Source organism: Rathayibacter rhapontici (assembly GCF_001995175.1).
Lineage (GTDB): Bacteria > Actinomycetota > Actinomycetes > Actinomycetales > Microbacteriaceae > Rathayibacter.
This window is the reverse complement of the sequence record NZ_MUKN01000030.1, coordinates 1-51,399: the sequence shown is the minus strand read 5'-3', so window position 1 is coordinate 51,399 and position 51,399 is coordinate 1. Positions and strand designations below refer to the sequence as shown.

Below are 51,399 nucleotides of genomic sequence, written 5' to 3'. Positions count from 1 at the left end.
CGGCGTGCTGCTCGCGCGCCGCGTGGTGCTCGGCGGCCGTCCGAGGCTCGTGCGCCTCCACTCGGCGTCGGCCGTCCGTCGTCCTCGACGCCGACGACGCGACGACCCGTCCGGGGTCCTTCGGGATCTGGTCCCCGTCGCGCGACGGGCACGTGCGCGTCGGCGCCGTCCTCGGCACGGACGACTCCGGTCGACTGGTCGAACGCGAGGTCCTCGGCTCCTGGGGCGCCGCCGTCGGGCCGGGTCCCGTCCGGTGGACCGGTCACGTGTTCGCGTCGCCGCAGCAGCTCGAGGCGGAGGTCGGCACCGTCGACGTCGCGGTGCCCGGAGGGACGGCTCCCGCCTGGGTCCTCCCGGGCACGGGTCCCGAGGCCGACGTCTGGGCCGTGCACATCCACGGCATCCGCACGACGCGCATCACGGCGCTGCGCTCCGTCCCCGTCGCCCTGCGGCTCGGCTTCACCTCCCTCGTCCCGTCCTTCCGGGGCGACGGCGACGGTCCGGACACTCCGCGGGGTGCGTCGATGCTCGGACAGGCCGAGTGGGCGGACGTGGAGGCGGCCCTGGATCACGCCGTCGCGCACGGCGCCCGGTCGATCGTCCTCGTCGGCTGGTCGCTCGGCGCTCAGATCGCGCTCCTGCTGCACCGGCACTCGGCGCACCGCGCCCTGATCGCCGGCCTCGTCCTCGTCTGCCCCGCGACCACGTGGCGCGGAGCCATCCGGCACGGCGCGGCTCGGGCAGGTCTGCCGCGCGGGGCGGGGCGGCTCGCGGAGTGGGCCCTGGGCGACCCGGTCCTCAGCAGGATCGTCGGGCTCCCCGCTCCGATCGACCTCGACGCCCTCGACTGGGGCGCCGGTGCGCGGGTCTCGGTGCCGACCCTCGTCGTGCACTCGGTGGGCGATCCCGAGGTGCCCTTCGCGCTGACCGAGCGCTTCGCCGCGGCGAACGCGCGGTTCGTCGAGGTCGCCGCGTTCGCCGACACGGTCCACGGCGGGGAGTACAACCTGGACCCCGAGCGGTTCGACCGCGTGATCGGCGAGTGGGCCGCCCGCACCGTCCCGCCGGCGTGATCCGCACGCCGACGTGATCCCGGTCGGAGTACCTCCGGAAACGCGAGAACCCCCGCTCCTCCGAAGAGGAACAGGGGTTCCGATGCGTCGTTCTTCTCTGTGTCCGAGGGGGGACTTGAACCCCCACGCCCTATACGGGCACTAGCACCTCAAGCTAGCGCGTCTGCCATTTCCGCCACCCGGACGAGTGTTGCGATCGGCCTGCGTTTCCGCGGCCGAAGAAGACATTAGCACGGTTTCGGAGAGGTCCATGACAGCGGCCCGCCGGTAGCGTGGGGGCATGACCAGCGCCTCCCACTCCTCCGTCCCCGACCAGGAGCTCGACGAGACCGCGCTGATCGCGCGGGACCTCATCCGCTTCGACACGAGCAACTACGGCGAGGGCCGCGCGGAGCCCGAGCGGGAGGCGGCCGAGTACGTCGCGTCGTACCTGCGCGACCTCGGCCTCGAGCCGGAGCTCGTCGACTCGGACCCCGGGCGCACGAGCGTCGTCGCCCGGGTCGCGGGGGAGGACCGCGAGCGCGGCGCCCTCGTCGTGCACGGGCACCTCGACGTGGTCCCGGCGATCGCCGAGGACTGGAGCGTGGACCCCTTCGGCGGGGTGATCAAGGACGGCATGCTCTGGGGTCGCGGCGCCGTCGACATGAAGAACATGGACGCGATGATCCTGGCGTCGCTCGGCGACGTCCTCCGCTCCGGCCGCCGCCCGTCGCGCGATCTCGTCGTCGCGTTCTTCGCCGACGAGGAGGCGGGCGGCGTACGCGGCTCCGGGCACCTCGTGAAGACCCGTCCCGAGCTGTTCGACGGAGCGACCGAGGCGATCAGCGAGGTCGGCGGCTACTCCATCGACCTCGACGGCACGCGCGCCTACCTCGTGCAGACCGGCGAGAAGGCGCTGCTCTGGCTGAAGCTCCGCGCGCGCGGCACCGCCGGCCACGGGTCTCAGATCAACCGCGAGAACGCGGTCACGCGCCTGGCCGAGGCGATCGCGCGCATCGGCAGCGAGGAGTGGCCCACCCGCCTCACCGACACCACGCGGGAGCTGCTCGGCGAGGTCGCCCGCATCCTCGGCCGCGACCCCCAGCGCAGCACTCCGGAGGAGCTCGCCATCGCCACGGGCACCGCCTCGCGCTTCATCGCGGCCACGCTGCGCACCACCGCGAACCCCTCGATGCTCTCCGCCGGCTACAAGGCCAACGTCATCCCGGAGTTCGCCGAGGCCGTCGTCGACGTCCGCGTGCTGCCCGGCGAGGAGGACGCGGTGCTCGAGCGGATCCGGGAGCTCGCGGGCGAGCACATCGAGATCGAGGTGCAGCACCGCGACATCGGCCTCGAGGTCCCGTTCGCGGGTCCCCTCGTCGACAGCATGGCGGCCTCGCTCCGGCGCTTCGACCCCGAGGCCGAGGTGCTGCCCTATCTGCTCTCCGGAGGCACCGACAACAAGGCCCTCTCGACGCTCGGCATCACCGGATACGGCTTCGCACCGCTGCAGCTGCCGGGGTCCCTCGACTTCCCGGCGCTGTTCCACGGGGTCGATGAGCGGGTTCCGCTCGACGCACTAGTGTTTGGCAGGAAGGTCCTGACCGATCTGCTCCTGCGATCCTGAGGTCGGCCTTCCGACCGCCACCGACCGCCTGCTGGCCGACGACGCCCCAGCCCTCCTCGAAAGTGACGCATGGGCCTGCTCGAAGCGCTGATCCTGGGACTCGTCCAGGGTCTGACCGAATTCCTCCCCATCTCCTCCAGCGCCCACCTCCGCATCGTCAGCGAGCTGCTGCCGGGCCTGGGCGGCCGCGACACGGGTGCGGCGTTCACCGCGATCACGCAGCTGGGCACCGAGACAGCGGTGATCATCTACTTCTGGCGCGACATCGTGAAGATCGTCGGCAACTGGTGCCGGTCGCTCGTGGGCCGGGTGCCCCGCTCCGATCCGAACGCGCGGATGGGCTGGCTGATCATCATCGGCAGCCTCCCGATCATCGTGCTCGGCCTGATCTTCCAGGACGCGATCGAGACGACGCTCCGCTCGCTCTGGGTCGTCGCCACGACGCTCATCCTCTTCGGCATCCTGCTGGGCATCGCCGACCACGTCGGAGCGAAGAAGCGCCGACTGCGCGATCTGAACGGCCGCGACGGCCTCATCTACGGCGGCGCGCAGGCGCTGGCCCTCATCCCGGGCGTCTCGCGCTCGGGCGGCACCATCACGGCCGGTCTCTTCATGGGCTACGAGCGCGCCGCAGCGGCCCGCTACTCGTTCCTCCTGGCCATCCCCGCCGTGTTCGGCAGCGGGCTCTACCAGCTCTACAAGAGCCTCACCGATCCCGAGGTCCTGCCGAACCAGATCCAGGTCGGCGGAGTCGAGACGCTCGTGGCGACGGTGGTCGCGTTCGTCGTCGGCTTCGTCGTGATCGCGTTCTTCATGGGCTACATCTCGCGCCGCAGCTTCCTCCCGTTCGTGATCTACCGGATCCTGCTCGGCGGTGTCCTGATGGTCGCGCTCAGCACCGGGCTCATCGCCGCCTAGATGCGCGCCTGGACCTCCCCGGACCTCCCCGCGCTGCCGGGAGCCGGCCCCGTGCCCCGGATCCACGACACCTCGACCGGCGGGCTCGTCGAGCTCGCGGCCCCGGACGGGACCGCCCGCCTCTACGTCTGCGGCATCACGCCGTACGACGCGACCCACCTCGGTCACGCGTCGACCTACCTCGCGTTCGACACCGTGCAGCGGCTCTGGCTCGATGCGGGTCTCGAGGTCGACTACGCGCAGAACATCACCGACGTCGACGACCCGCTGCTCGAGCGGGCGACGGCGACCGGCGTCGACTGGCGCGACCTCGCCGAGGAGCAGGTGGAGCTGTTCCGCGGGGACATGGCCGCGCTGCGGATCCTGCCGCCCGCGCACTACATCGGCGTCACCGAGACCGTCGAGCCGATCGCCGACGCCGTCGTCCGTCTCGAGCGCGACGGAGTGGCGTACCGCGTCCCCGCGCCCGACGCGACGACCGTGGGCGCCGAGGACCTCTACTACGACGTCGCCGCGGCGGAGAGCGCGGTCTGGCACCTCGGCAGCGAGAGCCGCCTCGACTCCGCCGCCATGGCCGAGCTGTTCGCCCTGCGGGGCGGCGATCCGGATCGCGCGGGCAAGCGGCACCCGCTCGATCCGCTGCTCTGGCGCGCCGAGCGGCCGGGGGAGCCCGCCTGGGACTCCGCCGTCGGACGCGGCCGCCCCGGCTGGCACATCGAGTGCTCGGTCATCGCGCTCGACCGGCTCGGGCCCGACTTCACGCTGCAGGGCGGCGGGAGCGATCTCGTCTTCCCGCACCACGAGTTCAGCGCCGGTCACGCCGCTTCGCTGTCCGGCCGTCCGCTCGCGCGCGCCTACGCGCACGCCGGCATGGTCGGCTACGAGGGCGAGAAGATGAGCAAGTCGCTCGGCAACCTCGTGCTGGTGTCGCGACTGCGCGCCCAGGGAGCCGATCCGCGGGCGGTCCGACTCGCGCTCCTCGCGCACCACTACCGCACCGACTGGGAGTGGCTGCCGGAGGACCTGCCCGCCGCCGTCGAGCGCCTCGGCCGCTGGGAGGCATCGCTCGCGGCGACCGGGACCGCCTCGGCGCTCGAGGTGCTCGAGCGGCTCCGTGCCGTCCTCCGCGAGGACATGGACACTCCGGGCGCGTCGCGCTCCTGGACGCGGTCGCGGCGACCGGGGTCGACGACCCCGCGCTGCTCCGCGACACCGTCGACGCCCTGCTCGGGATCCGCCTGGGCTGACCCGCGGCAGGAGCCGTCGGCGGCGCGCGGTCGGGCGTCAGCCGGTCACGCCCGCCAGGGCTCCTCGCCCGAGCGGCCGTCGCCGCGGCGCCGGAGGTAGCGCTCGAACTCCTGCGCGATGGCCTCGCCGCTCGCCTCGGGCGAGTCGACCGTGTCGCGCGCCTGCTCGAGCTGGGCGATGTACGCGGCCATCTCCTCGTCGTCGGCCGCGAGAGCGTCGATCCCGCGCTCCCACTCCTCGGCCTCCTCGACCAGATCGCCGCGGGGGATGCCCAGGCCGACGACCTCCTCGAGCTTCTCGAGCAGCGCCAGCATCGCCTTGGGCGAGGGCGCGTTGTGCACGTAGTGGGGGACCGAGGCCCAGATCGAGACGGCCGGGATCCCGACCTTCTGCGCGGCCTCTCCGATCACGCTGAGGATCCCGACGGGGCCCTCGTAGCTCGAGCGCTCGAGCTCGAGCTCGGAGCGGAGCTCGGCGTTCTCGCTCGAGGCGAAGATCGAGATCGGCCGGGTGTGCGGCACATCGGCGAGCATCGCGCCGAGGAAGACGACCGCGGAGATGTCGATGGCGAGCATCGCGTCGACGACCTCCGCGGCGAAGCTCTTCCAGCTCCGCGACGGCTCGGTGCCGATCATCACGTAGAGCGCGCTCTCGGCGTGGACGGAGGTGTCGGCCGGTCCGAAGATCTGGGTCCCGGGCCACGAGAGGGTGCGCCGGCCGTCCTCGCCGATCGAGAGCATCGGACGGGTGTACTGGAAGTCGTAGTACTGCTCGGCGTCGACCGCGAACAGGGGCACGTAGTCGCCGTCGTCCTTGACGAGGCGGACCGCCCCGCTCGCGGCGTCCCCCGCGTCGTTCCAGCCTTCGAAGGCCACGACGAGGACGTTTCCCTTGATCACGTTCATAGGCACGATCTCCGCGTTCGACTCGAGGTCCTGGCCTGCGCGGTCCGCGGGCACCCGTTGCACAAGGATAGGACCCGCCCTGCCCGCGCCCGCGCGGCTCCGGTGCTTTCCGCTGTCCGCGTACGGACGGCTCCCGCGGGCCTGCCGGTACGATGGTCGCTCGTGACTTCCGACTCCTTGGCCGTGCGCCCGACCCTCGACGCCCCGGCCGCGGTCCTCTGGGACATGGACGGCACGCTCGTCGACACCGAGCCGTACTGGATGGCCTCCGAGCACGCCCTCGTCGCGTCGTTCGGAGGCGTCTGGACGCACGAGGACGCGATGAGCCTCGTCGGATCGGGGCTGCCCGCCTCCGCCCGCATCCTGCAGGGCAAGGGCGTCGACCTGAGCGTCGAGCAGATCATCGACCGGATGACCGACGAGGTCGTCGCGCAGCTGGCCGTCGAGATCCCGTGGCGCCCCGGAGCGCTCGAGCTCCTCGCCGAGGTGCGCGACGCGGGCGTGCCCCAGGCTCTGGTGACGATGTCGATCGGGCGGATGGCGCACGCCGTCGTCGACCGCCTGCCCTTCCCGGCGTTCGACGCCGTCGTCAGCGGCGACATGGTGGAGCGGAGCAAGCCCGACCCCGAGGCGTACCTGCTCGCCGCGCGGACCCTCGGCGTGCCGGTCGGCGCCTGCGTGGCGATCGAGGACTCGCACGCGGGCCTCGCCGCCGCCGTCGCCTCCGGCGCCGCCGCGATCGGCGTGCCCCACCAGCTCGAGCTCGACCCCGACGCTCCCTACTCCCTCTGGCCCACCCTCGCGGGCCGCACCCTCGCGGACCTCGCGCTGGTGTCCTCCGAGCACCGCGGCGACCGACCGCTCACGACCGAGACGGAGGCCCTCCGATGACCGGTGAGGCACTGCAGCATTCCGGCCCCTTCCGCGCGGGCGACCGCGTCCAGCTGACCGGGCCCAAGGGGCGGATGAACACCATCACGCTCATCCCCGGCAAGGTCTTCCACACGCACCGCGGAGGGATCGAGCACGACACGGTCATCGGGCTGCCCGACGGCTCCGTGGTCGTCAACACCGTCGGGGTGGAGCACCTGGCCCTGCGACCGCTCCTGGCCGACTTCGTGATGTCGATGCCGCGCGGAGCGGCGATCGTCTACCCCAAGGACGCCGCCCAGATCCTCGCGCTCGCGGACGTGTTCCCCGGCGCCCGCGTCGTCGAGGCGGGCGTGGGCTCCGGAGCCCTCTCGCTGTGGCTCCTGCGCGCGGTCGGCCCGACCGGCCGCCTGGCGTCGTTCGAGCGCCGCGAGGAGTTCGCCGACGTCGCCCGCGCGAACGTCGAGACGTTCCTCGGCTACACGCCCGAGAACTGGAGCGTCACCGTCGGCGACCTCGTCGACGAGCTGCCGGGAGCGGTGCCCGCCGGCGAGGCCGACCGCGTGGTCCTCGACATGCTCGCGCCGTGGGAGTGCCTCGACGTCGCCGCCGAGGCGCTGACGCCCGGCGGAGTGCTGCTCTGCTACGTCGCGACCGTGACGCAGCTCTCGCGGACGGCCGAGGCCATCCGCGCGTCGGGGCTCTTCACCAACCCCTCCTCCAACGAGACGATGGTGCGCGGCTGGCACGTCGAGGGCCTGGCCGTGCGCCCGGACCACCGCATGATCGGGCACACCGGCTTCCTGATCACCGCGCGCCGCCTCGCTCCCGACACCGTGCTCCCCGAGCTCAAGCGCCGCCCGTCCAAGACCGACTTCAGCGACGAGGACGTCGAGGCCTGGACCCCCGGCGCTCTCGGCGAGCGGGCGGTCAGCCCCAAGAGCCTGCGCAAGCGGGTCCGCGAATCCGCCACCAGCGCCGAGCTCTCCCGGGCTCGCGGCTTCGGCGCCGAGGAGCCGTCCGGCGGCTCCGAGGGCGACGAGGGCATCGTCTAAGCTGATTCCGGCCTCCGGGCCGCCGTCCCGATGGTCCCGCACCCGGGCCGCCGCTCCCGCTCCACCCCGTCGAATAGAGGACCCGTGCGCCGCACCACCGCGCTCATCGCCAGCATCGGCATCGTCGCCGCTCTCGCGGGATGCTCCGCGTCCTCGCCGGAGTCCGACTGCGAGGCGCCCTTCTCCTCCGGCGACTCCTCGTCGGCGGTCGAGGCGAGCGGCGACTTCGGCTCGCAGCCGGACGTGACGGTGCCGAGCCCGCTGAAGGTGTCGACCTCGCAGGTCAGCACCCTCATCGAGGGCTCGGGCGACCCGCTCGAGAAGGGGCAGCTGGTCACGATCGACTACACGCTCGTCAACGGCGCCGACGGCAGCGTGCTCGAGGCCTCGCCGTACGACGGCGAGAGCACCGCGCGCTTCGCCGTGGGCGGCTCCGGTCTCGTGGGCCTGAACGACGGACTGCTCTGCACGCAGGTCGGCTCGCGCGTCGCGATCGCGATCGCCCCGGAGGACGGCTTCGGCGAGTCCTCCGCGCAGCTCGGCATCTCGCCCGAGGACACCCTCGTGCTGGTCGCCGACGTCCAGAGCGCCTCGCTCGCGCGCGCCGACGGCGAGCAGCAGCCCGCCCCCAGCGGATTCCCGACCGTCACGCTCGACGAGAACGGGCAGCCGGGGCTGGCGAAGCCCTCGGGAGACGCGCCGACCGAGCTCGAGATCGCCCAGCTGAAGAAGGGCGACGGCGAGGTCGTCGAGGAGGGCGACCAGGTCGTCGTGGCGTACACCGGCTGGCTGTGGAGCACGGGCGAGACCTTCGACTCCAGCTGGGAGAAGGGCGCACCGGTCGTCTTCACCGCGGCCGACGGCTCGACGACCCAGGGCGGAGTGATCCCGGGCTTCGCCGAGGCCCTCATCGACCAGTCCGTCGGCTCGCAGGTCATCGCGATCATCCCGCCCGACCAGGGCTACGGCGACGCCGAGCAGGGAGCCATCCCCGCCGGGTCGACGCTGATCTTCGTCGCCGACATCCTCGGCACGGTCTGAGTCCACGGCGCCGCCCGGGCCGCGCCCTAGACTGGAGGGCGTGCCCGCCGACGCTTCTCCCTCGAGCCGCATCCCGGCCGAGGAGCGTCTGTTCAACCTCGTCCTCGCCCTCGTGGCCGCCGAGAACGGGCTGACGAAGACGGACGTGCTCTCGACCGTCCAGGGCTACCGCCAGCGGTCGGACCGCGGTGACCGCGCCTCGCTCGAGCGGCAGTTCGAGCGCGACAAGGACGATCTGCGCGAGCTCGGCATCCCGATCGAGACCGTGGACGCGCCCGGCGACCCCGGCAACACGCAGACCGTGCGGTACCGCATCGCCAAGCGCAGCTACGACCTCCCCGCCGACATCTCGTTCGACCCGGAGGAGGTCGCCCTGCTGCGCCTCGCCGGTGCGGTGTGGCGCGAGGGCACCCTCTCGGCCGAGTCCCGCCGGGCTCTGATCAAGCTGCGCTCGATCGGAGTGGAGTCGGTCGACCCGGTCATCGGGATCAGTCCGTCGATCCGGGTCCGCGAAGCCTCTTTCGAACCGCTGAGCACCGCGCTCGACCGCGGGCAGGTCGTCCGCTTCCCCTACCTCAAGCCCGGCGCGGCCGAGCCGCGCGTGCGCGTCGTCCGGCCCCGGGCGCTCGTCAACCACCAGGGCCGGTGGCACCTGCACGCCTGGGACGAGGGCGCGGAGGGGACGCGCACCTTCCTCCTCTCCCGCATCGTCGGGCCGGTCGCCTCGACCGGCCGCGCCTCCGCGCCGGAGGAGGGGGACCACGCTGCCGTGGCGCTCGCGCAGCTCGACGACGTGCTGCGCCGCAACACCGCACTGCTGCGGGTGGCCGCCGACTCCGACGCGGCGCTGCGCCTCGGCCGCCGCGCCGAGCCGGCGGGGGAGGGGGAGCACGTGCTCCGCCTCCACTTCACCGACGCGACATCCTGGCGGACGAGCTCGCGGGCTACGGTCCCGAGGTCGTCGTCCTCGAGCCGCTGGAGCTGCGCGACGCGGTCGTCCGGCGCCTGCGCCGCTCGCTGTCGGACCACCGCCGGCAGGCCGATCCCGGAGGGAGCCACGATGGCTAGGCCCCGCACGCTCCAGGCCCGCGACCGCCTCGCTGTCCTGCTCTCGCTCGTCCCGTACCTGCTCGACCGCGGCCGCGTGAGCGTGGGCGAGGTCGCCGAGCACTTCGACATCGCTCCGGAGGAGGTGCGGCGCGCCGTCCGCCTCATCGCGGTGTCGGGCATCCCCGGCGAGACGGCCCAGTACCAGGCGAACGATCTGTTCGACATCAGCTGGGACGACTTCGAGGAGAACGACCACGTCGTCCTCACCCAGCAGGTCGCGATCGACGACTCGCCCCGCTTCTCGGCCCGGGAGGCGGCGGCGCTCATCGCCGGCATGCAGTACCTGGCCGCACTGCCCGAGAACCAGGGCAACGACCGCATCGCGGCGCTGATGGGCAAGCTGTCGCGCGGAGCCTCCTCCGCGCCGAGCGCCGTGGCCGTCGCGCGGGGCACCGGGGCCGATGCCGGCCTCGAGGTGATCCGGACCGCCCTCGCCGCGGGGACCCAGCTCGCCTTCGACTACCGCAACGCGCGCGGCGAGACGGAGTCGCGACTGGTCGACCCCTTCCTCCTCGAGTCCGTGGACCGGGACTGGTACCTGCGGGGCTGGTGCCACCTCCGCGAGGGTGTCCGCACCTTCCGCGTCGACCGGATGCGCGGGCTCACCGACACCGGGTCGCCGATCGTGCGCCGCCGCAACGAGGTCACGCTGCCGGACCGCCTCTTCGAGGCGTCCGACTCCGACCTGCTCGTCGATCTCCGCGTCGCGCCGAGCTCGGTCGCGCTGCTCGGGGACTACGCCGTGGACGCCGAGTTCCCGCCGGTTCCCGCCGATCAGGCGGAGCAGGGGGTGCTGGTCCGCATCCGCGTCGCGCACCTGGAGGGTCTCACCCGCCTGGTCGCCTCCCTGCCCGGGCTCGTGACCGTCGTCGCCCCGCCCGCCGCTCGCGACGCCGTCGCCGAATGGACTCTCGCCGCTCTGCGGGCCAACGGGGAGGAGGGGTCGTGACCTGGTGGTCGTGGATCCTGATCTGGGCGGCGCTCGCGATCGCCGCGCTGGCGGTGCTCGCGCTGTTCCTGCTGTCGTACTGGCGGAAGGGCCGCGCCCTCCTGGGGCAGCTCGAGGAGCTGACCGAGAAGCTCGACGGGATCCAGCCCGACGGCGGCGCTCCGGTCGTCGCCCGGCCCCCGTCCTCGCTCTTCGCCGATCGCGACGCGGTGCGACGGGCCCACGAGTCGCGTCGCGACTCCCGCCGTGACAGGACTGAGGATCGCCGGTCGGCGAGAGTCGAACGGGGTAAGCTCCTGGTACACCGCAACCGACAAGCAAAGTGAGTCTGCAATGTTCGCTGGCCTCCAGGGGTGGCACCTCCTCATCATCCTCGCTGTGATCCTCCTGCTCTTCGGTGCGCCCAAGCTTCCCCAGCTCGCGCGCAGCGTCGGCCAGTCGATGCGCATCTTCAAGAGCGAGGTCAAGACCATGAAGGAGGAGGACGGCTCCGAGCGCCGGGACTCCACCGAGGGTCCCGCATCGACCACCGGCACCACCACCGGATCGACCACCGGCACCGGCACGACCACGCCGCCCGAGTCACCGCTCAAGTAATGACGTCCGTGGCAGCGAAGAAGCCACGGACGAAGCGATCGGGGAAGGATCCCGAGGGGCGCATGTCCCTCGGGGCGCACCTGATCGAGCTTCGCAACAGGCTCTTCAAGTCGGCGATCGCGATCGTGCTCGGCTGCATCGCCGGGTGGTTCGTCTCGGAGTGGGTCTTCGAGTCCCTCAAGGCGCCCATCCTCCAGGTGGCGTCGACCCAGGGCAAGGAGGCGATCCTCAACTTCCCGACGATCGCCGGTGCCTTCGATCTGCGGCTCCAGATCGCCATGACCGTCGGCATCGTGATCGCGAGCCCGGTCTGGCTCTACCAGATCTGGGCGTTCCTGGTGCCCGGTCTCACCAAGAAGGAGATGCGGTACGGGCTCGGGTTCATCCTGACGGCCATCCCGCTCTTCTTCGCCGGATGCGCGGCGGGCTGGTTCGTCTTCCCCCACATCGTCGAGCTGCTCACCGGCTTCACCGGGGACGATGCGGCGAGCTTCATCGACGCGAAGTACTACTACGACTTCGTGCTCAAGCTCGTCCTGATGGTCGGTATCGCGTTCGTGCTGCCGGTGTTCCTGGTCCTGCTGAACTTCCTCGGCATCCTGCCGGGGATGCTGATCCTGAAGTCGTGGCGCATCGCGATCATGGTGATCGTCGTCTTCACCGCGCTCGCGACCCCGGCCGCCGACCCCATCTCGATGTTCCTCCTCGCGATCCCGATCATCGTCCTGTTCTTCCTGGCGTGCGGCATCGCGATCGTCCACGACCGCCGTGTCGCGAAGCGCCAGCCGGTCTTCGACGGCACCGCCTCCGACCTGCCCGCGTGAGCGACCAGTCCCCGTCGGAGCGGTTCGCCGCCTTCCGCACCCGCCAGGGCCACGCGAGGGTCGAGTCGTTCCGCTCGACCCTCGCGTTCGACCTCGATCCGTTCCAGTACGAGGCGTGCAGCGCTCTCGACGACGGTCGGAGCGTCCTGGTCGCGGCGCCCACGGGCGCGGGCAAGACGGCCGTCGCCGAGTTCGCCATCCACCTCGCGATGCAGGACCCGACCGCCAAGGTCTTCTACACGACGCCGATGAAGGCGCTCAGTAACCAGAAGTTCCAGGAGTTCGTCGAGGACTACGGCGCGTCCGAGGTCGGCCTCCTCACCGGCGACTCGAACGTGAACGCCCGGGCCCGCATCGTCGTCATGACGACCGAGGTGCTGCGGAACATGCTCTACGCCGACTCCGATCTGCTGCGCGATCTCGCGTACGTGGTGATGGACGAGGTGCACTACCTGGCCGACCGCTTCCGCGGGGCGGTGTGGGAAGAAGTCATCATCCACCTGCCGCAGCGCGTCCGACTCGTCTCGCTCAGCGCGACGGTGTCCAACGCCGAGGAGTTCGGCGACTGGCTCCAGACCGTCCGCGGCGAGACCGAGGTCATCGTCTCGGAGGAGCGGCCGGTGCCGCTGGACCAGCACGTGCTCGTCGGGGGGAAGCTCCTCGACCTGTTCGACTCCTCGGGTCGCGCCGCGACGAACCGGGTCAACCCCGAGCTCGCGCGTCTCGCCCAGGGCGGGACGCGCGTGGAGCGCGGCGCGAGGGGCGGTCAGCGCGGACGCGGTCGCGGGCGGTTCCAGGACACCCGGCCGGCGGACGAGCTCGTCCAGCGGTCCGAAGTGGTCGAGATCCTCGAGGGCAAGAACCTCCTGCCCGCCATCTTCTTCGTCTTCAGCCGGGCCGGTTGCGACCAGGCGGTGCGCCAGGTGCTGCGCTCGGGGGTCCGGCTGACCGAGCGGCACGAGCGCGACGAGATCCGCGCCATCGTGGAGGAGCGCTGCCGCACCATCCGGGACGAGGACCTCGCCGTCCTCGGCTACTGGGAGTGGCTCGACGGACTGCAGCGCGGGGTCGCCGCCCACCACGCCGGCATGCTCCCCGCCTTCAAGGAGGTCGTCGAGGAGCTCTTCCTCCGCAAGCTCGTGCGCGTCGTCTTCGCGACCGAGACCCTCGCGCTCGGCATCAACATGCCCGCTCGCACGGTCGTGCTCGAGAAGCTCGAGAAGTTCAATGGCGAGGCGCGGGTCCCCATCACTCCGGGGGAGTACACCCAGCTCACCGGTCGCGCCGGCCGACGCGGCATCGACGTCGAGGGCCACTCCGTCATCCAGTGGCGCGGCGGGATGAACCCGCAGGCCGTGGCGTCGCTGGCCTCGCGCCGCACGTACCCCCTGAACTCCAGCTTCCGCCCGAGCTACAACATGGCCTGCAACCTCATCGAGCAGTTCGGCCGGACGCGCACGCGCGAGATCCTCGAGTCCTCGTTCGCCCAGTTCCAGGCCGACCGCTCCGTCGTCGACCTCGCGCGACGGGTGCGCCAGCAGGAGGAGTCGCTCGACGGCTACGTCACGGCGATGCAGTGCCACCTGGGCGACTTCGAGCAGTACGCGGCCATCCGCCGCGAGATCAGCGAGCTCGAGCGCCGCGGAGCCGTCCGGGGGGAGTCCGCCTCGCACGCCGAGCGCGAGAAGAGGCAGGGGCAGCTGACCTCGCTCCGCCGCCGGATGAAGGCGCACCCCTGCCACGCCTGCACCGATCGCGAGCAGCACGCGCGCTGGGCGGAGCGGTGGTGGAAGCTCCGCAAGGAGACCGACGAGATCGAGCGCCAGATCCGCTCGCGCACCGGAGCGGTGGCCAAGGTCTTCGACCGCATCACCGAGGTCCTCCTCGAGCTGGGCTACTTCCGGCGCGACGACGCGGGGGAGCTCTCGCTCACGCCCAACGGACGGACGCTGCGCCGCATCTACGGGGAGCGCGATCTGCTCGTCGCGGAGTGCCTCCGCAAGCAGGCGTGGACCGAGCTCGATCCGGCCGGACTCGCGGCGATGGCGTGCTGCCTCGTCTTCGAGCCGCGGCGCGAGGAGGGGACCCTGAACGAGAAGTTCCTCCCGCGCGGCGGATTCCCCGAGGCTCTCGAGAAGACGCAGCTGCTCTGGGCGCGACTCGACGACGTCGAGCGCGACCACCGCCTGCCCGGCAGCAACCCGATCTCGACGAGCCTCGCGCTCGCGATGAACATGTGGGCTCGCGGGATGCCCCTGGACGCCGTCCTGCGCGAGGCCGACATGGCCGCGGGCGACTTCGTCCGGTGGGCGAAGCAGACCATCGACCTCCTCGACCAGCTCTCGGTGGTCGCGGACGGCAAGGTCGGCCGCGCCGCCCGCACCGCACTCGACCTCGTGCGCCGGGGCATCGTCGCCTACTCCGCGGTCGCATGACCGGAGCGATCCCCGCGCCCTCGGGGCGCACGGCACCGCTGTGGCTGGCGCTGATCCTCGCCGGGCTCGGCGGAGCGGTCCTGGACCGCGGGTTCCCGGACACCGACGTCTGGCCGCTCGCGATCGTCGGTGCCGCGTCGATCCTGGTCGCGCTCGCCGGCCGCGGCTTCTGGAGCGGCGCACTGGTCGGCCTCGTCGGCGGCGGCATGTTCTGGGGCGTCCACATCGAGTGGCTGACGCTCTACCTCGGTCCCGTGCCCTGGCTCGCGCTGGCGGGTCTCCAGGCCGTCTTCTTCGCCCTCGCCGCCGGCCTGATGGCGGTCGTGTCGACCCGCGGCCACGTCGTCTGGACGGGACCGCTCGGCCGCATGGTCGGCGTCCCCGCCCTGCTCGCCGCACTGTGGGCGGGCCGCGAGACGATCACGATCGTCTGGCCGTACGGGGGCTTCGCCTGGGGGAGGCTCGCGCTCTCGCAGTCGACGGGGCCGCTGGCGGACCTGGCCGCCTGGATCGGCTTCACCGGTCTGAGCTTCGTCGTGGCGTTCCTTGCGGCAGTCCTGGCGCAGGCCGTCCGCGAGGTCTCGGTCCCCGGCACCGCTCGAGTCGCGACCGTCGCCGGCTTCGCGATCGTCGCCCTCGTGTTCCCGGCCTGGCCGGCGCCGACCGACGGGACGACCCGGATCGCCGCGATCCAGGGCGACTCCGACGCCGGGCTGTTCTCGGAGAGCTACCGCGGGCAGATCCTCGAGGACCACACCTCCGCGACCCTGGCCGTGCTCGACGAGGACGTCGACATGGTGGTCTGGCCCGAGAACGGCGTCGACATCGATCCGACGCGCAATGCGCAATCGGCGGCGGTCCTCGACTACCTGAGCCGCACCATGGACGCCCCGTTCATCGTCGGTACGATCACGAACCCCGAGGAGGACGTGTTCTACAACAGCTCGCTGCTGTGGAGAGCAGGGGAGGGCGCGACCCAGGTCTACGACAAGGTGCACCCGGTGCCGTTCGCCGAGTACATGCCGGACCGTGCGTTCTGGCGCATGTTCGCTCCGGATCTCGTCGACCTCGTGAGCCGGGACTACTCGATCGGCACCAGGCCGAACGTGTTCGACATCGACGGAGTGCTGGCGGGCATCGCGATCTGCTTCGACATCTCGGACGACGCGCTGACGAACGCGATGATCGACGGCGACGCCGAGATCATCCTCGCTCAGACGAACAACGCCGACTTCGGTCGCACGGACGAGAGCGTGCAGCAGCTCGCGATCGCGCGGCTGCGGGCGATCGAGACCGGCCGGAGCGTGGTGAACATCTCGACGGTCGGCACGAGCGCGATCATCGCTCCCGACGGCTCGACGCTCGACTCCCTGACATGGTTCGAGCCGGGTGCCATGGTGGACGAGGTACCCCTCGCCTCCACCACGACCCCGGCTCTGGTGTGGTCCCGGAACCTCGGCTGGTACTTCCTCGCCGCAGGTCTCGCGGGCCTGGTCTCGTTCGTCCTGCGGACGCGCGCTCCCCGGCCCCGGAACGCAGACCGGCGCTAAGCGCCGATCTTGTGCTCGCCGCGACGGGCGCGCAGATAGGCGAGCCGCTCCTCGAGCAGCTCCTCCAGCTCCGCACGGGTGCGGCGCTCGAGCAGCATGTCCCAGTGGGTGCGGGGCGCCTTCTGCTCACCGCGGTCGACGACGACGGGCTTCGAGTCCACCAGGAGGGTGGCCTCGTGACCGCACGCGCGGCACTCCCAGGTCTCCGGCGCCTCGGCGTCGGCCGAGAACACCATGTCCGTGTCGTGGCCGCAGTTCGTGCAGTGGTAGGTGTGCGTCGAACGCGGTGAGAAGACGACACCCTCCTCGCTCTGCAGGCTCTGAGAACCTAGTCTCATTCCTCGCAAGCTTCGATCTGCCATTGTGTGGTCTCCTCTCGCTGTGCTCCGACAAGTGTCGACCGCGTACCTGGAGGTGGTCTTGCGGTCACCTCCTTTGCCAGAGAACCTTCAGGTGAGAGGCGGTTTCGGTGCAGCGTCGTCGACCGCACGGCGGGCGAGATCCGTCCGGTCGGTCACGAGTCCGTCGACGCCCAGGGCGAGCAGCTCGGTCATCCGCTGGGCGTCGTTGACGGTCCACAGGTGGATCTCGGCTCCGGTCACGCGCAGGCGCGCGAGGATCGGGGGAGTGGCGACCGGCAGGCCGAGCGCCGACTCCGGGACCTGGAGGGCGTCCATGCCGTTCAGCGCGAGGCGCACGAGGGCGGGGAGCCGGAGGTGCGCTCCGATCAGCGCCGTGAGGAAGCGCTGCGCCGACGCCGACGTCGCGACTCCGGGGAGCAGCCGGACGGTCGAGGCCCGGCGCGACTCGGACAAGGAGGTGATCAGGACCCGATCGCGGGCATCCTGCCGGTCGACGGCGAGTGCCGTCGGGTGCACCGCCGCGCGGGCCTTCACGTCGATGTTCAGGAGCGCGTCGGGCAGCAGCCGCAGGGCGTCCTCGAGGCGGAGCAGCGACTCTCCTCCGGGGAGGACGAGACGCGCGAGGTCCTCCCAGCGCTCGGCCTCGATCCGGTGGGACCGCCCCGCCGCGTCGAGCACGACCTCGTCGTGCACGAGGACCGCGACTGCGTCGAGCGAGGCACGGACGTCGGTCTCGAGGAGATCGGCGCCCGCCTCGAGTGCCCGCTGGAACGCGCCGAGGGTGTTGCCGATCCGATCGGGTCCGAAGCCGCGGTGGGCGATGACGCGCGGCCGCCGTCCCCGGAGGAAAGGCGGCCGCCTGTCGATCACGGGTCGCGGACCCTAGAAGCCCGGCGCCGGGGGAGTGACCGCGCCGTCCTGCGGGCGCTCGGGGTCCTGGCCCTTCGGGCCGAACGCGGCGCCGATGCCCTTCAGCGCCTCGGTCAGCTCGCTCGGCACGATCCAGAGCTTGTTCGCGCTGCCGTCGGCTAGCTTGGGGAGCGTCTGCAGGTACTGGTACGCGAGGAGCTCCTTGTCGGGCCGGCCCTGGTGGATCGCCTCGAACACGGTGGTGATGGCCTTCGCCTCGCCCTCGGCCCGCAGGATCGCCGCCCTCGCGTCTCCCTCCGCAGCGAGGATCGCCGCCTGGCGGTGCCCCTCCGCGTTCAGGATCTGCGACTGCTTGGTGCCCTCGGCGGTGAGGATGACCGCGCGGCGATCGCGCTCGGCGCGCATCTGCTTCTCCATCGAGTCCTGGATGGAGGCGGGCGGGTCGATCGCCTTCAGCTCGACGCGGCCGACGCGGATGCCCCACTTGGTGGTGGCCTCGTCGAGGACGATGCGCAGCTGCCCGTTGATGTTGTCGCGGGAGGTGAGCGCCTCCTCGAGGTTCAGACCGCCGACGACGTTGCGGAGCGTGGTCGTCGTGAGCTGCTCGACGGCGCCGAGGTAGTTCGCGATCTCGTAGGTGGCCGCGCGGGCGTCGGTCACCTGGAAGTAGACGACCGTGTCGATCGAGACGACCAGGTTGTCCTCGGTGATCACCGGCTGCGGCGGGAACGAGACGACCTGCTCGCGCAGGTCGACCGAGGGGCGCACCCGGTCGATGAACGGGATGACGAGATTGAGGCCCGGCAGCAGCGTGCGGTGGTACTTGCCGAGCCGCTCGACGACGCCGGCGGTGGCCTGCGGGACGATCCTGATGGATTTGAACAGGACGACGAGGGCGAAGACGACGATCACCGCGACGACGACGGTCGTCACGAGTGCGGAGGTGGTCACGAGGAGCTCCTTTCGGCGGGGACGACGACAGCGGTCGCGCCGTCGATGGCGGTGACGACGACGCGTTCGCCGAGACCGAGAGGTCGGGATTCGACGAGTGGGGACAGGCGGGCCGTCCAGGTCTCGCCGTTGGCCAGCTTGACCTGGCCGGGGCCGTCGCCGGCGATCACGACGCTGCCCGCGAGTCCGAGCAGCGCGTCGCGCCGATCGGAGCCGGATCGCCGCCGCGACGGAGCAGCCGCAGGAGGGGTGGACGGACGGTGAGCAGCAGCAGGACCGCGAGGACGGCGGCGACCGGGACCTGCACCCAGAAGGGCGCCCCGACGAGGCCGGCCAGGAGGCCGCCGACGCTCCCGACGGCGAGCATCAGGAACGTGAACTCGAGGGTGATCATCTCGACGATCACGAAGATCAGGATCAGCGCGAGCCAGAGGATCCACGCGTACTGGAGGACGGCGTCCATGCCGGTTGCTCCTTCCCCTCGACGAGCTCCTACAGGGTATCCGGGGCTCCCGGAAGCGCGCTGAGAGGGCGGACGGCCGAGTCGCGGGGCGCGGGGCGGACGGGTTCGGTAGGATCGCCTGTCGGGGCTCCGGCCCGTCATCGTGCCCGTCCCGGTCTTCGCATCGGCGTCCTGGAGGATCTCCTCGTGTCCAACCCCCTCGCTCCCGGCTCGCTCGACGGCAAGCGCGTCCTCGTCACCGGCTCGTCCCGCGGCATCGGCGCCGACACGATCCGCTACTTCGCCGAGGCGGGCGCCAGCGTGGTCGTCAACTACCGCTCCAAGGCGCCGCGGGCGAACAAGCTCGTCGACCAGATCGTCGCCGCGGGCGGCTCGGCCTTCGCGGTCGGAGCGGACCTCACCGACGCGCAGTCGCGCACCGACCTCTTCGCCCGCATCCAGGACGAGCTCGGGGGACTGGACGTGCTGGTCCTGAACGCGTCCGGCGGCATGGAGAGCAACATGGGCGAGGACTACGCGATGGTCCTCAATCGCGACTCGCAGGTCGCGACCCTCGACGCGGCGCTCCCGCTCCTGGGCGAGGGCTCGCGCATCGTCTTCGTGACGAGCCACCAGGCGCACTTCATCCGCTCGACGCCGACGATGCCCGAGTACGAGCCCGTCGCGCTGTCCAAGCGCGCCGGTGAGGACGCCCTGCGCGACCGCATCCCCGAGCTCGCCGAGCGCGGCATCGAGTTCGTCGTGGTCTCGGGCGACATGATCGAGGGCACCATCACGGCGACGCTGCTCGAGCGCTCGAACCCCGGAGCGATCAGCTCGCGCCGCGAGTCGGCCGGCAAGCTCTACAACGTCGGCGAGTTCGCGGCCGAGGTCGCCCTGGCCGCCGTCGAGCCGATCCCGGCCGAGAACACCCGACTGGTGGGCGACATCACGGACTTCGTCGGCGTGTAGTCGCCGCCGTGCGTGCGGCGGTTCGGAGATGGTCCGTCGCCGCTCGGTCGGTGTCGCGGAACATCTGCGGGACGAATCAGGATCGTGACGGAAGCGGCTTCTGTTGCTGCTTCCGCGATATCCGATAATGCACATTATGTCAGTTCGTGTGAGCGGCAACCTCTCCCGTTCCGACTCCGCTGGGCTCTGCGGTCGCTCCAGTAGGTGACGACTCCGTCGCGAGGGACTCCTGCAGACCTGGTCGAGTGCGCGCCGCACACCCCTTCCGGGAGGTGCGGTCCGCGGATCGCCGCCCGCTCGCGATCCTCCGGATGCTTGCGCCGCCGTTAATCTCCGTCGTAAAGTAACTTGATGATAAAGATAGTGGACGGGATGCCTCGTCCCTCCGCTCCCGGTCCGCCGCACCGCATTCCGCCGCACGTCGACGCCACCAGGAGCAGCTGACCCATGACCACCACCACCGCGACGACCCGAGATCCCTCGGAAGCACCCGGGGTGGAGGCGACCCTCCGCTCGCTCGACGGACCCGTCTTCGGCTTCGCGGTGCAGCCGCACCTCTCCGAGCTCGCCGCCGCCACCCGGAGCGATCGGGCGCGCGTCGACGGCGTCTCGCTCTCGTACACCTACTACCGGCATCCGCTGAACCGGGCCCATCCCTCGAACTTCGTCGACCTCACTCCGCAGCAGGTCGCGGCCATCGAGAGGGCGGAGTCGTCCCGTCTCCCGTCCTGGATGGTCGAGCAGATCCGGCAGATCCGCTACCCGACGCTCTGGGACGCCGTCCGCACCGCGAAGGCGGGCCCGGGTGATCGCAAGGACGCTCTCGAGACGCGGCTCGCCGCCCACGCGAACGACGTCCTCCGCGCCCGCGATCCCCGCCACGTCCCGGTCCGCTCCCCCCGGGCGACCCCGACCGGCCGCCTGCACCACTCCGATCTCCTCGAGACGACCTGCGTGATGGTCGACCGGGAGCCCCACCGCGGCCGGCGCCTCGAGGCGGCCCCGTTCCTCACGGCCTTCGGTGCCCGGATCGGGAAGCGCTACCTGACCGTCGTCTACGACACTCGGACGGCGCCGAAGCTGTCGTTGGAGTTCACGGTCCGCCGCCCGGATCCGGAGAACGGACCGCTCTGATCCGTCGTCCCGCTGCGCACTCCCCCGACGGCCGATGCCCGACTCCGAGCCCCTCGATCCGCGAAGCGGCGCGCGACGTGTCGCTCACAGTCGGCACACATGTCGCTGAGTATCGTTCGGGGAAACGGAGGTCATCATGAACAGCTCTTCCTCGACCGGCGCGTTCGGCGCCGGCAACCCGATCGACAGCATCTGGCAGGCGATGGAGCAGGCGCGCGCCGGCTTCGAGAAGCGCGTCGGCACCCGTGTCGGCCGCGGCGACGTCCGGGCGGCCGTCCTGGCCCTCCTCGCCGAGCAGCCGATGCACGGCTACCAGATCATCCACGAGATCGAGGAGCGCAGCGGCGGCAGCTGGAAGCCGAGCCCCGGCTCCGTCTACCCCACCCTCCAGCTCCTCGCCGACGAGGGCCTGATCTCGGCCGACGAGTCGAACGGCCGCAAGACCTACTCCCTCACGGAGGCCGGTCACGCCCAGGTCGCCGCCTCCGGTGCCTCCTCGCCCTTCGCCGAGACCGGCGGGGTCGAGGCCGGAGCGCTGCCCAAGGCCGGCATCGCGCTGGCGCAGGCCGCCGCGCAGGTGCAGCGCTCGGGCACGCCCGCTCAGATCCGCCAGGCCGTGACCGAACTCGAGGACGTGCGCCGCCGCCTGTACGCGATCCTCGCGCAGGACTGACCCGGGTGCCGTCGGTCAGCCCGGGTCCTGGCGACCCGGGCCGCCGAGCGAGCAGTGAGCGGCGGCGCTACCGCCGTATCCTGCGCTTCGCCGCCTGGCATCTCGCGGTGACCTGGTGGTTCGATCTGGTCCTGCCCCGGCTGGGGCTGAACGTGATCGCCCTCCGCACGCGGCCCCACCGGATGCGCCGGTTCGCCCGCAGCTTCCACGTGCTCGCAGTCGAGCTGGGCGGCCTGATGATCAAGGTCGGCCAGTTCATGTCGTCGCGCCTGGACGTCCTGCCGCCCGAGATCACACGCGAGCTCGAGGGTCTGCAGGACGAGGTCCCGCCCGTCCCGTTCCCCCGCATCCGCGCCCTCGCCGAGGCCGAGCTCGGCATGCCGCTCGAGCGCGCCTACGCCGGAGTCGACGAGTCGCCCGTGGCGGCGGCGTCGCTCGGTCAGGCCCATCGAGCACTGCTGTCGCCGCTCGACTCCGGCGACACCGGGCACAGCACCGCGATCGTGAAGGTGCAGCGACCCGGGATCGACGCGATCGTCGACGTCGACCTCGCCGCGCTCCGCCGGGTCGGGCGCTGGCTCACCCACGTCCGGCTCGTCTCGGACCGCGTCGACGCGCCCGCGCTCGTCGAGGAGTTCGCGGCAACCAGCCTCGAGGAGATCGACTACCTCCGCGAAGCCGCCAACTCCGTCCGCTTCGCCGCCGACTTCGCCGGCGATCCGCGGGTCGGGGTGCCGGACGTCGTCTGGGAGCGGTCGACCCGCAAGGTCCTCACCCTCCAGGACGTCACGGCGATCAAGATCACCGACGCCGACGGACTGCGCGCGGCCGGCATCGATCCGCGCGACGTCGCGCCGGTGTTCGCCGCGGTGATGTTCGACCAGCTGTTCACGACCGGCTGGTTCCACGCGGATCCGCACCCGGGGAACGTCTTCGTCACTCCCACCCCGGGCGCAGAGCTGCCCTGGCGGCTCACCTTCATCGACTTCGGGATGATGGGCGAGGTCCCACCGGCGACCAGGGCGGGGCTGCGCACGATGCTGATCGCGGCCGCCTCGCGCGACGGCAAGGGCCTCGTCGACGCGGCGCGCGACCTCGGGGTGCTGCTGCCCTCCGCCGACTCCCGCGAGCTCGAGAACGCAATGACCCAGCTCTTCGCCCGCTTCGGCGGGATGGGCTTCGCCGAGCTGCGCGAGGTCGACCCGCGCGAGTTCCGCCAGTTCGCCGAGCAGTTCGGCGACGTCGTCCGCTCGCTGCCCTTCCAGCTGCCCGAGAACTTCCTGCTGATCATCCGGGCGATGTCGCTCACCTCCGGCGTCTGCAGCGCGCTCGATCCGTCCTTCAACCTGTGGGACTCGGTCGAGCCGTACGCGCAGCGGCTGATCCGCGAGGAGCGCGGCAACGTGGCGCAGGACCTGGGCCGGCAGGCGGTCGAGAACCTGGGTCTGCTCTGGCGGCTCCCCCGACGCCTGGAGTCGCTCGCCTCGACCCTCGAGGACGGCACTCTCGCGGTGACGGTGCCCAGCATCGAGCGCCGGCTGAACCGCGTCGACGCGACCGTGCGGCGGGTGGTGTCGGCCGTCCTCTTCGCCGGGCTGCTGATCGCGGGAGCCGTGGTGCGCTCGGACGACGGCGGGCTCGGATCGGCGCTCATGCTCGTGTCGGTCGTGCCGCTGCTGCACGCGCTCCTGTCGGGGCGCCGCAGCGGCTGAACCGGTTCTCCGGGCGTCGGCTCGACGGTGGCCTACCGTGGACCCATGGCCAGGACGATCTCCACGAACACCGCCGTCGACCGCGACGGGATGCTCGCCTTCGTGCGGCCCCGGCACCGGATGATCGTCGCGACCACCCGGGCCGACGGTCGGCCGCAGATGTCGCCGGTGTCGGGAGGAGTCGACGAGGAGGGCCGGATCGTCGTCTCCACCTACCCGGGCCGCGCCAAGACCCGGAACGTCGAACGCCGCTCCGCCGTGTCGGTGCTGGTGCTGTCCGATGAGTGGGACGGGGCCTGGATCCAGGTCGACGGCGACGGCGAGGTCCTCCACATGCCGGAAGCCGCCGACGGACTGGTCGACTACTACCGCTGCATCGCGGGCGAGCACCCGGACTGGGACGAGTACCGAGCGGCGATGGCGCTGCAGGACAAGTCCCTGCTGCGCGTCACTCCGACGCGCTGGAGCCCCGTCTCGACGGGCGGGTTCCCGGCGGACGTGGCGCAGCGGCTCGACGCGCGCTGACGCCTCGGGACCTGCGCGCCGCGGGGTCAGCTCGAGGGGACCGCGCAGGTCTCCTCCGCGGCCGTCTGACCCGGAGCGGCGACCGCGGCGGGCTCCTGGGAGGGAACGGCCTCCGGTGCCCCGGCCGAGGGTTCGACGATCGGCGGCGCGGACGCGGCGGGCTCCCCCGGCGCGGGGGCCAGCACGACGGGCTCGTCCGCCAGGACCCGGGCCATCAGCTCGCGCCGAGAACCGGATCCGGGACGACCTTCCCCGGGTAGTCCGGGTCGTCGAGCGCGGGGTACTGCACGAACACCATCCGCTCGAGGTCGATGTCCTTCAGGGCGAGCGCGAGGGAGATCATCGTGCTGGGGTTCGTCATCGTCGTCGAGAGGTGCAGATTCGAGGACGCCGCCTGGGCGAGCCCGTAGAGCACGGGCGGGTTCGACAGCGTGTCGGCCGAGCGGACGGTGCGCATCAGGGAGGCGAGGTACTGCTGCTGCGAGGAGATGCGCCCCAGGTCGCTGCCGTCGCCGATCCCGTGGCGGGTGCGCAGGAACGCGAGCGCCGTCTCGCCGGAGACCGTCGAGACACCGGCGGGCAGGTCGAGTCCGGAGTCGGTGTCCAGGATCGGACCGGTCAGGCAGATCGGCACTCCCCCGACGGCGTTGCTCATCTCGATGACGCCGTTGAACGAGACCCAGCCCGCGTAGGGGACGGAGAGCCCGGTGAACTCCTGCAGGGTGTCGTTGACGCAGGCCAGCCCCCCGGCCGCGAACGAGCGGTTGAGCGAGGCGCCGGTCTCGGCCGGGGAGACGGCTCCCGTGGCGGGGTCGGTGCACTCGGGACGGTCGAGGATCAGGTCGCGCGGGAAGCTGATCACCGTCGCGCTGCTGTGGTCCTCCGACACGTGCAGGAGGATGTTGACGTCGTTCAGCGTGGTGTCGCGCACGCCGAACTGCTCCCCCTGCGCGGCGTCGTTGTCGGTGCCGACGACCAGGACGCTGAAGCCGCCCTCGATGGCGCCGAGCTGCAGGCCTCCCCCGCCGGCGTCGACGCCGAGATCGACGGCGTTGCCGCTGACGTTGCGGCTGATGCTCGCGGCGGCGATGGCCACCAGTGAGGTCGCGCTGACTCCGAGGACCGCCAGTCCCGCTGCCACCGCGATCACCGCGGTCCGTCGCCCGGATCGACGCCGGAGCCGTGCGTGACGGATGCTGCGCTCTGCTGCCATTCCGACAGTCTCCCCGACGCGGGCGCGCCAGGAGCCCATCGGCGTGTCCTCCTCCGCGCCCCGGCCGGAGGAGGACCGCGGTGTCAGCGTCGAGCGGCCTCGACCAGACCGGTGACGACGCCCTCGTCGAGCGGGCTGCCGGGGAAGGCGGCGAGGCGCCCCAGGGGCATCGAGCCGAGCATCTTCGTCATCGCGGGGTCCTCCAGCATCGCGGCGAACCCTCCGTCGCCCGAGCCGAGCGCCTCGCGGAGGAGCGTGCCGGCTCGCGGGTCGTCGAGCCACTCCGCGAGCGTCGACTCCTCGTCCAGGGGCAGATCGAGTGCGTCACCGCTCACGGTCGCGCTCGTGGCGACACGCAGATCCCGGCTCGACGCCCCGACCTCGACGGAGTAGTCGCCGCCCTCGACGGTCCAGGCGCCCGCCTGCGGGTGGAAGTAGGCGAGGTCGTCGCGAGGGATGTCCAGGACGACGGTCGCGGACTCCCCCGCCGGGATCCCGACCACGGTGAACGCGGTCAGCGCGCGGATCGCGCGGGGCACGGCGGATCCGGGCAGCCCGGTGTACACCTGGACGACCTCGCGTCCGTCGCGGGTGCCCGTGTTCTCGACGTCGAGGCGGACGCGGAGGCCGCCGTCGCGCGGCTCCACCTCGAGCGCGCTGTACGCGAACTCGGTGTACGAGAGGCCGTGGCCGAAGGGGAACGACACCTCGGTGCCGCGGGCGTCGTAGCCGCGGTAGCCGACGAAGACGTCCTCGCCGTAGCGGACGTGCCCGAAGGCCCCCGGGAATCCGAGGTGCGCAGGGCTGTCCTCCAGGCGCACCGGGATCGTCTCGGTGAGACGGCCGGACGGGTTCACCGCGCCGACGAGGACGTCGGCGATCGCGCCGCCGCCGGCCTGGCCGAGCAGCCAGCCCTCCACGATCGCGGGGACGCGGTCCTGGAAGCCGGAGGTGCGGACGACTCCGCCGTTGGAGAGGACGACGACGACGTCGGGGTTGGCGGCGACGACCGCGTCGAGCAGCGCGAGCTGCGCGGCGGGCAGCTCGAGGTGCTCGCGGTCGAAGCCCTCGGACTCCTCCTCCGCCGGAAGACCGAGGAACAGGACCGCGACGTCGGCCGTGGCGGCGGCGGCCACGGCCTCCTCGCGCAGCGCCCGCTCGTCGCCGGAGCCGTCGAGGGTGAAGCCCGGAGCGAACGCGACGTCCTCCCCCAGTGCCGACCGCAGCTCGTCGAGGGCGCTGTCGAGGCGCGTGGGGTTGATCAGCGAGCTGCCCGCGCCCTGGTAGCGCGGCGTGCGGGCGAACTCGCCCAGGACGGCGACGACCGCCTCGGGGCGCAGCGGCAGGAGGCTCCGCTCGTTCTGCAGGAGCACGATGCTGCGCGCCGCCGCCTCGCGGGCGAGGGCGTGGTGGGCGTCGGCGTCGTAGGTCGCCTCGGGGTCGGCTCCCTCGGCGATCCGGTCGAGCATCTCGAGGGCGCGGCGCGCGGAGGTGGTGACGCGGGCCTCGTCCAGGGCGCCGGAGCGGACCGCGGCGACGAGCTGCGCGTCGGTGCGGCCGCCGCTCGAGGGCATCTCGAGGTCCAGGCCCGCCGCGACGCCGACGACGCGGTCGTTCACCGCTCCCCAGTCGGACACGACGAGGCCGTCGTAGCCCCACTCGTCGCGGAGGACCGTCGTGAGCAGCCACGGGTTCTCGGAGGCGTAGACGCCGTTGACCCGGTTGTAGGAGCACATGACGGTCCAGGGCTGCTGCTCGGTCACGACGCGCTGGAACGCGCGCAGGTAGATCTCGCGCAGCGGGCGCTCGTCGACGTCGGCGCTGACGCGCAGCCGGTCCGTCTCCTGGTTGTTCGCGGCGAAGTGCTTCAGCGACGCCCCGACTCCGCGGCTCTGCAGCCCGCCGACCAGCGCGGAGCCCATCACTCCGCTGACGAGGGGGTCCTCGGAGAAGTACTCGAAGTTGCGGCCGCACAGCGGCGAGCGCTTGATGTTGATGCCGGGGCCGAGGAGGACGCCGACTCCCTCGGCCCTCGCCTCCTCCCCCAGCGCCTCGCCGACCCGGCGGACGAGCTCGGCGTCCCAGCTGGAGCCGAGGGCGACGGCGGGCGGGAAGCAGGTCGCGGGCACGCTGTCGGCGAGGCCGAGGTGGTCGCCGCCGGTCTGCTGCAGGCGCACGCCGTGCGGTCCGTCGGTCAGCACGACGGAGGGGATCCCGAGGCGGTCGACCGCCTTCGTGCTCCAGAAGCTCTCTCCGCTGGTGAGCGAGGCCTTCTCCTCGAGAGTCAGGTCGTCGAGGTGGTCGGCGTGGGTCATGATTCTGCTCCGATCCGTCGGGGCGTCCCTGCCGCGACGTGAAAACCATACATCGGTCGGAATTTCTCCGCCCGATCTCTTGCGGGGTCGGTCCGCCGCGGGCATACTCGCTTTCCAAACGACGTTCGGTTTTCGGCAGAGGCCGTGGAGACCCGTCGACTCAACGGTGAGAGGACTCAGAGATGACAACAGCGAGTGGATCCGCGGCGGGGATGCCGTCCGGGATGACGACGGCGACCGCGACGGTCAGGCGCGACCAGGGCTTCCCGGAGCCGACCGAGCCCGCCAAGGGCAGCTACATCTTCTGGCTGCTCGCGGCGCAGCTGGTGTTCTTCATCGCCCTGCTCGGGCCTGCGATCGTCGGCATCGGCATCAAGATCCAGTCGTTCGTCGACGCCGGCGTCATCGACGCGAACGGGGCGACGGGAGCCGCCGCGGTGCTGGGCGGGTTCGGCGCTCTGTTCGCCACGATCGCGAACGTCGTCTTCGGCCGGCTCTCGGACCGCACGACGAGCCGCTTCGGCCGCCGACGCGTCTGGATCGTCGCCGGCACGGTCATCATGACCGTCGCCTTCGTGATCATGGCGCTGGCGCCCAGCCTCCTCCTCGCCACGGTCGGCTGGTCGCTCGCCCAGCTCGGCGCGAACATGACCCTCGCGCCCTTCATCGCGACCATCGCCGACCAGGTCCCGAAGTTCCAGCGCGGCAAGATCACCGCTGCCCTCGGCATCGCGCAGAACGTCGGCGTCCTCGGCGGCACCTACGTCGCGCAGGCGTTCCAGGACCAGCTGCTCATCCTCTTCGTCGGCCCCTCGGTCCTCGCGATCGTCGTCATGGTCGTCTTCGCGGTCGTCCTGCCCGACCGCCGCCTGCCCGCCGCGCCGCCCCGCGCGACCCTCCGCGACTGGGCCGAGACCTTCTGGGTCAGCCCGCGCAAGAACCCCGACTACGCGCTCGCCTGGTGGTCGCGCTTCCTCATCACCTTCGCGAGCTTCGGCTTCACGACCTTCCGCTTCTTCTACCTGCTCAACCACATCGGGGTCGATGCCGAGGACATCCCCGGGGTCATCACGACGAGCGTGCTCATCTACACCGCCACCCTGGTCGGCGCGAGCTACTTCGCCGGCTGGCTGTCGGACCGGATCGGGCGGCGCAAGGTCTTCGTGTGGAGCTCCACCGCGCTGTTCGCGGTCGGGACCTTCGCGCTGATCTTCGTGCAGGACGTCCCCACGTTCTACATCCTCGAGGCGCTGCTCGGCATCGCCTACGGCATCTACGTCGGCGTCGACCTCGCCCTCGTCGTGGACGTGCTGCCGGACCCCGAGAACTCGGGCAAGGACCTCGGCGTGTTCAACATCGCCAACGCCCTCCCCCAGACGATCGCGCCGCTCATCGGCGGCATCCTCGTCTACGTGAGCGACCCGTCCGGCAACAACTACGCGCTGTGGTTCTCGGTCTGCGCGGTCGCGGCGATCGTAGGAGCGCTGGTCATCTTCCCGATCAAGAAGGTCAGGTAGAGCGGGGCCGCCCCCGCCCCCTGCGACGGCCCGCCGGTCCCCGATCGGCGGGCCTTCGCGCGCTCCGGGCGAGTCGCGACTCCTGCGGTCGCGCGATCTGATCGGATCGGGACATGCCGCGACCGCTGATCCTCCTGACCGGGGTCGGTCTCGTGCTCCTGGCGACCCTCGTCCTCGCGCCGCTCTCGACCGTCTCCACCTGCTACGACGCCGTGGAGCCGTCGGCGTCGCGGTGCGAGACGGCGCAGCAGTCGCTGCTCGGGGCCCCGGCGAACCTCTGGGTCTGGCTCGTCGTCGTCGCGGTGATCGTCGTCCGGATCGTCCTGCGCCTCCGCCGTCCCCGCGCACCGGACGCGACACGGTGATCGTCCACGTCGCCACTCCGGCCGCTCTGATCTCGCGAGGGAGCCGTCCGTGGAGGCTCTGAGCGCGGTCGTCCTGCTCGTGGTCGCCGTCGGCGCGGTGTGCCAGGTGCTGTCGGGAGTCGGATTCGCGCTCGTCACCTCTCCCCTGCTCGTGCTCGCGCTCGGCCACGACCGCGGCGTCCGCACCGTGCTGGCCCTGTCGATCGCCCTCAACGCGGTCGTCCTCCTCCGGTCGTTCCGGCACGTGCGTCCGGCGGAGGCGCTGCGCCTCCTCGTGCCGGCGGCGCTGCTGGTCGTGCCGGCGGCGCTCCTGCTGGACGCCGTCCGGCCCGCGGCCCTCGCCGTCGTCGCAGGAGCTGTGATCCTGCTCGCGACGGCGCTCGTGGCGGGCGGCCGTGCACTCCCGTTCCTCGACGGTGCGCGGGGCGCTGTCCTCGCCGGAGCGCTCAGCGGGGTGTTCACCGTGCTCGCGGGCGCCGGCGGTCCGCCCGTCGCCCTCTTCGCCGCGCAGCGCCGCTGGTCGCCCGTGGTGGCGAGCGCCACGCTCCAGGCGTTCGCGCTCCCGCTCAATCTGCTGACGCTGCTGGTGCTCGGTCCGTCGCCCGACGACCTGTCGGGACTGGGCTGGGCTCTGGCCGGACTCGTCATCGGGACGGCGGCAGCGATGCTCGTCGCACCACGGGTGTCCGCCGGAGCGGTCCGGCGCGTCACCCTCGCCGTCGCTGCTCTGGGCGGCGCGGCCCTGGTGGTCGGGGGGATCGCAGGCGCGGCGTGACCCGACGTCGGTGCGGGAGCGCCGGAGCGGGGAGACGACTCCCCCGCTCTTGACACGGCTCCGACCGAGGCTTACTTTATCGATACATGAACCGCCCTGTATCGATACAGGAACGAGAGCACGAAGGAGTGCGATGCGCGACGCCGATACGAGGACCCCCTCGCCCTCGCCTCTGGAGCGGTTCCTCGCCGACCCGTCGCTCGTGGTCTCCGGAGGCAGATGGCACCTGTTCCCGACGACCGACGGCATCCAGGACTGGGGCGCCCGTGCCTTCCGGTGCTACTCCTCCCCCGACCTGGTCGACTGGACGGACGACGGCGAGATCCTGCGCCTGGGACGCGACGTGGCCTGGGCCGACTCCTTCGCCTGGGCGCCCGCGGCTCTCGAGTGGAACGGCGCCCACTACCTCTACTTCACAGCGGGCAACAGCATCGGAGTGGCCCGCGCCACCGACGCCGCGGGCCCCTACACCGATCTCGGCGCCGCCCTCGTGCCCGCCGGCCGCTTCCCCGGCACCGCCATCGACCCCTCGGTGTTCGTCGACGACGACGGGGCGGTCTACCTCCTCTGGGGCAACTCCGTCGCCCATCTGGTGCGCCTGAACGACGACCTCGTGTCGTTCGACGAGGGCGCGGTGCACTCCTGGGTGCCCACCGGATTCCGGGAGGCCGCGCACCTGCACCGGCGCGGCGACTCCTACTTCCTCACCTGGTCCGAGAACGACACCAGGGAGGAGGACTACCGGGTGCGCTGGGCGGTCGGCCCCGGTCCGTCCGGCCCCTGGACCGACGGCGGCGTCCTGCTCGAGAAGAACACGGCCGAGGGGATCCTCGCGACCGGCCACCACTCGATCTGCCGCGTCCCCGGCACCGACGACTGGGTCATCGCCTACCACCGCTTCGCGGTCCCCGGCGGAGACGGCGTCCACCGCGAGATCGTCTTCGACCGGCTCCACCACGACGGCGACCGGCTCGTGCCCGTCGTCCCCCGGCACGCCCACCTCCGGCTCCCCCTCTCCTGATCCCACCCACCCACCACAGAACCGAGGAATGCAATGTCGCATCGCCCCCACGCCGTCGCCCTCCGCACGGCCGCCCTCGCCGTCGCCGCGGCGAGCGCCTTCTCCCTGACCGCCTGCGGCTCCGCGGGAGGCGATTCCGGGAAGACCGAGCTCAGCTTCTTCTCCTGGGACAACGAGGCGACGATGACCCCGGTCATCGAGGCCTTCGAGGCCGCCAACCCCGACATCTCGGTCGAGTTCTCGAACGCTCCCCCGGTCGCCGAGTACGTCTCGACCCTGCAGACCCGCCTCGCGGGGAACAACGCGGCGGACGTGTTCCTGATCGCGGCCGAGAACAAGACGAACCTCATCGACGGCGGCTTCGTGAAGGACCTGACCGACGAGCAGTTCATGGCCGAGATGTCGCCGTACAACACCGAGACGTACAGCAGCGACGGCAAGGCGTACGGCATGTCGACCTCCTCCTGGGCCGGCGGGATCCTCTACAACCGCGCCCTGCTGGATGCGGCGGGCGTCACGGAGGTGCCGACCGACTGGGACGGGTTCCTCGACGCGCTCGAGAGCGTGAAGGACACCGGCGTCGTGCCCTACTACGACTCCGCCACCCAGATCCCCATGGGCCTGTCGGCGATGGTCGGCTCGGCCGACGCCGAGCAGGGCGGCGAGGTCGACGAGGCGATCTTCGACGGGAGCGCCGAGTTCGGCGACCTGTGGGACGAGCCGCTCACGGCCTGGAGCGAGCTGCTCAGCAGCGGCCTGATGAGCCAGGACGTCGTCAGCCTGACCGGCGACCAGATCGTCGACGAGTTCGCGAACGGACGCGTCGCGATGATCGCGGCCGGACCGTGGAACCTGCCCGCCGTCCGCGAGAAGGCCCCGGATCTCGACGTCGAGTTCGCCCCCTTCCCCACGCTCGACGGTGCCGGCTTCTGGGCCGGAGCGGCGTCCCCCGGCTTCGCGATCAACGCGAAGACCGATCACGAGGCCGAGGCGGAGGCGTTCCTGAGCTTCCTCGGCAGCGAGGAGGGGGTCCGTATCTACCAGGAGGGCACGTCGGCGCTCACCACCACCGCGAACTACACGCCGGTCGTCGACCCGGCGCTCGAGGCGAACCTCGCCGGACTGCAGGAGGGGCGCTTCTACCTCCCCTCGATCGCCTGGCCGCGCGAGCAGGACGCTCTGAGCACCGAGGCGGTCGCGCAGATCCAGCTGCTCGTGCAGGGGCAGGCCTCCCCCGAGGACGTCTCGGCGGCGCTCCAGGCGCGACTCGAGTCGCAGGGCTGAGGGCTCGGCCCGGCTCCGGCCGGGCCGGCCCTCCGGGAACGGAGAACCATGTCAGCCCTCACCGCACCGCGCCGCGCGGCCGCTCTCGTCCGACGCAGCCGCATCGATCCGCTCCGACGGCGCGAGACCGTCAGCACGAGCCTGTTCCTCGTGCCGATCGTGCTCGTCTTCGTCCTGCTGTTCGCCGTGCCGCTCGCCCAGTCGTTCTACTTCAGCCTGACCGACTTCGACGGGTACTCCGTCGACTCCGAGTTCGTCGGGCTCGCGAACTACGCCAGCATCGTCCGCGACCCGGCGATGCTGGCCGGACTCCTCTTCACGCTGTCCTACAGCCTCGGGACCACCGTCCTCGTCACCGCGCTGGCGATCCCGCTGGCCCTGGTCCTCAACCGCCCCTTCGCCGGTCGCGGAGCGGTCCGGGCCGTCCTCTTCTTCCCGGCCATCCCCAGCATCGCGATCCTCGGCCTCGTCTGGGGTCTGATCCTCTCGCCGCTGGGCTCCGGGGCGATCAACCGGGTGCTCGAGACCGTCGCCGGGCTCGGCCCGGTGCCGTGGCTCTCGAACGGCACCCTCGCCCAGCTCTCGGTCATCGTCGTGGGGGTCTGGTCGAGCACCGGCTGGCACGCCATCCTCTACCTCGCCTACCTGCAGTCGATCCCGGAGGACTACTACGAGGTCGCCCGCATCGACGGGGCGTCGGCACCGCGCCGCTTCTTCTCGATCACCCTCCCCCTGCTCGCCCCCGCGGTGACGGTCAGCACGCTGCTCCTGATGACGGGCGGGCTCAAGGTCTACGACCTGCCCTTCACCCTGACCAAGGGCGGGCCGGGCTTCTCGACCTACACGATCACGCAGTCGATCATCCAGAACGGAGTCGGCCAGGCGCAGTTCGGCAAGGCCTCGGCCCTCGCCGTCGTGTTCCTGCTCGTCGTCGGCTCGATCGTCGCCGTGCAGCTGCTCATCTCCCGCCGATTCGAGGAGAGGACCTCATGACCTCCACCGCGGTCTCCCTGCCCCCGGCACCGCCGGTCGCCGATCCCCCCACCCCTCGCCGCGCCGGCGCCGGACGCGCGCCCAGCGCCGTCGCGGAGTCGCGGGCGCCCTGACCAGCATCGGCATGATCGCGCTGGCCGCGCTCGTCGGCGCTCCCTTCTACTACATCGTCGTCAGCACGCTGAAGACGCAGCAGGAGGTGTCGAACGCTCCGTTCGCCCTGCCGACCCGCCTCGACTTCGGCAACTACGCCGACGTGTTCGCCTCCGTCCCGATCGTCGGGGCCTTCGCGAACACGTTCTACGTCACGGTCGTGTCGGTGGCGCTCATGCTCCTCGTGGGCTCGATGGCGGCCTACGCGATGCTGCTGCGCACCACGCTCCTCACCCGGATCGTGTCGGTCGTGCTGATCATCGCGTTCCTCGTCCCCGGCCAGGCGACGCTGATCCCGCTCTACCGCCTGCTGGCGAGCGCCGGTCTGGTCGACAGCCTCGAGGGGCTGATCCTGCTCTACGCGGCGGGATCGATCTTCTGCTACTTCCTGATCCAGGGGTACATGAAGTCGCTGCCGCTCGAGATCTTCGAGGCCGCGCGGATCGACGGGGCGGGGCCGTGGCAGATCTACTGGCGCATCGTGCTGCCCCTGATCCGGCCGATCCTGATCACCGTGGGCGTCTTCCAGACGATGTGGGTGTGGAACGACTTCATCACCCCGAACGTCTTCATCAGCTCGTCCGAGAAGCAGACGCTCGTGCTGCAGGTGTACAAGGCGGTCGGGCAGTTCGGAGTGAACTGGCCCGCGTTCCTCACGCTGAGCGTCGTCGTGCTGCTCCCGATGGTGGTCTTCTTCGTCCTGATGCAGAAGCACATCGTGGGCGGCCTGGTGTCCGGAAGCGTGAAGGGGTGACCGGGTACCTCCTCGCCTACTTCCTCCCCGGTCCTGGCGGCGAGGCCGTGCGGTTCGCGGTGAGCGAGGACGCGACTCCGCTCGTCTTCCACGCGCTGCCGGGCGGGCCGCTGCGCTCGGACGTGGGCGAGGGCGGAGCCAGGGACCCGTTCCTCGTGCGCGACACCGCCTCGGGACGGATCGTGCTCCTCGCCACGGACCTGCGGACGGAGGAGGACGGCGACTGGCACCGCGCGGCGCGGCACGGCAGCCGGTCGATCCTGGTGTGGGAGTCGGCCGATCTCGTCGACTGGGGCGGTCCGCAGCTGCGACTCGTCGCTCCGGAGGACGCGGGCAACGCGTGGGCGCCGAAGGCGTACCGGAACGAGGAGCGCGGCTGCTGGCAGGTCTTCTTCTCGAGTGCGCTCTTCGCGCCGGGACAGGACCGCGGCACCGCCGTCCACCAGAGGATCCTCGTCGTCGAGACGGAGGACTTCGTGTGCTTCTCCTCCGCGAGGATCGCCCTGGACACCGGTCGCGACGTCATCGACGCGACGTTCCTCCCCGACGGCGACGAGTGGCTCCGATTCACGGTCGAGACACCGCCGGGAGCCGACTCGACCTCGATCACGCTCGCTCGGGGAGCGTCCCTGGACGGCCGCTTCGAGACGGTGCGGACGGGCATCGGCATCCCCGAGCTCGTGCGCGGGGAAGGTCCCGCGGTGATCCGCTCCCCCGACGGAGTCACGACCTGGCTGCTGATCGACGAGTTCGGCCTGCGCGGGTACCGCCTCTTCTCCTCCGCCCGACCCGGGACCGGAGGGTTCGAACCGGTCCGTGGCGCGCGTCTACCCGACGACGCGCGTCACGGGTCGCTCCTCGCCCTCACCGACGACGAAGCGGCACGGCTCCGCTCCCGTGCCGGGATCGGGCCCGCACCCGTGGGAAGCTCGAGGGGAGGAGGTGCGTCATGGTGACCATCCACGACGTGGCGAAAGAGGCCGGGGTCTCGGCGATGACCGTGTCGCACGTGCTGAACGACCACCCCCACGTCCGCGAGACCACGCGCGAGAAGGTGCTCGACGTGATCTCGCGGCTCGACTACCGGGTGAACGTCGCCGCGCGGAATCTGCGGACGGGGCGCACCGGCACCATCGGACTCGCGGTGCCAGAGATCGACCGGCCGTACTACGGCCGGCTCGCCGCCGAGATCATCGCCGCCGCCGAGAAGCACGATCTGCGCGTCGTGATCGAGCAGACCGGCGCCCAGCGCGAGAACGAGCTCGGGGCGCTCGCGTCCTCCCGCAAGCGGCTGTACGACGGCATCATCCTGAGCACCGTCGGGCTCGGCGCGGCCGACACCGAGCTGCTCCGCGTCGACCACCCGCTCGTGATCCTCGGCGAGCGCATCTTCGAGGGCCCGGTCGACCACGTGGCCATGGCGAACGTGGACGGCGCCCGGATGGCCGTCGCCCACCTGATCGAGAAGGGCTGCCGGCGGATCGTGATGGTGGACGACCCGGCGCCCGACGAGGTCGACGTCTCGAGTCTGCGTCTCGAGGGCTACCGGCGAGCGCACGAGGAGGCCGGACTCGCGATCGATCCGGCGCTGCACATCGAGGTCGGCGAGTTCACGATGGCCGGCGGCTCCCGGGGCATCCGCGACTTCCTCGATCGCGGCGTCCCCTTCGACGGGGTGTTCTGCATCACCGACACGGTCGGGATCGGGGTGCTCCGGGGTCTCGCCGACCGGGGGATCCCTGTGCCGGGCCGGGTGAGGGTCGCCGCCTTCGACGCGATCCTCGAGGGCGAGTACACGGTGCCGAGGCTGACCACGATAGACCCCGACCACGCCTTCATGGCCCGCACAGCGGTCGAGCGGCTCGTCTACCGCATCGCGGGCGGGACCACGGCGGCCGAGGAGTACATGGCCGCGCCGCGTCTGATCGTGCGGGAGAGCTCGGCCTGAGCCCTCGCGGCCCCGGCACCGCGCTCCCCCGCTAGGGTGGGCGGACCGCAGCGCGAAGGGGGGCCTCGATGGCGCGGAGCAGGACCAGGGACGGACGACGGATCTCCGCGCTCGCGGTCGTGCTCGCGGCGGTGCCGCTGCTCGCGGGATGCGCGGGACCGATCGCGTTCTCGGACTTCGATGGCGAGCGCACCGACGCCGACGTGCTGCCGGATCTCGGGGTCGTCACCGACGGGATCGATCCGGAGTCGGCGCGCTACGCGGGCTCGGTCGAGGGCCTCGAGGTGTACCTCGGCTCCTCGATGGAACGCGGCGATCAGTGCGTGATCGTCGACGCCGGCGCTCAGTCGAGCAGCGCCTGCACGACGGGCGGAGGGACCGTGTCGTCGGGTCCGGGCGCCTGGACGGTGCAGCTCCATCCCGACGGCGGCGGACCGGAGGACTCCTCCTTCGAGGACTGGACGCCGCTCGGCGAGAACGTGTCGGTGCGCGCCGACTGAGCCCGTCCGGGGCGGGCCGGGGTGGAATCAGGGTTCTCCCCGATCCGCTCGGCCGCGCGCCCCGACAGGATCGGAGCGTGCCCACCGCCTCGAGATCCTCCCTGCTCCCCGCCCTCGCCCTCGTGGTCGGCGGCGGGCTGCTGCTGGGCGCAGCGACGAGTCTCCTGCAGACCGTCCTCCCGCCCGCGCTGAACTCGTTCGCCAACTCCTCCGGCGGCTGGTCGATGCTGGTGTTCGCCCTCGTGCGGCTCGCGCTGGTGCGTCCCGTGGCCGGCGCGGTCCTCGGCCTGCTCTCGTTCTTCGCGATGCTCGAGGGGTACGACCTGGTCACCGGGTGGCGCGGCTTCGGCTGGTCGCCGCCGTTCTCCGATCCGTTCTGGCTGCTCGCCGTCCCCGCCGGCCCGATCCTCGGAGCCGCCGCGGCGCTCACCCTCCACGGCACGACCGCCTGGCGGGTGCTCGCCGTCGCTCCGCTCTCGGGGGTGCTGATCGGCGAGGGCGTCTGGGCGCTGAGCGCCGTCGCCGACACCACGAGCCCGGTGTACTGGTGGCTCGAGATCGTGCTCGGAGTCGCGTTCCTGGGGCTCGCGATCCTGCGTCGCAAGCCGGGCCTTCCCGTGGTGCTCGCGTCACTCGCGATCACGGCGGCCGCGGCGGTCTGCTTCGACGTGGTCTACTCGCTGTTCTGACCTCGGGAATGCGCGGCCCTGCTCCGTTGCTGCACGAGGGGGGCTGAGGAGGATCACGTGGAGCTCGTGCACTGGCTGTTCGATGCGCAGATCGTCCTGGGCGACCAGAGGGTGCTCTGGCGCGAGGTGATCGGCAACGCCTTCGGGCTCGCGAGCGCACTGGGCGGCATGCGGCGCAGGGTCTGGGCCTGGCCCGTCGGACTCGTCGGCAACGCTCTGCTGTTCACGGTCTTCATGGGCGCGCTCTTCGGCACTCCGAACCCCGTCAACCTGCTCGGGCAGGCCGGGCGGCAGGTCATGTTCATGATCGTGAGCGTCTACGGGTGGTACCGGTGGACGCACCGCCCCGAGTCCTCGTCGACCGTGATCGAGCCGCGCTGGGCGTCCTGGCGCACTCGCGCCCTGCTGGTCCTCGGGATGGTCGGCGGCACCGCAGTGCTCACTCCCCTGTTCCGCGCCCTCGGCTCGTACGAGCCGGTGTGGAGCGACGCGTGGATCTTCACCGGATCGCTGCTCGCGACGTACGGCATGGCGAAGGGGTGGGTCGAGTTCTGGCTGATCTGGGTCGCCGTCGACGTCGTCGGCGTGCCCCTGCTCTTCTCGGCCGGGTACTACGCCTCCGGTCTGATGTACGTCGTCTACGGAGCGTTCACGCTGGTCGGGTTCTTCGTCTGGATGCGGCACGGCCGCAAGCCCTCCAGCGCTGCGGTCACGGTCGGCTGATCGCCGGGGAGCGGCCCGTAGGCTGGGACGATGACGTCCCGGGTGCGCCTCCCCCTGGCCTCGTCGCATCCCGGGCCCACGGTCACGGTCACGGTCCTCGCCACGGTGCTCGCGGCCGCGGCGGGCAGACCCCTCCTGGTCGTGGTGCTCGTCGCGCTGGCCGTCGTGGCGGGGCAGCTCTCGATCGGGCTCGCGAACGACTGGATCGACGTCGACCGCGACCGCGCGGTGGGGCGCACCGACAAGCCGGTGGCCGTCGGAGCGATCAGCGTCCGCGCCGTGCGGACCGCCGCGATCGCCACCGCCGCCGTCTCGGTCGTGCTCTCGCTCCTCCTCGGTCCGGTCCCGGCCGTCGCCCACCTCGTGCTCGTCGCGGCCGGCTGGGCGTACGACGCCGGGCTCAAGCGCACCGCCGTCTCGGTGCTCCCCTTCGTCGTCGCGTTCGGCCTCCTGCCCGTCGTCGCCGTCTCGGCCGGCGGCGGCCCTCTCCCGGCCGCCTGGGCCGTGGCGACAGGAGCCGTCTTCGGCGTCGCGATCCACTGCACCAACGTGCTGCCGGACCTGGTCGACGACGAGGCCACCGGCGTCCGCGGATTCCCGCACCGGCTGGGCCTCCGGCTCTCGGGCATCGTCGCCTTCGGCTCGCTCGTCGTCGCCGCTCTCCTGGTGCTCCTCGGTCAGATCACCGGTGCGGAGGCGGTGCGCGGCCCGGGAGTCGCGCTGGCCGTCGCCGGGACCCTCGTGGTCGTCGCGCTCGCCGCCGCCGGGATCCGCCTCGTGCTGACCGGGCCGCCGACCCGACTGCTCTTCCGCCTGGTGATCGCGGCGTCGCTCGTGCTCGTCGTCGAGCTGGGGCTCTCAGGAGCCCGCCTGGTGGCCTGACCCGGATCAGGACCAGCGCATCGCGTACACGCGGGCCAGCAGGTCGGACGTCGGCAGCGCGAGGAGCGTGCGCAGGAGGGCCGTGCGCCCGCGGTGGGCGACGGCACCCAGCGGCCGGCCCATCGCCATGTTCAGCTCGGCCTGACGGGCGGCCCGACGCGCTGCGCGCATCCGTCGACGCGCGAAGCCGACCCACGGCCCGGCCGTTCCCGAGCGGACGGCGTGCGCCAGGAGCGGAGCGAGCTCCGCCGCGTCGAGCCAGCCCAGGTTCATCCCCTGACCGCCGATCGGGCTGATCCCGTGCGCCGCGTCGCCGACGAGCACCACGCGCCCGATCCCGACGAGGCCCGCCTCGCGCCGGCGGACCCGGAAGCCGCTGAGCATCGTGCAGGTGCCGGCGTCGACCGGCGCTCCCGTGCGCGCATGGACGACCGCGGCGAGCGCCGCCGCCGCCACCGTGTCCGGAGCCGCATCGGGTCGCCACGCGGGCGCGCCGAGCGAGGCGTCCGGGCCGCTGAGAGCGACGTACCGCCGTCGGCCGCCGGGCAGGGGGAAGGACTCCACCACGCCCTCCGGGCCGACGTCGACGAGAGCGGAGGAGGACAGGGAGGCCTGCTCGGGGTCGGCGAAGTCGCCCATCACGTAGCGGTCGGAGTAGTCGCGGCCGGAGAGGCCGATGCCGAGCAGCTCCCGCACAGCGCTCCGGGCGCCGTCCGCCCCGACGACGAAGGAGGCGTGCAGCTCGATCGTCTCGCCGTGCCGACCGGTGCCCGTCACCTCGACGTGCGCCGCACGGCGGTCCAGGCCGCTCACCTCGACTCCCGTCCGGAGGGCCGTGGGGTCGAGGGCGTCCAGCCGGCCGCGGAGGATCGTCTCGGTCCGGTGCTGGTCGAGGGTCGCGACGTACGGATGCGTCCGCGACGCGCGAGCGAACGACAGGACGCCCAGATCGCGTCCCCGGCTGCGTGCGACGCCGTGCGTCACCAGGGCCGCCTCCGCGAGGACGGGCTCGGCCGCTCCGATCACCGCGAACGCGTCGAGGGACGGCGGATGGATGCCGATCGCGCGGGATCCCGCCGGCACCGAGTCCCGCTTCTCCCACACCTGCACGCCGACGCCCGCCTGCGCGAGCAGTGCGCCGAGGAACACCCCGACGGGCCCGCCGCCGACCACGAGCACGTCCGTCCGCTCCACCGTCACGCTCCGAGCCTACGGAGCGGCGCCCCCGCGCGCGGGCACTCGTGCAGTGCCCGCGCGCTGGCTAGGGTGTCGCCATGACCGACCGCGTGCTCGCTCCGGAACCCCCCGCCGACGGCTCGAAGCCGAAGGGCCCCGCCTCGTACTTCCCCAGCATCGAGAAGACCTACGGTCGCCCGGTGCAGCAGTGGCTCGATCTCGTCGACGAGCGCCTCGACTCGGAGCCGCACATGCAGGTCGTGGCGTGGCTGAAGTCGGAGCACGGCCTCGGCCACGGGCATGCGAACGCGCTCGTCGCCTACGTGAAGGCCGCCCGGGCCTGATCCCGGGCCCGGCGGCGACCGGGCCTGCGGGGGTGATCAGCCCTTCGCGGCCGCTCGAGCCGCCTTGGCGGCCTCGCGCTTCGCGATCTTCGCCGCCGCCCGCTCGGCGACCTTCCGCCGATTAAGCGCCACGGCCTCGCGGATCAGCTCGGCGAGCGCCTCCGCGTCGACCGTGTCGCCCTCGGCGAACTCGACCGAGCGGCGCTGGTTCCCGCCCAGCTCGCCGTTGAAGATCCCGTGCGGATCGGGCAGCGAGGCGCCGTAGAGGAAGCCGAGCTTGACCTTGGCCGTGAAGACGTCGCCGACGCAGAGGATCCCGTCGAGCTCCCACACGGGCGACCCCATCCACTTCCACTCCTCGACGATGCCGGGCTCGGCGGCGAGGACGACTCGGCGGAGTTCGGCGAGGACCTCCCCGCGCCAGTCGGGCGTGCGGGCGATCAGCGCGTCGATCTCGTCGCTCGGGGTCATGGGGGTCTCCTCGTCTGCGGAACGCGCCGATGCTACTCCGCCCGCGACCCTGGTGCCGCGGACCCAGCAGGGCCACGCTGAGGACGACGGAGGAGGACGACCGTGACCACGGAGCGAGAGGCCACCTGCGTGGTGATCGGCGGCGGCCCCGCGGGGCTGGTGCTGGGCCTGCTGCTCGCGCGCGCCGGAGTCGAGGTGGTCGTCCTCGAGAAGCACGCCGACTTCCTGCGCGACTTCCGCGGCGACACCGTGCATCCGGCGACCCTCGACCTTCTGTCGGACCTCGGCCTCTTCGAGGCGTTCGACGCGCTCCCCCAGTCGCGGCTGCGCCACGTCGCGCTGCCCGGCGGATCCGACGTGCGGATGGCCGACTTCGGTCGGCTCCCGCTCCGGCACCCGTACCTCGCGATGGTCCCGCAGTGGGATCTGCTCGATCTGCTGGCAGGGGCCGCGTCGTCCGAGCCGTCGTTCACGCTCCTCCGCCGGCACGAGGTCACCGGCGTGCTCCGCGAGGCCGGACGGGTCGTCGGAGTGGAGTACAGGTCTCCGGAGGGTCCCGGCCGTCTCCTCGCCGACCTGACGGTCGCGTGCGACGGCCGCTGGTCCCTCGTGCGGCGCGCCGTCGGCCTGCCCGTGCGCGAGCACCCCGTCCCGTTCGACGTCCAGTGGTATCGGGTGGCCTCCTCGCGTCGGCTGCCCGAGTCGCTCCTGCCGCGCATCGCCGACGGGAGGGTCGCCATCGGCATCCCCCGCACGGGCTACGTCCAGATCGCCTCGCTGCGGAGGAAGGGCACGGACGCCGAGGTCCGCGCGCGGGGCGTCCCGGCGTTCCGGGCGGAGGCGGCGGCGCTGTTCCCGGAGCTCGCGGACGCGGTCGGGAGCATCGGGTCGATGGACGACGTGAAGCACCTCGACGTCCGACTGGACCGCTTGCGCCGCTGGCACGCGGACGGCGTGCTCTGCCTGGGCGACGCCGCGCACGCGATGTCGCCGGTCGGCGGCGTGGGCGTGAACCTCGCCGTGCAGGACGCGGTCGCGGCGGCGCGGGTGCTCGCCGGCCCCCTGCGCCGCGGGGAGCTGCGCGGCCCCCGGGCTCGGCGTCTGCTCGCCCGCGTCCAGCGCCGACGGACGTTCCCCACCGTCGCGCTGCAGCTCCTGCAGCGCGTGCTGCACGCCCGACTGATCGCGCCGGCCCTCTCGGGCACCGTCGCGGTGCCGGCGCTCCTCGTCGGGCTCCTGCGGTGCGTCCCCGCCCTCGCGGTGGTCCCGGCCTGGATCGTGGGCGTCGGGCCCCGCCCGGAGCGGGCTCCGACCTGGGCCCGGCGTCCCTGACGGCGTCAGGCCAGGAGCCGGCGCACCGCCTCCGCGACCAGGGCGTCGTCCGCCGGTTCGTCGTCGAGCGCGCGGTGGATCGTCAGACCCTCCATCAGCGCGTCGAGCATCCGGGCGGTCGCGGGGTCGAAGTGCTGCTCGAGCGCCGCGCGGGTCCGCGCCATCCAGCGGTGGGTCAGGGCGCGGAACTCGGGCTGCCGGGAGGCGAGCGTGTACAGCTCGTGGGTCAGCACGAGCTCGCGCTGGCTGCCGAAGACGTCGTGCACGACCAGGTCGACCAGTGCCTGCCGCGCCTCGTCCCGCGTCGTCGCCCCGTCCATCCGGCGCTGCGCCTGCGCCGCCACCGAGTCGGAGAACCGCGCGAACGCCGCGTGCAGCAGCTCGTCCATCCCGGCGAAGTGGTAGGTCATCGAGCCCAGCGGCACGTCGGCGGCGGCGGCCACGCGCCGGTGGGACGTGCCGGAGACGCCGACCTCCGCGATCACGTCGAGGCAGGCGTCGATGATCCGGTCGCGGCGGTGCGGATCGGTGCGCCGCACGGCGCGCACCCGGGTGCCCTCGCTCACCGGTCGACCTCCGCCGCCCGGGGGCGGCGGACGCGGACGAGCCGCCCGTGCGTCCGGGGGTCTCCCACGAGGATGTCCATGTGCACGATCGTACACATGGCGTGTACGTTCGTACGCATGCCTGCTCCCGACTCCGCTCCTCCGACCAGGGAGGCCCGCCGCGCCCGCGGTGCCGTCGCCGCCCTGTTCCTCACCAACGGCGCGCTGTTCGCCAATCTCGTGCCGCGCTTCCCCGAGATCAAGTCCGACCTCCTGCTCGACAACGCGGCGTACGGAGTCGCGATCGCCGCCTTCCCGACCGGCGCGGTCCTCGCCGGCCTCGCCTCCGCCTCCGTGATCCGGCGCTTCGGGAGCGGCCGCGCGGCCGTGGCCGGCACCGTCCTCACCGCGATCGGCACGATGGTCGCGGGCTTCTCGCCGACCCTGCTCGCCTTCGCCGCGGCACTCCTCCTGGCGGGCGCGACCGACGCGATCACCGACGTCGCGCAGAACACGCACGGACTGCGGGTCCAGCGGCGCTACGGCCGCTCCATCATCAACTCCTTCCACGCGGTGTGGTCGATCGGCGCGGTCCTCGGCGGCTCGATGGCGGCCGGCGCCCTCGCGCTCGGCGTGCCCCGCTCCCTCCACCTCGTGCTCTCGGGCACCCTGTTCGCGATCGTGGCGCTGGTCGCGCTGCGGTTCTGCCTCCCCGGCCGTGACGACGAGGCCCGTCCCGATCCGGTGGCCGGTGATCGCGCGCCACGGGCCCGCGTCGGCGCGCGGGTCGCCCTCGTCCTCGCCGCCCTGGTCGGCGTGGCGATCGCGGGCACGCTCGTCGAGGACGCGGGCTCGACGTGGGCGGCCCTCTACCTGTCCGCCGATCTCGGAGCGACCGCCGCCGTCGCCGCCTACGGCTTCGTGGCCCTCGTCGGCGCCCAGTTCGTCGGCCGGATCCTCGGCGACCGCCTCGTCGACCGCTTCGGTCAGCGCGCAGTGGTCCGCACCGGAGGGGTGATCGCCGGGGTGGGGATGGGTCTCGCCCTCCTGCTCCCCTCGGTCCCCGGCACGATCCTCGGCTTCGCCGCAGCCGGCTTCGGCCTCGCGACGACCGTTCCCGCGGCGATGCACGAGGCCGACGAGATCCCGGGGCTGCGCGCCGGCACCGGAGTGACGCTCGTCTCGTGGCTGATGCGGCTCGGGTTCCTCCTGTCGCCGCCGCTCGTCGGACTCGTGGCAGACAGCGCCGGTCTGCGGGTCGGCCTGGCCGTCGTCCCGCTCGCGGCGATCCTGGCGGTCGTCCTCTCCCCCGTGCTGAGCACGCGCCGGTCCGCCTCCCGCGGGGAGGCCGCACAGTGACCCGGGAGCTCGGCGCGGTCCTCTGGGACATGGACGGCACCCTCGTCGACTCCGAGCCCGCGTGGATCGCCGCCCAGTACGCCCTCGTCGAGCGCTCGGGCGGAGTCTGGAGCGAGGCCGACGCGCTCGCCCTCGTCGGCTCGACCCTGGAGCAGACGGCCGTCGCCCTCCGCGCGGCGGGGGTCGCACTCGACGACGGCGCGATCGAGGACGCGCTCGAGGGCGACGTCGAGGCCGCCCTCGGCGCGGGGATCGCCTGGCGGCCCGGAGCACGCGAGCTCCTCCGCTCCGTCGCGGCAGCGGGGATCCCGCAGGCGATCGTGACCACCTCGTCGCGCCGGCTGGCCTCGATCGTCGCCGCGGCGCTCGCCGGCGACGTGACGTTCGCCGTCGTGGTCACGGGAGACGACGTCACCCGCGGGAAGCCGGACCCCGAGCCCTACCTGCTCGCCGCCCGCCTCCTGGGAGTGGCGATCGAGGACTGCGCGGCCGTCGAGGACTCCCCCACGGGTCTCGGCGCCGCCGTCGCCTCGGGTGCCGCGGCCGTCGGGGTCCCGCACCAGGTGGCGCTCGCCGAGGGCGCCGACCGCGTGCTCTGGCCGACCCTCGCGGGCCGGACGGTGGAGGACCTGCGCGCACTCCTGCGCTGACCCGCGCCGACGCGGCGGGAGCGCGGGGCTACTGCCGGTACGACGACAGGAAGTTGCCGAGCCGCTCGATCGCCTCCGAGATCACCCGCTCCTCGGGGAGGGTGACGATGCGGAGGTGGTCGGGGGTCGGCCAGTTGAACCCCGTCCCCGGCACCAGCAGGATGTGCTCCGCGATCAGCAGATCGTAGACGAGCCTCCCGTCGTCGCGGATGTCGTGCACCTCGGGGTCCAGCCGCGGGAACGCGTAGAGCGCTCCGCGGGGCAGCTCGCACGAGACGCCGGGGATCCGCTCGAGGCCGGACCACGCCGCGTCGCGCTGGCGGTGCAGCCGCCCCTCCGGAGCCACGAGCGCCTCGATCGACTGCACGCCCGAGAGCGCGGCCTGGATCGCGTACTGACCGGGCACGTTCGGGCACAGCCGCGTCGACGCGAGCAGCGTGATGCCCTCGAGGAACCCCTCCGCGTGCGCCCGCGGGCCCGTGATCGCCAGCCAGCCGGAGCGGTAGCCCGCCACCCGGTAGGTCTTCGACAGCCCGTTGAAGGTCAGGCAGAGCAGGTCCGGCGCCAGCGAGGCGAGCGGGATGTGCACCGCGTCGTCGTAGAGGATCCGGTCGTAGATCTCGTCGGCGAGCAGCAGCAGCGAGTGCTCGCGGGCGACGGCGACGATCCCCTCGAGGACCGCCCGGCTGTAGACCGCGCCCGTCGGGTTGTTGGGGTTGATCACCACGATCGCCTTGGTCTGCGGGGTGATCTTCGAGCGGATGTCCTCGAGGTCCGGCTGCCAGGCGTCCTCCTCCGCGCAGCGGTAGTGCACGGCCGTCCCGCCGGCCAGGCTCGTCATCGCCGTCCAGAGCGGGTAGTCGGGTGCCGGGATCAGCACCTCGTCGCCGTCGTCGAGCAGGGCCTGCAAGGTCATCGTGATGAGCTCCGACACCCCGTTGCCCAGGAACACCCACTCGGGGTCGACCGGTGGGAAGCCCGGGATCTCCTCGTAGCGGTAGGTGACGGCCTGGCGTGCCGAGAGGATCCCGCGGCTGTCGCTGTAGCCGTGGGCGTTCGGGACCGCGGCGATCATGTCGCGCACGATCTGGTGCGGCGCCTCGAAGTCGAAGCCGGCGGGGTTCCCGGTGTTGAGCTTGAGGATGCGGTGCCCCTCGCTCTCGAGCCGCGAGGCCTCGACGAGGGCCTTCCCGCGGATCTCGTAGAGGACGTTCCGGAGTTTCGCGGACTGCTCGAGGGGGCGCGGAGTGCTCATCCGGCCAGGGTAGCCACCCGGCGGGCGCCCGGCGCCCTCCCGCGCGGCGTCGAGGTGCGCGTGTCACCCTGGTCGGATGAGCTCCGCCGCCGATCCCCGGACCTACGACCTCGACGAGCTGCGCCGTCGGATCCTCGCCGACGACGGGGACGAGGTCGGCGCCGTCGACGACAGCATCCCCGAGCTCGCCGCCGCCGACCCGCACCTGCTCGCCCTCGCCCTCGCCCTGCCGGACGGCTCCGTCCGCGCCAGCGAGGAGGCGGCCGTCCTCGTCAGCATCCAGTCGGCCGTGAAGCCGTTCCTGTTCGCCCTGGCTCTGCTCGACACGGCCGGAGACGCTCTCGAGCGGGTCGGCATCGAGCCGACCGGCGAGGCGTTCGATGCGGTCAAGCTCGAGAGCGGCACGGGCCGTCCGCCGAACCCGATGGTGAACGCGGGCGCGCTGCTCACCGCCTCCCTCGTCGACGGGGACGGCGCCGACGAGCGGAGCGAGCGCATCCTCCGCGGCCTGTCGGCCTTCGCCGGGCGCCCCCTCGAGGTCGACGACTCCGTCGCCCGCAACGAGCACCTGCTCGGCGACCGCAATCACGCCCTCGCGCACCTCATGCGCGCCGAGGGCACGCTGCACGTCGGAGCCGACGACGCGGTCGCGGCCTACGCGCGGGCCTGCGCCGTGCTCGTCGACACCCGCTCGCTCGCCGTCATGGGCGCGACTCTCGCTCTCGGCGGAGTGAACCCCGTCACCGGGGAGCGCGTCGTCCCTCCCGCCGTCGCGCGGGACGTGCTCTCGGTGATGGCGACCTGCGGGGTGTACGACGGCTCCGGACGCTGGATGCGCGCGGTCGGGATCCCCGCGAAGTCGAGCGTGTCGGGCGCTCTGGTCCTCTCGGTGCCCGGTCGGCTGGGCGCGGCGGTCGTGAGCCCGCCGCTGGACCGCGACGGCACCAGCGTCCGTGGCCGCCGGGTCAGCGATCGGCTGAGCGCCGACCTCGATCTCCACGTCTTCGGCCGCGGCACCTGAGTGCCGGGCCGCTTCCCGAGGGCGGGCACGGCGCTCTAGGGTGGCCCGCATGACCGCGCCGCTGCCCTACCTCGCGTTCCCCGGCACAGCCCGGTCCGCCCTCGGCTTCTATCACCACGTCTTCGGCGGCGAGCTCGCCCTGCACACCTTCGCGCAGTTCGGCCGCACCGACGGCCCCGGCGAGGCGATCGCCCACGGCGTGCTCACCGGTCCGGTGGCGCTCGCCGCGTCCGACGCGGCGACCGGCGAGGAGTCGCTCCACCTCGAGGGAGTCCTCTTCGCGCTCCTCGGGGCCGCGGAACCGGAGGTGCTCCAGCGCTGGTTCGAGGGTCTCGCCGAGGGCGGCGCCGTCGTCGACCCGCTCGGGGCGAAGCCGTGGGGAGCGACCGACGGTCAGGTCCGAGACCGGTACGGCATCACCTGGCTCCTCGGCTGGGAGGGCTGACGGTCCACCCCGGGCTCCGGTTCCGTCGCGCCCGCTACCGTAAGACGATGCAGTGCCGGGGAGTACACCGATGACCGCCGTCCGCTACGTCGCGATCGGCGACTCCTTCACCGAGGGCGTCGGCGATGAGCTGCCGGACGGCACCGCGCGCGGCTGGGCCGACCTGGCCGCGCAGGGCTGGGCCGAGGCGACGGGCGAGCGGATCGGCTACGCCAACCTCGCGATCCGGGGCCGGCTCATCGCGCCCATCGTCCAGGAGCAGCTCGAGCCCGCTCTCGCCCTGAAGCCGACCCACCTGTCCTTCAACGGAGGCGGCAATGACATGCTCCGCCCCCGCGCCGACATCGACCGGATCGCCGACTCCTACGCGCACGTGCTCCGCCGGTGCGACGAGGAGGGGGTGGTGCTGATCGCCCTCGCCGGCGCCGATCCCTCGGCCCGGCTGCCTCTCGGGCGCATGATCAAGCGGCGGGGCGATGCGCTCACCTCCGCGGTCCTGCGCCGGATCGAGGGCCGCGACGACATCGTCGTCGCCGACAACTGGAACGACTCCGCCTTCCAGCGACCGGAGATGTGGTCGGAGGACCGGCTGCACATGGGCGCGCGCGGGCACCACCGCGTGGCGTCGAAGGTCCTCTCGGCCCTGGGGCTGACCCCGCCCGCCGTCTGGCGGGACATCCCGGCCGAGCAGGCCGGTCGCCAGGGATCCGCGCAGTACTACCGCGAGCACGTGGCCCCGTGGGTGCGCAGGCGCCTGACCGGCACCTCCTCCGGCGACGGGCGCACGGCGAAATTCCCCGACTTCGTGCCGATCGAGCCGCTGGGCTGAGCCCCGCGCGGCCGGCGGCGCCGGTCGGAGTCGAGCGCCGCCGTCAGCGCCAGCCGTAGCGCGCCGAGACGGCCTTCGCGATCGGATCGAACCGCGAGCGCTCGAGCACCGCGCCCTCGCGGCGCATGCCGGCGGGGTGGATGCGGAACACCCGCTCCGGGTCGACCCAGCTCGGCCGCCCCTCGGCGTCCCAGGCGCCCGTGCCGACCGGCAGGTAGCCGTCGTGCTGCTTCGAGCTCAGGCGCACCGCCAGGACGGTGCCCGCCTTCTCGACCGCGAGGACGAGCACCGGGCGGTCCTTGCCGCGTCCGTCGTCCTCCTCGTAGGGGACCCAGGTCCAGACGATCTCGCCGGGGTCCGGGTCGCCGTCGGCGGTCGGTGCGTAGCCGGCGTGCACTCCGTGCACGCGTGCCGGGTCGATCTCGACGGTCCGGCCCACTCCGCTGGCCCCCGGCGTCGTGGCCGTCGGCGTCAGGAAAGGACGCTGAGCGGGCGGCTGCGCATCGGGCCGCGGCGCGATGGTGCGGCCGAGGAGTCGGAGGAGCAGGGACACGACCGAGCGCGAGGAGGGCACCCGGGAACTAGCCCGGATCCCCCGCGCGGCGGGGGAACGACGACGGGGTGCCGCTCTCGGAAGAGCGGCACCCCGTGCGGTGCGGTGCGGGTGAGGTGGGGTCAGTCCGCGAGGACGTAGCCCGCCTCACCGTGGATCGCGGTGTCGATGCCGGCGACCTCGTCCTCGTTCTTGACGCGGAACCCGATGGTCTTCTGGATCACGAAGCCGATCAGGAGGGTCATCAGGAAGGAGTAGGCTAGGACGGTGAAGGCCGCGAGGGCCTGCGCGCCGAGCTGAGCGGCTCCGCCGCCGAGGAACAGGCCGACGTCGGTGCCGAAGAAGCCGATGTAGAGCGTTCCGATGAGACCGCCGACCAGGTGGACGCCGACCACGTCGAGCGAGTCGTCGTAGCCGAGGCGGTACTTGAGGTCGATCGCCAGGGCGCAGACGGCTCCGGTGATGACGCCCAGGACGATCGCCCAGAACGGCGACAGGCTGGCGCAGGCGGGGGTGATCGCGACGAGGCCCGCGACGGCACCGGAGGCGGCGCCGATCGAGGTGGGCTTGCCGTCCTTGATCTTCTCGACGACGAGCCAGCCGAGGATCGCGGCGGCCGGAGCGGCGATGGTGTTCAGGAACGCGATGGCGGCGATGCCGTCGGCGGCCAGCTCGGAGCCGGCGTTGAAGCCGAACCAGCCGAACCAGAGCAGACCGGCGCCGAGCAGCACGAACGGCGGGTTGTGCGGCTGGTGCGCGCCCTTGGTGAAGTTGACGCGCTTGCCCAGGACCAGGGCGAGGGCGAGGGCCGCCGCACCGGCGTTGATGTGCACCGCGGTGCCGCCCGCGAAGTCGATCGCGCCGACGTTGTAGGCGATCCAGCCGCCGTCCACGACGCCCTCGTCGCCGACGGTGAAGTTGAAGACCCAGGAGGCGACGGGGAAGTAGACGACCGTGGCCCAGACGCCGGCGAAGACCATCCATGCGCCGAACTTGGCGCGGTCGGCGATCGCACCCGAGATGAGCGCGACGGTGATGATCGCGAACGTGGCCTGGAACGCCGCGAAGGCGATCGTCGGGTAGGCCCCGGTCTGCTCGGCGAGCGCGTCGTTGTAGACGCCCTGCAGGCCCATCTGCGCGACGTCGATGCCGAGGAAGCCGTCGATCCCGAAGAAGGAGTCGGTGCCGGCGGGGCCCGCGGGGCCGTTGCCGAACACGATGGCGTAGCCGTAGAGGACCCAGAGGACTCCGATCAGCCCCATCGCTCCGAAGCTGAGCATCATCATGCTGATGACGCTCTTCGCCCGGACGAGACCGCCGTAGAAGAACGCCAGTCCCGGCGTCATCAGCAGCACGAGTGCCGCGGCGATGAGAAGGAAGGCGGTGTTGCCTTGATCCATTCTGAAACCTTTCTTCGGGTGCGCAGGAGCGACCCGGAGAACGCCTGGGCGTCAGCGGAGTCGAGTCGCTTGAGTACGCGGACAGTCTGGCCGTGCGACGTTTCGTCCCGAGGGGCGCCGCGTTTCGGGCGCGTTACAGGGGAGCGTTTCGTGTGAACAACGCGTTACACGGACCTGCCGGAGCGCTCTGCGGAGCGCCTCGTGCCCTCCGAAGGGGCCCGGATCCTACGAAGACGGCGCCGCGAACGCCCTCATGCTGGTCAGCGCGATGAGCCGCGACATCGAGCGGAGGTACTTCTTGCGGTAGCCGCCGCTGAGCATGTCGCCTCCGAAGACCTCGTCCAGCGGCACTCCCGAGGCGAGCACCGGGATCTGCGCGTCGTACACCCGGTCGATGAACGCCACGAGGCGCAGGGCGTCGGTCTGGTCGGTCAGCGCCACGACGTCGCGGAGGACGATCGCGTCCACTCCGTCGATCACCTTGATGTATCGAGAGGGGTGCACGGAGCCGAGGTGGTCCACGGCCGCTCGGAAGGAGTCGTCGGTGACCACGGCGCCGGCCGGGGCCTGCGCGAGGGCCTCGGCGATCTCGGAGTCGGTCCGCGTGACGGCGTGCCCCTCGATGTCCCGGCGGCGGTAGTCGGTTCCGTCGATGCGCATCGTCTGGAAGTGCTCCGCCATCGCGTGGATCTCGCGGAGGAAGTCCGCGGCCGCGAACCGGCCCTCGCCGAGTGCGTTCGGCGGGGTGTTCGACGTCGCCGCGATGCGGGTGCCGGACGCGACGAGCTCGCCCAGCAGGCGGGTCATCAGCATCGTGTCGCCCGGGTCGTCGAGCTCGAACTCGTCGATGCAGAGGAGGGCGGAGCCCTTCAGGAGCGACACCGTCGCCGCGTAGCCGAGCGCGCCGACCAGAGCGGTGTACTCGATGAAGGTGCCGAAGTAGGTGCGGCCCGGCACCGCGTGCCAGATCGCGGCGAGGAGGTGGGTCTTGCCGACGCCGAACCCGCCGTCGAGGTACACGCCGGGCTTCACCTCCGGGGCCTTCTTCCGGCCGAAGCCGAAGAA

The 51,399-nt window shown here is 72.1% G+C and carries 54 protein-coding genes, 1 tRNA gene and 2 pseudogenes; 40 read left to right on the top strand and 17 right to left on the bottom strand.

The window, feature by feature from the left end; genetic code table 11:
• Positions 1-1,073: alpha/beta hydrolase family protein (locus tag B0T42_RS11160; protein ID WP_077223210.1), on the top strand; the 1,073-nt coding region annotated here is incomplete at its 5' end.
• Positions 1,074-1,173: 100 nt separating this feature from the next.
• Here the strand turns inward: B0T42_RS11160 and B0T42_RS11155 are convergent.
• Positions 1,174-1,258, bottom strand: a tRNA-Leu gene (locus B0T42_RS11155).
• Positions 1,259-1,353: 95 nt separating this feature from the next.
• Between B0T42_RS11155 and B0T42_RS11150 the strand changes: the two genes are divergently transcribed.
• The 3 genes and pseudogenes from B0T42_RS11150 (at position 1,354) to mshC (ending at position 4,844) form a co-directional block, all read left to right on the top strand.
• A complete protein-coding gene (locus B0T42_RS11150; RefSeq protein ID WP_077223209.1) occupies positions 1,354-2,679 on the top strand; it encodes a M20/M25/M40 family metallo-hydrolase in 1,326 nt (441 codons plus the stop codon).
• Positions 2,680-2,748: 69 nt separating this feature from the next.
• On the top strand, positions 2,749-3,597 hold the full coding sequence (locus B0T42_RS11145) for an undecaprenyl-diphosphate phosphatase (RefSeq protein WP_055792095.1): 849 nt from the start codon (positions 2,749-2,751) through the stop codon (positions 3,595-3,597).
• Positions 3,598-4,844 (top strand): annotated as a pseudogene (gene mshC / locus B0T42_RS11140) (cysteine--1-D-myo-inosityl 2-amino-2-deoxy-alpha-D-glucopyranoside ligase). It abuts the gene before it with no gap.
• Between the two features lie 45 nt (positions 4,845-4,889).
• Here mshC and B0T42_RS11135 read toward each other — a convergent pair.
• On the bottom strand, positions 4,890-5,750 hold the full coding sequence (locus tag B0T42_RS11135; protein ID WP_077223208.1) for a proteasome assembly chaperone family protein: 861 nt from the start codon (positions 5,748-5,750) through the stop codon (positions 4,890-4,892).
• A gap of 162 nt (positions 5,751-5,912) precedes the next feature.
• Here B0T42_RS11135 and B0T42_RS11130 point away from each other — a divergent pair, with 162 nt between their 5' ends.
• From B0T42_RS11130 to lnt, 11 genes and pseudogenes are all read left to right on the top strand, one after another.
• Positions 5,913-6,641, top strand: a complete 729-nt coding sequence (locus tag B0T42_RS11130; RefSeq protein WP_269087519.1) for an HAD family hydrolase — start codon at positions 5,913-5,915, stop codon at positions 6,639-6,641.
• Positions 6,638-7,675, top strand: a complete 1,038-nt coding sequence (locus B0T42_RS11125) for a tRNA (adenine-N1)-methyltransferase (protein WP_077223207.1) — start codon at positions 6,638-6,640, stop codon at positions 7,673-7,675. Before B0T42_RS11130 ends, B0T42_RS11125 begins: the two co-directional genes overlap by 4 nt.
• Before the next feature lie 84 nt (positions 7,676-7,759).
• The gene (locus B0T42_RS11120; RefSeq protein ID WP_158078104.1) at positions 7,760-8,716 is read left to right on the top strand and encodes an FKBP-type peptidyl-prolyl cis-trans isomerase; all 957 of its coding nucleotides are present in this window, start codon (positions 7,760-7,762) and stop codon (positions 8,714-8,716) included.
• 40 nt (positions 8,717-8,756) lie between these two features.
• Positions 8,757-9,368, top strand: a pseudogene (locus B0T42_RS22705) (helix-turn-helix transcriptional regulator); the annotation flags it as partial.
• Positions 9,362-9,784 carry a WCX domain-containing protein gene (locus B0T42_RS22700; RefSeq protein WP_446737374.1) on the top strand — a complete coding sequence of 141 codons (423 nt, stop codon included), beginning with the start codon at positions 9,362-9,364 and terminating at the stop codon, positions 9,782-9,784. The pseudogene B0T42_RS22705 and the gene B0T42_RS22700, both read left to right, overlap by 7 nt.
• Positions 9,777-10,775: a helix-turn-helix transcriptional regulator gene (locus B0T42_RS22695; protein ID WP_077223205.1), complete on the top strand. Its 999-nt coding sequence runs from the start codon at positions 9,777-9,779 to the stop codon at positions 10,773-10,775. The genes B0T42_RS22700 and B0T42_RS22695 overlap by 8 nt, the downstream gene beginning before the upstream one ends.
• Positions 10,772-11,101, top strand: a complete 330-nt coding sequence (locus B0T42_RS11105) for a hypothetical protein (protein WP_077223204.1) — start codon at positions 10,772-10,774, stop codon at positions 11,099-11,101. The genes B0T42_RS22695 and B0T42_RS11105 overlap by 4 nt, the downstream gene beginning before the upstream one ends.
• A 7-nt stretch (positions 11,102-11,108) precedes the next feature.
• A complete protein-coding gene (gene tatA, locus B0T42_RS11100; protein WP_077223203.1) occupies positions 11,109-11,372 on the top strand; it encodes a Sec-independent protein translocase subunit TatA in 264 nt (87 codons plus the stop codon).
• A gap of 62 nt (positions 11,373-11,434) precedes the next feature.
• Positions 11,435-12,196, top strand: coding sequence for a twin-arginine translocase subunit TatC (gene tatC / locus B0T42_RS11095; RefSeq protein ID WP_077223202.1), 762 nt, complete (start codon positions 11,435-11,437; stop codon positions 12,194-12,196).
• On the top strand, positions 12,193-14,631 hold the full coding sequence (locus B0T42_RS11090) for a DEAD/DEAH box helicase (RefSeq protein ID WP_077223201.1): 2,439 nt from the start codon (positions 12,193-12,195) through the stop codon (positions 14,629-14,631). Before tatC ends, B0T42_RS11090 begins: the two co-directional genes overlap by 4 nt.
• Positions 14,628-16,181: an apolipoprotein N-acyltransferase gene (gene lnt, locus B0T42_RS11085; RefSeq protein WP_094742744.1), complete on the top strand. Its 1,554-nt coding sequence runs from the start codon at positions 14,628-14,630 to the stop codon at positions 16,179-16,181. Before B0T42_RS11090 ends, lnt begins: the two co-directional genes overlap by 4 nt.
• On the opposite strand, the gene B0T42_RS11080 is transcribed toward lnt, so the two are convergent.
• The 5 genes from B0T42_RS11080 to B0T42_RS21315 all read right to left on the bottom strand — a co-directional run bounded on the left by B0T42_RS11080 (position 16,178) and on the right by B0T42_RS21315 (position 18,827).
• Positions 16,178-16,543, bottom strand: a complete 366-nt coding sequence (locus B0T42_RS11080) for an RNA polymerase-binding protein RbpA (RefSeq protein ID WP_055792134.1) — start codon at positions 16,541-16,543, stop codon at positions 16,178-16,180. The two genes, lnt and B0T42_RS11080, sit on opposite strands and share 4 nt — an antisense overlap.
• Positions 16,544-16,630: 87 nt before the next feature.
• Positions 16,631-17,413, bottom strand: a complete 783-nt coding sequence (locus B0T42_RS11075) for a glycerophosphodiester phosphodiesterase family protein (RefSeq protein WP_077223200.1) — start codon at positions 17,411-17,413, stop codon at positions 16,631-16,633.
• Positions 17,414-17,425: 12 nt separating this feature from the next.
• A complete protein-coding gene (locus B0T42_RS11070) occupies positions 17,426-18,346 on the bottom strand; it encodes an SPFH domain-containing protein (protein ID WP_446737373.1) in 921 nt (306 codons plus the stop codon).
• A 14-nt stretch (positions 18,347-18,360) separates the two neighbouring features.
• Positions 18,361-18,534 carry an NfeD family protein gene (locus B0T42_RS21320; RefSeq protein WP_236720236.1) on the bottom strand — a complete coding sequence of 58 codons (174 nt, stop codon included), beginning with the start codon at positions 18,532-18,534 and terminating at the stop codon, positions 18,361-18,363.
• Positions 18,531-18,827, bottom strand: coding sequence for an NfeD family protein (locus B0T42_RS21315; RefSeq protein ID WP_236720235.1), 297 nt, complete (start codon positions 18,825-18,827; stop codon positions 18,531-18,533). Before B0T42_RS21315 ends, B0T42_RS21320 begins: the two co-directional genes overlap by 4 nt.
• A 186-nt stretch (positions 18,828-19,013) precedes the next feature.
• On the opposite strand from B0T42_RS21315, the gene B0T42_RS11060 reads away from it, so the two are divergent.
• The 5 genes from B0T42_RS11060 (at position 19,014) to B0T42_RS11045 (ending at position 23,822) form a co-directional block, all read left to right on the top strand.
• On the top strand, positions 19,014-19,778 hold the full coding sequence (locus B0T42_RS11060; protein WP_077223198.1) for an SDR family oxidoreductase: 765 nt from the start codon (positions 19,014-19,016) through the stop codon (positions 19,776-19,778).
• A 447-nt stretch (positions 19,779-20,225) separates the two neighbouring features.
• Complete coding sequence (locus tag B0T42_RS11055; RefSeq protein WP_077223197.1) at positions 20,226-20,912, top strand: hypothetical protein; 687 nt, start codon at positions 20,226-20,228, stop codon at positions 20,910-20,912.
• A 136-nt stretch (positions 20,913-21,048) separates the two neighbouring features.
• Positions 21,049-21,585, top strand: a complete 537-nt coding sequence (locus tag B0T42_RS18995) for a PadR family transcriptional regulator (protein ID WP_083741865.1) — start codon at positions 21,049-21,051, stop codon at positions 21,583-21,585.
• A 5-nt stretch (positions 21,586-21,590) separates the two neighbouring features.
• A complete protein-coding gene (locus B0T42_RS11050; protein ID WP_094742743.1) occupies positions 21,591-23,297 on the top strand; it encodes an ABC1 kinase family protein in 1,707 nt (568 codons plus the stop codon).
• Between the two features lie 45 nt (positions 23,298-23,342).
• Entirely contained in the window at positions 23,343-23,822 is a 480-nt protein-coding gene (locus B0T42_RS11045; protein WP_077223195.1) for a PPOX class F420-dependent oxidoreductase, read from the top strand.
• 26 nt (positions 23,823-23,848) lie between these two features.
• Here the strand turns inward: B0T42_RS11045 and B0T42_RS11040 are convergent, their stop codons facing one another.
• The 3 genes from B0T42_RS11040 to B0T42_RS11030 all read right to left on the bottom strand — a co-directional run bounded on the left by B0T42_RS11040 (position 23,849) and on the right by B0T42_RS11030 (position 27,350).
• Complete coding sequence (locus tag B0T42_RS11040; RefSeq protein WP_077223194.1) at positions 23,849-24,037, bottom strand: hypothetical protein; 189 nt, start codon at positions 24,035-24,037, stop codon at positions 23,849-23,851.
• Entirely contained in the window at positions 24,037-24,963 is a 927-nt protein-coding gene (locus B0T42_RS11035) for an LCP family protein (RefSeq protein WP_158078103.1), read from the bottom strand. The genes B0T42_RS11040 and B0T42_RS11035 overlap by 1 nt, the downstream gene beginning before the upstream one ends.
• Before the next feature lie 155 nt (positions 24,964-25,118).
• Positions 25,119-27,350 carry a beta-glucosidase gene (locus B0T42_RS11030; protein WP_077223192.1) on the bottom strand — a complete coding sequence of 744 codons (2,232 nt, stop codon included), beginning with the start codon at positions 27,348-27,350 and terminating at the stop codon, positions 25,119-25,121.
• A 182-nt stretch (positions 27,351-27,532) separates the two neighbouring features.
• Between B0T42_RS11030 and B0T42_RS11025 the strand changes: the two genes are divergently transcribed.
• The 13 genes from B0T42_RS11025 to B0T42_RS10965 all read left to right on the top strand — a co-directional run bounded on the left by B0T42_RS11025 (position 27,533) and on the right by B0T42_RS10965 (position 38,954).
• Positions 27,533-28,867, top strand: a complete 1,335-nt coding sequence (locus B0T42_RS11025) for an MFS transporter (protein ID WP_077223191.1) — start codon at positions 27,533-27,535, stop codon at positions 28,865-28,867.
• Positions 28,868-28,980: 113 nt separating this feature from the next.
• Entirely contained in the window at positions 28,981-29,232 is a 252-nt protein-coding gene (locus B0T42_RS11020) for a hypothetical protein (RefSeq protein WP_077223190.1), read from the top strand.
• Positions 29,233-29,281: 49 nt separating this feature from the next.
• On the top strand, positions 29,282-30,007 hold the full coding sequence (locus B0T42_RS11015) for a TSUP family transporter (RefSeq protein ID WP_077223189.1): 726 nt from the start codon (positions 29,282-29,284) through the stop codon (positions 30,005-30,007).
• Positions 30,008-30,140: 133 nt separating this feature from the next.
• Complete coding sequence (locus tag B0T42_RS11010; RefSeq protein ID WP_077223188.1) at positions 30,141-31,028, top strand: family 43 glycosylhydrolase; 888 nt, start codon at positions 30,141-30,143, stop codon at positions 31,026-31,028.
• Positions 31,029-31,061: 33 nt separating this feature from the next.
• Positions 31,062-32,312: an ABC transporter substrate-binding protein gene (locus B0T42_RS11005; RefSeq protein ID WP_077223187.1), complete on the top strand. Its 1,251-nt coding sequence runs from the start codon at positions 31,062-31,064 to the stop codon at positions 32,310-32,312.
• Positions 32,313-32,360: 48 nt separating this feature from the next.
• Positions 32,361-33,305, top strand: coding sequence for a carbohydrate ABC transporter permease (locus B0T42_RS11000; protein WP_077223186.1), 945 nt, complete (start codon positions 32,361-32,363; stop codon positions 33,303-33,305).
• 124 nt (positions 33,306-33,429) lie between these two features.
• Positions 33,430-34,212, top strand: coding sequence for a carbohydrate ABC transporter permease (locus tag B0T42_RS10995; protein WP_055793128.1), 783 nt, complete (start codon positions 33,430-33,432; stop codon positions 34,210-34,212).
• On the top strand, positions 34,209-35,168 hold the full coding sequence (locus B0T42_RS10990; protein WP_077223185.1) for a glycoside hydrolase family 43 protein: 960 nt from the start codon (positions 34,209-34,211) through the stop codon (positions 35,166-35,168). The genes B0T42_RS10995 and B0T42_RS10990 overlap by 4 nt, the downstream gene beginning before the upstream one ends.
• The gene (locus B0T42_RS10985; RefSeq protein WP_077223184.1) at positions 35,162-36,160 is read left to right on the top strand and encodes a LacI family DNA-binding transcriptional regulator; all 999 of its coding nucleotides are present in this window, start codon (positions 35,162-35,164) and stop codon (positions 36,158-36,160) included. The genes B0T42_RS10990 and B0T42_RS10985 overlap by 7 nt, the downstream gene beginning before the upstream one ends.
• A gap of 68 nt (positions 36,161-36,228) precedes the next feature.
• Positions 36,229-36,660: a hypothetical protein gene (locus B0T42_RS10980; RefSeq protein ID WP_077223183.1), complete on the top strand. Its 432-nt coding sequence runs from the start codon at positions 36,229-36,231 to the stop codon at positions 36,658-36,660.
• Positions 36,661-36,737: 77 nt separating this feature from the next.
• The gene (locus B0T42_RS10975) at positions 36,738-37,349 is read left to right on the top strand and encodes a DUF6518 family protein (RefSeq protein ID WP_077223182.1); all 612 of its coding nucleotides are present in this window, start codon (positions 36,738-36,740) and stop codon (positions 37,347-37,349) included.
• A gap of 57 nt (positions 37,350-37,406) precedes the next feature.
• Complete coding sequence (pnuC, locus tag B0T42_RS10970) at positions 37,407-38,072, top strand: nicotinamide riboside transporter PnuC (protein ID WP_077223181.1); 666 nt, start codon at positions 37,407-37,409, stop codon at positions 38,070-38,072.
• A gap of 30 nt (positions 38,073-38,102) precedes the next feature.
• Positions 38,103-38,954 (top strand): UbiA family prenyltransferase, encoded by an 852-nt coding sequence (locus tag B0T42_RS10965; RefSeq protein ID WP_077223180.1) that lies wholly within the window; start codon positions 38,103-38,105, stop codon positions 38,952-38,954.
• Positions 38,955-38,960: 6 nt separating this feature from the next.
• Here the strand turns inward: B0T42_RS10965 and B0T42_RS10960 are convergent, their stop codons facing one another.
• Positions 38,961-40,154, bottom strand: coding sequence for an FAD-dependent oxidoreductase (locus tag B0T42_RS10960; RefSeq protein WP_236720234.1), 1,194 nt, complete (start codon positions 40,152-40,154; stop codon positions 38,961-38,963).
• A gap of 74 nt (positions 40,155-40,228) precedes the next feature.
• Here B0T42_RS10960 and B0T42_RS10955 point away from each other — a divergent pair, with 74 nt between their 5' ends.
• On the top strand, positions 40,229-40,474 hold the full coding sequence (locus tag B0T42_RS10955; RefSeq protein ID WP_077223178.1) for a DUF4287 domain-containing protein: 246 nt from the start codon (positions 40,229-40,231) through the stop codon (positions 40,472-40,474).
• A gap of 36 nt (positions 40,475-40,510) precedes the next feature.
• Here B0T42_RS10955 and B0T42_RS10950 read toward each other — a convergent pair whose 3' ends face one another.
• Positions 40,511-40,945, bottom strand: coding sequence for a DUF1801 domain-containing protein (locus B0T42_RS10950; RefSeq protein WP_077223177.1), 435 nt, complete (start codon positions 40,943-40,945; stop codon positions 40,511-40,513).
• Positions 40,946-41,047: 102 nt separating this feature from the next.
• Here B0T42_RS10950 and B0T42_RS10945 point away from each other — a divergent pair, with 102 nt between their 5' ends.
• Positions 41,048-42,277 (top strand): FAD-dependent oxidoreductase, encoded by a 1,230-nt coding sequence (locus B0T42_RS10945; RefSeq protein WP_077223176.1) that lies wholly within the window; start codon positions 41,048-41,050, stop codon positions 42,275-42,277.
• Positions 42,278-42,282: 5 nt separating this feature from the next.
• On the opposite strand, the gene B0T42_RS10940 is transcribed toward B0T42_RS10945, so the two are convergent.
• Entirely contained in the window at positions 42,283-42,843 is a 561-nt protein-coding gene (locus B0T42_RS10940; RefSeq protein ID WP_077223175.1) for a TetR/AcrR family transcriptional regulator, read from the bottom strand.
• Between the two features lie 117 nt (positions 42,844-42,960).
• Here B0T42_RS10940 and B0T42_RS10935 point away from each other — a divergent pair, with 117 nt between their 5' ends.
• A complete protein-coding gene (locus B0T42_RS10935; RefSeq protein ID WP_077223174.1) occupies positions 42,961-44,181 on the top strand; it encodes an MFS transporter in 1,221 nt (406 codons plus the stop codon).
• Complete coding sequence (locus B0T42_RS10930; protein ID WP_236720233.1) at positions 44,178-44,831, top strand: HAD family hydrolase; 654 nt, start codon at positions 44,178-44,180, stop codon at positions 44,829-44,831. The genes B0T42_RS10935 and B0T42_RS10930 overlap by 4 nt, the downstream gene beginning before the upstream one ends.
• Before the next feature lie 28 nt (positions 44,832-44,859).
• On the opposite strand, the gene B0T42_RS10925 is transcribed toward B0T42_RS10930, so the two are convergent.
• Entirely contained in the window at positions 44,860-46,086 is a 1,227-nt protein-coding gene (locus B0T42_RS10925; protein WP_077223173.1) for a pyridoxal phosphate-dependent aminotransferase, read from the bottom strand.
• A 76-nt stretch (positions 46,087-46,162) separates the two neighbouring features.
• Between B0T42_RS10925 and glsA the strand changes: the two genes are divergently transcribed.
• The 3 genes from glsA to B0T42_RS10910 all read left to right on the top strand — a co-directional run bounded on the left by glsA (position 46,163) and on the right by B0T42_RS10910 (position 48,381).
• Entirely contained in the window at positions 46,163-47,107 is a 945-nt protein-coding gene (glsA, locus tag B0T42_RS10920) for a glutaminase A (protein WP_077223172.1), read from the top strand.
• 49 nt (positions 47,108-47,156) lie between these two features.
• Positions 47,157-47,552, top strand: coding sequence for a VOC family protein (locus B0T42_RS10915; RefSeq protein WP_077223171.1), 396 nt, complete (start codon positions 47,157-47,159; stop codon positions 47,550-47,552).
• Between the two features lie 70 nt (positions 47,553-47,622).
• Positions 47,623-48,381 (top strand): SGNH/GDSL hydrolase family protein, encoded by a 759-nt coding sequence (locus B0T42_RS10910; RefSeq protein ID WP_077223170.1) that lies wholly within the window; start codon positions 47,623-47,625, stop codon positions 48,379-48,381.
• A 43-nt stretch (positions 48,382-48,424) separates the two neighbouring features.
• Here the strand turns inward: B0T42_RS10910 and B0T42_RS10905 are convergent, their stop codons facing one another.
• The 3 genes from B0T42_RS10905 to zapE all read right to left on the bottom strand — a co-directional run.
• Positions 48,425-48,955, bottom strand: coding sequence for a type II toxin-antitoxin system PemK/MazF family toxin (locus B0T42_RS10905; protein WP_236720232.1), 531 nt, complete (start codon positions 48,953-48,955; stop codon positions 48,425-48,427).
• Positions 48,956-49,056: 101 nt separating this feature from the next.
• Positions 49,057-50,334 (bottom strand): ammonium transporter, encoded by a 1,278-nt coding sequence (locus tag B0T42_RS10900; protein WP_077223169.1) that lies wholly within the window; start codon positions 50,332-50,334, stop codon positions 49,057-49,059.
• 225 nt (positions 50,335-50,559) lie between these two features.
• A partial coding sequence (zapE, locus tag B0T42_RS10895; protein WP_139344483.1) for a cell division protein ZapE occupies positions 50,560-51,399 on the bottom strand: 840 nt, incomplete at its 5' end.

Excerpts from the sequence above, each read along its gene's own strand:
- B0T42_RS10915 (WP_077223171.1), top strand. The coding sequence starts at position 47,157 with ATGACCGCGCCGCTGCCCTACCTCGCGTTCCCCGGCACAGCCCGGTCC.
- B0T42_RS11150 (WP_077223209.1), top strand. The coding sequence starts at position 1,354 with ATGACCAGCGCCTCCCACTCCTCCGTCCCCGACCAGGAGCTCGACGAG.
- B0T42_RS11055 (WP_077223197.1), top strand. The coding sequence starts at position 20,226 with ATGACCACCACCACCGCGACGACCCGAGATCCCTCGGAAGCACCCGGG.
- B0T42_RS22695 (WP_077223205.1), top strand. The coding sequence starts at position 9,777 with ATGGCTAGGCCCCGCACGCTCCAGGCCCGCGACCGCCTCGCTGTCCTG.
- B0T42_RS18995 (WP_083741865.1), top strand. The coding sequence starts at position 21,049 with ATGAACAGCTCTTCCTCGACCGGCGCGTTCGGCGCCGGCAACCCGATC.
- tatA (WP_077223203.1), top strand. The coding sequence starts at position 11,109 with ATGTTCGCTGGCCTCCAGGGGTGGCACCTCCTCATCATCCTCGCTGTG.
- B0T42_RS10985 (WP_077223184.1), top strand. The coding sequence starts at position 35,162 with ATGGTGACCATCCACGACGTGGCGAAAGAGGCCGGGGTCTCGGCGATG.
- B0T42_RS21315 (WP_236720235.1), bottom strand. The coding sequence starts at position 18,827 with ATGGACGCCGTCCTCCAGTACGCGTGGATCCTCTGGCTCGCGCTGATC.
- B0T42_RS10950 (WP_077223177.1), bottom strand. The coding sequence starts at position 40,945 with ATGACCCCGAGCGACGAGATCGACGCGCTGATCGCCCGCACGCCCGAC.
- B0T42_RS10925 (WP_077223173.1), bottom strand. The coding sequence starts at position 46,086 with ATGAGCACTCCGCGCCCCCTCGAGCAGTCCGCGAAACTCCGGAACGTC.
- B0T42_RS11080 (WP_055792134.1), bottom strand. The coding sequence starts at position 16,543 with ATGGCAGATCGAAGCTTGCGAGGAATGAGACTAGGTTCTCAGAGCCTG.
- B0T42_RS10955 (WP_077223178.1), top strand. The coding sequence starts at position 40,229 with ATGACCGACCGCGTGCTCGCTCCGGAACCCCCCGCCGACGGCTCGAAG.
- B0T42_RS11010 (WP_077223188.1), top strand. The coding sequence starts at position 30,141 with ATGCGCGACGCCGATACGAGGACCCCCTCGCCCTCGCCTCTGGAGCGG.
- lnt (WP_094742744.1), top strand. The coding sequence starts at position 14,628 with ATGACCGGAGCGATCCCCGCGCCCTCGGGGCGCACGGCACCGCTGTGG.
- B0T42_RS10980 (WP_077223183.1), top strand. The coding sequence starts at position 36,229 with ATGGCGCGGAGCAGGACCAGGGACGGACGACGGATCTCCGCGCTCGCG.
- B0T42_RS11030 (WP_077223192.1), bottom strand. The coding sequence starts at position 27,350 with ATGACCCACGCCGACCACCTCGACGACCTGACTCTCGAGGAGAAGGCC.
- B0T42_RS11145 (WP_055792095.1), top strand. The coding sequence starts at position 2,749 with ATGGGCCTGCTCGAAGCGCTGATCCTGGGACTCGTCCAGGGTCTGACC.
- tatC (WP_077223202.1), top strand. The coding sequence starts at position 11,435 with ATGTCCCTCGGGGCGCACCTGATCGAGCTTCGCAACAGGCTCTTCAAG.
- B0T42_RS11000 (WP_077223186.1), top strand. The coding sequence starts at position 32,361 with ATGTCAGCCCTCACCGCACCGCGCCGCGCGGCCGCTCTCGTCCGACGC.
- B0T42_RS10910 (WP_077223170.1), top strand. The coding sequence starts at position 47,623 with ATGACCGCCGTCCGCTACGTCGCGATCGGCGACTCCTTCACCGAGGGC.
- B0T42_RS11005 (WP_077223187.1), top strand. The coding sequence starts at position 31,062 with ATGTCGCATCGCCCCCACGCCGTCGCCCTCCGCACGGCCGCCCTCGCC.
- B0T42_RS11125 (WP_077223207.1), top strand. The coding sequence starts at position 6,638 with ATGACCGGTGAGGCACTGCAGCATTCCGGCCCCTTCCGCGCGGGCGAC.
- B0T42_RS11040 (WP_077223194.1), bottom strand. The coding sequence starts at position 24,037 with ATGGCCCGGGTCCTGGCGGACGAGCCCGTCGTGCTGGCCCCCGCGCCG.
- glsA (WP_077223172.1), top strand. The coding sequence starts at position 46,163 with ATGAGCTCCGCCGCCGATCCCCGGACCTACGACCTCGACGAGCTGCGC.
- B0T42_RS10965 (WP_077223180.1), top strand. The coding sequence starts at position 38,103 with ATGACGTCCCGGGTGCGCCTCCCCCTGGCCTCGTCGCATCCCGGGCCC.
- B0T42_RS11025 (WP_077223191.1), top strand. The coding sequence starts at position 27,533 with ATGACAACAGCGAGTGGATCCGCGGCGGGGATGCCGTCCGGGATGACG.
- B0T42_RS10935 (WP_077223174.1), top strand. The coding sequence starts at position 42,961 with ATGCCTGCTCCCGACTCCGCTCCTCCGACCAGGGAGGCCCGCCGCGCC.
- B0T42_RS10900 (WP_077223169.1), bottom strand. The coding sequence starts at position 50,334 with ATGGATCAAGGCAACACCGCCTTCCTTCTCATCGCCGCGGCACTCGTG.
- B0T42_RS11020 (WP_077223190.1), top strand. The coding sequence starts at position 28,981 with ATGCCGCGACCGCTGATCCTCCTGACCGGGGTCGGTCTCGTGCTCCTG.
- B0T42_RS11045 (WP_077223195.1), top strand. The coding sequence starts at position 23,343 with ATGGCCAGGACGATCTCCACGAACACCGCCGTCGACCGCGACGGGATG.
- B0T42_RS11135 (WP_077223208.1), bottom strand. The coding sequence starts at position 5,750 with ATGAACGTGATCAAGGGAAACGTCCTCGTCGTGGCCTTCGAAGGCTGG.
- B0T42_RS10995 (WP_055793128.1), top strand. The coding sequence starts at position 33,430 with ATGATCGCGCTGGCCGCGCTCGTCGGCGCTCCCTTCTACTACATCGTC.